The organism is Methylobacterium sp. NFXW15, from assembly GCF_049887755.1.
Lineage (GTDB): Bacteria > Pseudomonadota > Alphaproteobacteria > Rhizobiales > Beijerinckiaceae > Methylobacterium.
The window spans coordinates 1-52959 of record NZ_JAGEKG010000015.1; the positions used below are offsets into that span (position 1 = coordinate 1).

Genomic DNA, 52959 nt, shown 5'->3' on the forward strand with positions numbered 1-52959 from the left:
AGGCGCTGCTGCGCAAGGCGGCTGAGCGCACGGTCGAAGGGCTGTGGACGGCCATCGGCCGGCTCATCGACACCATCACGCCAGACGAATGCGCCAACTTCTTCGCCGCCGCGGGATATGAGCCAGACTAAACCGAAAACGCTCTAGTCGCCGATGAAGATCCGCCGCTGATAATCGATCACCAGCGTGTCGATGGCAGCGGGCGACAGAGCCGGACTACCCTTCGGGCGAAGCCAGAGCCAGGACATCATCCGGTGGCGCCCCTCGACGCAGAGCAGCCAGGAATCCCAATCCGAGAAGTTTCGTAAGAGCGGGATATCACGGATGTCGCGCAGGCCATCCTTGATCTCGATGACTTCGAAATAGCGTTCGGCAACGCGCTTCAGATCCGCGATCGCCGTCTCGCGGCGCGCCGGATCGGTCAGCAAAAAGTCGTGCAATTCGATGATGATGTTGGCGCCCTGAAGCGTGGCCAGGGTCGCATCATCGAACAGGTCGAACTCCGCCCCCTCGATGTCGCAGAGGACGACGCAATCGCGCGGAGCGACGCCCTGCACTTCGATGAGGCCAACGAAATCGTGGCTCGCCTCGCCGAGCACCGTGACCTTATCGGTCAAACCGCGCGCCTGCACCAACTCCACAAGGGATTGCCGCAGCATCTCCAACATCTCGAAGATGATGCTGCGGTCGAAAGCGCCGACCTCGACCAGCCCGACGCCGAACACGCCATCGGCACCGCCCAGATCGACGAGGACCTTTCCCGGGGCCCGCAGGGCGTCCAGAACGGCGCAGATCTGCACCTCATAGGTGCCGAGCATATAGGCACTCGAGATGTTCTCGCCCCAGCGGCTCGGCGGGACCCGGAAACCCTTCAGGATCCCGTATTGAACGACCGAATCGCATTGCGTTCGGATCGAGTTCGATAAGAATGATCGCCGCGCGAACATCGCACGGCTCGTCGTTTCATCCAGATAATGAACGGGGTCCATGCCAGGTCGAAGCGCAAGAGAGTTGATCTCCCGGCCCGCTTAGCATCCCGCTCGCCGTCTATCCAGATCCGTGCAGAATATACAGTATTGGGTTGAGAAATACCGAATTCTCAACCCTTGATTACATCAGCCCGCCGAAGCATGGGCTCCGGCGGGCTGACGGATCACTCCAGGCCGAGGGCCACGAAGCGGACATCGCCGTTGGCGGCGGCAACGAGAAGCAGGACGGACTTACGGCCTTCCTTCTTCAGCGCATCGATGCGCTTGGTGACGTCGGCGGGGGTCGAGACCGCCTCCTGGCCGACTTCCACGATCAACTCGCCGGGCTGGATGCGCTTGTCGGCGGCGTTGGAGTTCGGATCGACACGGGTGACGACCACGCCCTTCTGGCCATCCTTGATGTTGAACCGCTTGCGCAGCTCGTCTGTGACGCTCGACAGGTTGAGGCCCAGTGCCTGACGCACGGCGCTTTCCGCGTCTGGCTGGCGGACGTTCGCCTGCTGCGGCTTCTCGTTGTCTTCCAGGCGACCGAGGGTGACGGCCTTTGTCACCTCATCGCCCTTGCGGACCACCGCCACGTCGACCTTCTGGCCCACGGGAGTCGAGGCCACGATGCGCGGCAGGTCGCTCGACGCCTTCACGGGCGTGCCGTTGAACTTCACGATGACGTCGCCGACTTCGATGCCCGCTGCCTTGGCCGGGCCCTTCTCGTCCACACCGGCAACCAGCGCGCCGCGTGCTCCGCCCTTCAGGCCGAGCGCCTCGGCGGTGGCATCGTCCACGTTCTGGATGCGGACGCCGAGCCAGCCGCGCCGGACTTCACCGAACTCACGAAGCTGGTCGATCACCGTCTTGGCGTTGTTCGAGGGCACGGCGAAGCCGATACCCACCGAGCCGCCGGTTGGCGACAGGATAGCGGTGTTGATGCCGATGACTTCACCGTCCATGTTGAACAGCGGGCCGCCGGAATTGCCCTTGTTGATGGCCGCATCGGTCTGGATGTAATTGTCGTAGGGACCGGACTCGATGTTGCGGCCTCGGGCCGAAACGATACCGGCCGAGACCGAGCCGCCGAGGCCGAACGGATTGCCGATGGCGATCACCCAGTCGCCGGGGCGCATCTTCTCGGAATCGCCGAAGGGCACGGCCTTGAGCGGGCGCTCGGCCGTGGGCTTCACGCGCAGCACGGCGAGATCGATCTTCGGATCCTTGCCGACGATCTCGGCCTTCAGCTTCGTACCGTCATGCAAGATGACTTGGATGTCGTTGGCGTCGCCGATGACGTGGTTGTTCGTTACCACGATGCCCGAGGCATCAATGATGAAGCCGGAGCCCAGCGAGTTCGACTTGCGGGCGCGGGGCGCCTGATCGCCGTCACCGCCACCACCGCCGCCGCGTCCACCGCGCTTGTTGAAGAATTCCTCGAACAGGTCCTCGAAAGGCGTGCCCGGCGGCAGTTGCGGCATGGTGCGGCTGCTGCGCGCCTCCACGGTGGTGGAGGCCGAGATGTTCACCACGGCGTCGGTGACCTGCTCGGACAGGTCCGCCAGGGAAGCGGGCCCCTTGGCGAAGGCCGGAACCGGCAGCGCCGTGCCGAGCACGGTGACGCCGAGCATGATGGCTGTCGCCATCGGGCGGAGGCGGCTGAAAGGCCCCGGACGGGACACCTCGACGGGGTTCATGATGGACCTCTCCGGCACAGCGTTTCCCTCTTGCGACGGCCACTCCGTGGCGGCCGTCGCTTTGCATACGGATGGACCGTGCAAACTAGCCCGCGAAGGCGGGCCGTCCACTGTGGCGGTCAGCGTGCCGCGCCGGCCGTCGAGCCCGTCGTCGCGCTCGGGTCCTGTCCCGGCCGCCCTGCGGCAGGCTGGGAGGTACCCTGGCCCCTCGGATCGCTGAAGAAGCGGAAGAAGTCCGTGTTCGGGCTAATGACGAGGCGCGTGTCGGGTCCCTTGAGCCCCGTCTCGTAGGCCTGCATCGAGCGGTAGAACGCGAAGAAGTCCCGGTCCTTGGCGAAGGCTTCGGCGAGGATGCGGTTCTTGTCGGCGTCGCCCTGGCCGCGCAATTGCTCCGACTTCTGGGTCGCCTCGGCGAGGATGACCGTGACTTCGCGGTCGGCACGCGCGCGGATACCGGCCGCCGCCTGCTCGCCCGTGGCACGGATGTCGGCCGCCTCGCGCTCACGCTCGGTCTTCATCCGGCGATAGACGGCCGCCGAGTTCTGCGCGGGCAGATCGACGCGGGTCATGCGCAGGTCGACGATCTCGATGCCGAGCGACTTGGCCTGCCGGTTCACATCCTCCTGGATGTTGTGCATCAGCTGACCGCGCTCGGACTTCACGATGGCATCGCGGGTCGAGCGGGCGAGCACGCTGCGGAGGCTCGAATTGGTGAAGCTCTGCAGGCGCTGGTTAGCCAAGCCGATATTACCCACCGACTGGTAGAAGCGCAGCGGATCGAGGATCCGGTAGCGGGCGAAGGCATCGACCTCCAGGTTCTGCCGGTCGGCGGTGAGGATCGTCTGCACCGGCAGGTCGAGATCCAGCACGCGCTTGTCGAAGACGACGACCGTTTCTGCGAACGGCACCTTGAAGTAGAGCCCCGGCTTCTCTTCCCCGGTGGCATTCAGGACCGCGCGGACGCGGCCGAATTGCAGGACGAGAGCCTGCTGCATCTGCCCCACGACGAAGACCGACGCGTAGAGGCCGATGGCCACGATCGCCGCGACGACGATGAGGCCGGTACGGAGTGCCTGGTTCATCGGGCGGCTCCCGTCTGGGCGGAGCCACGGGCGCCGAACTCGGAAAGGGGCAGCACGGGCAGCACGCCTGCGGCCGCGGTGCCTGCGGCGCCGGGCGTCCCGTTCTGATCGATGATCACCTTGTTCACGGAGCCGAGCACCTTCTCCATCGTCTCCAGGAAGATCCGCTCGCGGCTGATCGCTGGGGCGACCTTGTACGAGGCGTAGACCTCATCGAAGCGCGCGGCCTGACCGGTGGCGTCGGCGGTCGCCTTCGTCTTGTAGGCCTCGGCGGCCTGGACGATCTGGGACGCCTTACCGCGGGCCTGCGGCACCTCGCGGCTCGCGTAGGTCTTGGCCTCGTTCTGAGCGGTGTCGGCATCCTGCTGCGCGGCGTTCACGTCCACGAAGGCGGGACGCACTTCCGGCGGCGGGTTCACCGAGACGAGCTGCACCACTTCGATCCGGACGCCGGCGCCGTACTCATCGAGGGCCTTCTGAACCATCTCCTTCACTTCCTGGGAGATGCTGGCCTGCTCGTTGGTGAGGATCGCCTGGATGTTGCGGCGGCCGACCACCTCGCGCATCGCGCTCTCGGCGATGGCCTTGATGGTACCCTCGGGGTTCTGGATGTTGAACACGAAGTCCGAGGCCTTCAGCGGATTCACCCGCCACTGCACCTCGAAATCCAGATCGACGATGTTCTCGTCGCCCGTCAGCATCAGGCTCTCGTCAGGCACGTCGCGGTTGCGCGTCTGACCGGGGCCGGTGCGATAGCCGACCTGAATGGAGTTCACCTGACCGACATTCGGCTTCACGACGCCGCCGATCGGATAGGGGAAGTTGTAGCGAAGGCCTTCACCCGTCGAGCCGACATAGCGGCCGAAGATGGTCTCGATGCCGACCTGATAAGGTTCGACCTTGTAGAAGCCGGTGGCGAGCCAGCCCGCCACGACCAGTACGCCGAGCACCAGGGCTCCACGTCCGCCGCCGAAGCCCGAAGACCCGCTCGACGGTCCGCTCGGGCCGCCGCCGCCGGGGATGATCCGCCGGAGCCGATCCTGCCCGCGCCTCAGCAGCTCCTCAAGGTTCGGGGGCTGGTTGCCGCCTCCTCCTCCGCTACCCCAAGGTCCACCGCCGTTGCCGTTGGGGCGACCCCATGGGCCGCCACCACCGCCACCGCCATTCTGATTGCTCCAAGGCATCCTGGCCGTCGTCTCCTGACCTGCCGCACCCGCTGCGCCCGCAAAGGGGCGCCCCCTGCCAACGGGCGCACCCACCGGATCAATCCCGCGTGCCGCCCAATCGCCCGGGGACAGCACCGCCCGCTTCCGCAAACGCGAAGACAAGCGGACCCCTCAGGCACCTGCGGGCCCGCCACCCTCGCTGTCAAGGCTGGCAGGTGGGCACGGAAGGGTTGAAGCGCAACCGCGACGGGCCGCCTCAGCGCAAACGCATCAAGTCGACGAATGCGTAAGGATAATCGTCGCGAGGCCCGGCCGGATGCGCCTCACGGAACGTCTCGCGGTAGGAAGAGCGATCGAAAGTGGGAAAGCGCACATCCCCGTCGGGCTCGGCTTCGACCTCCGTGAGATGGATGAGATCCGCGTGAGGAAGCGCGAGTGCGTAGATCTCCGCCCCGCCGACCACCATCAGCCGGTCCCCCGCTTTGGCCAGGGCGCCCTCCCACTCGTGGACGGTCTCTGCGCCCTCGGCGCGAAAGCTGCGGTCGCGGGTGAGGACGAGGCTCCGCCGACCCGGAAGCGGTCGACCGATGGAATCCCAGGTGCGCCGCCCCATGAGCAGGGTCGTGCCCATGGTCAGCGCCTTGAAGCGCTTGAGATCGCTCGACAGGTGCCACGCGAGGCCGTTGTCCCGCCCGATCACGCCGTTGCGGGCCACGGCAACGACCAGGGCGATGGTGGGACGTGCCATCTCAGACGGCCACCGGCGCGGAAATGGCCGGGTGCGGCTCATAGCCCTCGACGGCGATATCCTCGAAACGGAAGGCGAAGAGGTCGCGCACAGCCGGGTTCAGGCGAAGCTGCGGCAGAGGACGCGGCGCGCGCTCCAGGAGGGTGCGCGTCTGGGCAAGGTGGTTCGAATAGAGGTGCACGTCGCCGAAGCTGTGCACAAAGTCGCCGGGCGCGAGACCCGAGACCTGCGCGACCATGTGCGTCAGCAGGGCATAGCTCGCGATGTTGAACGGCACGCCGAGGAAGGCATCGGCCGAGCGTTGATAGAGTTGGCAGGACAGCCGCCCCTCCGCGACATAGAACTGGAACAGGCAGTGGCAGGGCGCCAGCGCCATCTTGTCGAGGTCGGCCGGGTTCCAGGCCGAGACCACGAGGCGGCGAGAGTCCTGGTTGCGGGCAATCTCATCGAGGACCCAGCGGATCTGATCGACGCTTCCGCCATCGGGCTTCGCCCAGGAACGCCATTGCCGCCCGTAGACCGGCCCGAGTTCCCCCGCCTCGTCGGCCCACTCGTCCCAGATCGTCACCCCGTTCTCGCGCAGGTAGGCGACGTTGGTGTCGCCCGCGAGAAACCACAGCAATTCGTGGATGATCGACTTCAGATGGAGACGCTTCGTCGTCACCAGGGGAAAGCCCTGGGACAGGTCGAACCGCATCTGATGCCCGAAGACCGAGAGAGTCCCCGTGCCGGTGCGATCCTCCTTGGCGACCCCCTCGTCGAGGATCCGGCGGAGTAGGCTGTGATACGCGTCCATCGGAAAAGCCTGCGCCGCCGGAGCGCCCGGAGCAAGCCCGACCTCGGCCTGTCCACCGCCGTCACTGCGGCCAGAGCAGATAGACGACGAGGGCGAGGTTCGACCAGCCGTGGAGCGCGATGCACGGCCAGAGCCTGCCGGTGCGCCAGCGCAAGAAGCCGAGCGCGAAGGCCAGCGGCAGCAGCGAGATCGGCCTCGCGAGACCGAAGGACGAAATGTGCGCCAGGGCGAAGACGAGGGCCGTCGCGGTGACGGCCCAGACCGGCCCGAGCCGCTCCTTCGTGAGGTGGTACATCTCGCCGCGAACCAACAGCTCCTCGGCGAGCGGCGCGAGGATCGTGAGGTAGAGAAGCCACGAGATGACCGCCGTCCGGTCCATGAACGGCGAAAGCCGCATGTTGCGGCCGAAGCCGCCGCCCATCAATTCGGCGGTGCCCATCACCCAGGCGATGTGGACGATGGGCCAGAGCAGAAGGACGCTGAGCAGCACCACCGGCCGCACACCGTTGGGCTTCTCCCTGTCGAGGGCGAGGCGGCGTCGCCAGGCGGCGCGGTCGCGACGCCACGCCCAGGCGATCACGAAGGCGGCGAGGAGCACCTGCCGCAGCACGTCCACGGCGAAGGCGCGATGCGCCAGTTGTACCATGCCGACGAAGGGCCGCCGGGAGGGCGGCAGGAACGGATCGATCCCGTACCGGAGGTCGAACCCCACCCGGACGATCACGAGGGCGAGAAGGCTCGCCGCCCCGAGGCTGAGGATGCCGAAGGCGATCATGAGCCCGAGGCCCGAGGCGATGTCCGCGAGCCCGCGCGAAGGCGGCCGATCCCGCAACTGCGGGTCGGCAGCCACATTCGCCGGGTCCCCCATCCCCTCCGGCACGGTTGCGGCGTGATCGGGCTTCAAAACCGGGCCGATCCCCTCTATATTCGTTTTGCCGGTCGTGAGGCCGGCTATGGCGATAAACGTTCTTCGAAATAAACCTATCGGACCCGGGGGCGGTACCCGGCGCCTCCACCCAAGCCCAGGACCGATGGCCGCAAGGCCGGGACGGAACCAACTGGGCTTCGGCGGGGGCGAAATAGGATCGACGAGGGCGTAAAGGTTGAGCTTTCGCTCGGCATGGTTCCGCCGTTATCGGGCCTTTGCAATAGTTGCCAACGACAACTTTGCTCCGGTGGCGGTGGCCGCGTAAGCGGTCCCCAATATCGACCTGAAGTCCTAGCGGGTAGCACTGCATAGGCGGGGTTCGGAGGCACCTGGCAACAGAAGCCTCCACTTCAGATTTCCACGGCCTTCCGGCCGGGGCAGCGGACGGGTCGGGCAAAGCGAACGAGAATGGCAGACGACCTGATTCGCTACGACCTGCTGGTTCAGGACGCCCTCCGCGGCGTCGTCCGCAAGGTGCTCATCGACGCCTCACAGAATGGCTTGATGGGCGAGCACCATTTTTATGTCTCGTTCCGCACGGAGGCGCCGGGCGTGCGCATCTCCCAGGCGCTGCGCGAGAAGTACCCGCAGGACATGACCATCGTCCTGCAGCATCAGTTCTGGGATCTGAACGTCACCGAGCACGCCTTCGAGGTCGGCCTGTCCTTCTCCGGCGTGCCGGAGCGGCTGCTGGTGCCGTTCGACGCGTTGTCCGGCTTCTTCGACCCGTCCGTGCAGTTCGGCCTGAAGTTCGATCTCGGCGAGGCGGGGAACGACGTTCCGGCGGAGCCCGAGGCTCCGGCCGCCAAGGCGGGGCCGCGTGGCGCGGGCTCCGAGCCCGGTGAGGTGAAGCCGAAGACCGGCACCGGCCTTGCGACGATTGGCGCGAGCGGCGTTCCCACAGTCCTCCCGGCCCCGGCCGCCCAAGGCGGCAAGACCGACGACAAGGCCGCCCGGCCTGCCGCCAAGAAGGACGGCGAGGAGGGTACCGCCGAGGTCGTCAGCCTGGACGCGTTCCGTAAGAAGAGCTGACAACGGCACATCGTCAGTGCGAGCATAGCGAAGCGATTCAGGGTAGCGGGCCGTTTCAGAACGTGATCGCTGCCCTGGATTGCTTCGGCTTCGCTCGCAATGACGTCGAAGTTTTAAGCCCTCACCGTCGCATCCATCCTCAACCCGTGCTCCGGCCGGAGCGTGACCCTGTGCAGGGGCGTGACCGGTGGATGATCCCCCGGCAGGCGAAAGCGGACGGCGCGAATGACGTGGGCGAGGAGAATCGTCGCCTCTTGCACCGAGAAGCTCTGGCCGATGCAGACCCGTTGCCCCGCGCCGAACGGCAGGTAGGTGAAGCGGGCGATGGCATCGCGATTCTCAGGGAGGAAACGCTCCGGCATGAACGCATCGGGCTCGTCCCAGAGCAGGTGGTGCCGGTGCAACACCCAGGGGGCGATCAGCACCAGCGAGCCGCTCGGAACCTTGATCCGGCCGAAACGATCCGCGCGGGTGGCCTGTCGGCTCAGGAACGGCACGGGCGGAAACAGGCGCATGCCCTCTTCCACCACGGCGCGGGTGAAGGGCAGCGCGTCGAGGGTGACGTCCCCCTCCCCCGTCGCATCGACCTCGGCCTCGATCCGCTCCTGCGCCGTCTCGTCCTGTGAGAGACAATACAGCGCCCATGTGAGTGCGTTGGCCGTGGTCTCATGCCCGGCGGCGATGAAGGTGACGATGTTGGCCCGCACCGAGAGGTCCGAGAGCCCGTCGCCGGTCTCGGGATCCTGCGCTGCGAGGAGCAGCGTCAGAAGATCCTGCGGCGCCTCCGCCTTTTCCATCAGCGCCCGTCGGCGGGTGATCAGCTCGTCCACCACCTCCGCGAAGAAGCGCCCGGCGGGACGCGCCCGGAGCCGCCCGATGCGGGGCACGAAGTCCGGCACCCCGAACACGTCGAGGGGGTCGATGGGGCCGACCGCTTCGAGGAACCGGGTGATGGCGCGGCCGAGGGCGTCGGGATCGCCCGGCAGCCCTTGCGTGAAGATCGTCCGCTCCAGAACGTCGAGGGTGGCGCGGGTCATCTCCAGAGCGACATCGACGCGCATTCCGTTGCGGCGACGCAGGCGCTTGGCGAGCCGGGCGCCGGAGGCGTTCATCGCCGCCTCAAAGCTGCGCACGGTGCGGACCGAGAAGATCGGTGCCAGCGTCCGGCGCTGAAGCCGCCACTCGTCGCCCTCGGCGCTGAGAAGCCCTTCGCCGAGGCCAGGAGCGAGCACGCGGCGCTGGAGGTCGTCCTTGCGGTAGGCCTCGGCGTTGTCGATCAGCACCTGCCGGATCAGCGAGGGTTCGCTCACCACGGTGATCCGCCCCATCACGCCCTCGGCTGCAACGACCGGCAGGCGAAAATGGGCGTCGGCCCAGGTCGTGATCGGGTTGCGCCGGGCGGCCTTGAGGAAATCCAGCAGGCCGAGCGGCTGAGTCAGCGGCGGCGGGACCGGCGGGCGGAACCTCGCGGCCGTGGAGATCCGGGCGAAATCAGAAAGGTTGGCGGTCAGGCTCGTCGCTCCCAGGCTGGTCGCGGCCGTCGCCGCGCATCCGATTGCCGTGGACAGAGCGGCGTGGATGTCGGGCGGCCCCGACCTCACGGCATCGCGCTTGCCTCAAGCCTCCGTTAAGTAAGCACCGCACCGCACCCAACGTAGAGGCCACGATGTCGCCCACCGAAACCGCGACCCGCACCGAGTCCGACACCTTCGGCCCGATCGAGGTTCCGGCCCATCGCTACTGGGGTGCCCAAACCCAGCGCTCGATCCAGAACTTCAAGATCGGCACCGAGCATATGCCCGCGCCGCTGGTCCACGCGCTTGGCCTCGTGAAGCAGGCCGCCGCCCTGGTGAACAAGGATCTCGGCGTCCTTGAGCCGAAGCTTGCCGATGCCATCGCCGCCGCCGCCTCCACCGTGGTGAAAGGCGAATATGACGACGAGTTCCCGCTGGTGGTCTGGCAGACCGGCTCGGGCACACAGTCCAACATGAATGCCAACGAGGTGATCGCGAGCCTCGCCAACGAGTCGCTCGGCGGCCAGCGCGGCGGCAAGAGCCCGATTCACCCGAACGACCATTGCAACCGCGGCCAATCCTCGAACGACACCTTCCCCACCGCGATGCACATCGCCGTAGCGCGGGAGATCGAGGGCCGCCTGATGCCCGCCCTGACGCACCTGCACTCGGCGCTCGATGCCAAGGCGAAGGCGTTCGAGAGCATCGTGAAGATCGGCCGCACGCACTTGCAGGACGCGACGCCGGTCTCCCTCGGCCAGGAATTCTCCGGCTACGCGGCGCAGGTCGCGCTCGGCGGCGCCCGCGTCGCCGCGACCCTGCCGGGCGTGCTGGCGCTGGCCCAGGGCGGCACGGCGGTCGGCACCGGGCTCAACGCCCATCCCGAATTCGCCGACCGCTTCGCGGCGAAGGTCGCTGAACTGACCGGCCTGCCCTTCACCTCGGCTCAGAACAAGTTCGAGGCCCTGGCGACCCACGACGCCCTGGTCTTCACACAGGGCGCGCTCTCGGCGCTGGCCGCCGGCCTGTTCAAGATCGCGCAGGATATCCGCCTGCTCGGCTCGGGCCCGCGCTCGGGCCTCGGCGAACTCTCCCTGCCGGAGAACGAGCCGGGCTCCTCGATCATGCCGGGCAAGGTCAACCCGACCCAGTGCGAGGCGCTGACGATGGTCTGCGCCCAGGTGATCGGCAACGGCACGACGGTGAGCTTCGCCGGCTCCCAGGGCAATTTCGAGCTCAACGTGTTCAAGCCGGTCATCGCCAACGCGGTGCTGCAATCGATCCGCCTGCTGGCGGATGCGGCGGTGAGCTTCACCGACAATTGCGTCGTCGGCATCAAGGCCAACGAGGACAAGATCGCCGACCTCATGAGCCGCTCGCTGATGCTGGTGACGGCGCTGGCGCCCTCCATCGGCTACGACAAGGCCGCGACCATCGCGAAGACGGCTCACAAGAACGGCACGACCCTCAAGGAAGAGGCTCTGCGCCTCGGCTACGTGACCGAGGAGGAGTTCGAGCGCGTCGTGCGGCCGGAGACCATGCTGGCGCCGAGCGCCGAGTAAGATCAAGATCGGCCGACGCGGTGCCCGCGTCGGCCGCCCGATGGAACCGCCCTTTGGAGGATTCGCGCGATGGGTGAGGTCATCAACCTTCGTCAGGTCCGCAAGGCTCGCGCCCGCGCCGAGGCGGATGCTCAGGCCGACGCCAACCGCGTCGCCTTCGGCCAGCCGAAGAAGGCGAAGACCCTCCAGCAGAAGCGGAAGGTGTTGGAAGAGACACGCCACGAGGGCCACCGCCTCGAAGGGCAAGACGGCGACGACAAGGAATAGGCGCTCGCCTTGTCCGGCATCGTCAAGCGGTCGGTGATGATTGCGGGCCACCGCACGAGCGTCTCGCTGGAAGATGCGTTCTGGCAGGCCCTGACGGCCCTCGCGGTCGGCGAAGGCCGCTCGGTGCAGGCGCTCGTCGGCGCCATCGATGCGGGACGGGGGGAGCAGAACCTGTCCTCCGCGATCCGCGTCCATGTGCTGGATGCCGCCCGGAAGGGGTCGCTCGGCAAATCGTGAAGGGATGAGAACCGCCTGGGCGGTGACGCGTGAGGGTCGCATGACCTACATCGCGCCCATTCGACGCACGCCCACGAGCACAGCCCATGGCCAACCGCGAACCGCTCCTGAAACCCGTGAAGATCGCCGACCTGCGTCCAACGCAGATGACGGTGGGCTACCGGGAGGTCGCGGAGAAGCGGCGGCGCTGGCAGAGCTACAATGCGGAGAAGAAGCGGGTCTTCCTCGGCGCGCACATGGTCCCGACCCTGCTGGGGCCAAAGAAGCGCCATTACGTGATCGATCACCATCACCTGTCCCGCGCCCTCTACGAGGAGGGCGTCGAGGAGGTGCTGGTGACGGTGGTCTCCGACCTACACCACCTCGCCAAGGATGAGTTCTGGACCGTGTGCGATCACAAGTCCTGGGTTCATCCCTACGACGAGACCGGCGTACGACGGGACTTCCATGACATCCCGAAATCCATGGACTCACTGAAGGACGACCCGTTCCGCAGCCTTGCGGGCGAGTTGCGCCGCGCAGGCGGCTTCGCCAAGGACACGACGCCGTTCAGCGAGTTCCTGTGGGCGGATTTTCTGCGCAGGAACATCAAGGAGAAGCGCGTCGAGGACGACTTCTCGGCCGCGTTGGAAAAGGCTTTGTCCCTCGCCAAGTCCGGCGATGCGGGTCATCTTCCCGGATGGTGCGGCCCCTCCAAGGGCTGACTGGCAGCGTTTTTCGGCAACGTTGTTACACCGTGCCCGAAAATCGCCGTGCTGGCCCGCGAGGCTCCCCCTCCTCGCCCTTCCGGACTGCCGTATGACGCTCCCGCGCCTCGTCTGCCTCACGACCCTCGCCGCCCTGGCCCTGACCGGAGCGGCGCGTGCCCAGGACAGGGGGAGCGTGAACCCGAAGCCCTTGCCGCCGCTGGCCAACCCGGACGATCCCTCGACCCCGGCCAAGGCGCTGTTCGGCCGCGTCCTGCAGCCGAGTTCGGGGCCGGCGCGGATCCACGGATTTTACGCCAAGGGTTGCTTCTCCGGTGGCGAGGCCCTGCCCCTCGACGGGGAGCATTGGCAGGTGATGCGCCCATCGCGGAACCGGTTCTACGGCACGCCCACGCTCGTGAACTTCCTGGAGCGGCTCTCGGACAAGGCCCTCCGGGTCGGCTGGCCGGGGCTGCTCGTCGGCGACATGTCCCAGCCGCGCGGTGGCCCGATGCTCACGGGCCACGCCTCCCACCAGATCGGCATCGATGCGGATATCTGGCTGACGCCGATGCCCGACCACCGGATGAGCCGGGCCGAGCGCGAGGAAACCTCCGCCACCGACATGGTGCGTCGCGACCGGCTCGACATCGACCCCGATGTCTGGACGCCGAACCATCTGCGCCTGATCAAGCTCACGGCCGAGCAGCCGGAGGTGGAGCGCATCTTCGTCAACGCGGCGATCAAGAAGGCGCTGTGCCGGGAATCCGGCGGCGGGCGGTGGCTGTCGAAGGTGCGCCCGATGTACGGGCACAATTATCACTACCATATCCGCTTGAGCTGCCCCGCCGGTCAGGGCGAGTGCCAGTCCCAGGATCCGCCGCCCACCGGCGACGGCTGCGAGGACCTCGCTTACTGGTTCTCCGACGCTGTGCTCCACCCCAAGCCGCCGAAAGTGAAGCCGAAGCCAAAGCCGCCGATGACCATGGCTGCCCTCCCCGCCGCCTGCCGAATGGTGCTCAAGGAGCCGTAGAGCCTGTGCGAGGTCAGGCACCTCAGCCCGACATCGCCTCACGCGGGATGATCGCTCCGGGGTGAGTGATCACCACCGCCGCGAGCCGGTGGCCCGCAAGCGCCGCAGCGATGGGCGCTTCGCCCCGGAGTCGGGCGGCGAGATAGCCGGCCGCGAAGCTGTCTCCGGCGGCGGTCGTGTCGACGGGCGAGACCTTGCCCGGCACCGGCACCGCCTGGGGCGGCCCGTCGCCGCGCACGAGACAACCGGGCTCGGCGAGCTTCACCACGGCTTCCGGGACGCCCGCATCATCGAGCCATGCCAGCACCTCCTGCGGCGTGCCACGACCCGTGAGGGCGTCCACATCCCCGCACCCCGCGAGCACGACCTGGGCCAGCGTGAGCATCCGCCCGTAGGCGTTCCGCGCCTCCGTTAGATCGGGCCATCCCCGCGGGCGGAAATTGGTGTCGAAGGCGATCACCGCCCCGCTTGCGCGAGCCTGTTCCAGCGCCGCGAACAGGGCCTCCCGCGCGGCCCCGGCGAAGAGGGACAGGCTGATCCCCGACAGGTAGACGAGACCGGCGCCCGCGAGCGCCGCCTCCGTTCCTCGGCCATGGTCGGGGTCGAACAGGCGCCGCACGGGCGCGGCGTCACGCCAGTAGAGGAAGCGCCGCTCGCCCTGCGGGTCGGTCTCGATGACATACAGGCCGGGCAGGCACCCGGGGATGCGGCGGACATAGGCGGTTCCGACGCCCTCCTCCTCCCAGGCGCGCAGCATCTCCGTGCTGAAATCGTCGTCGCCGAGCGCGGTGACGTACTCCACGGCGACCCCGAGCCGGGCAAGGTAGACCGCCGTGTTCAGCGTGTCGCCGCCATAGCCGCGCGACAGGAGCCCGTCGGGCCGCGTGCGCAGTTCGAGCATGCATTCGCCGAAACAGGCGACGCGGCGTCCCATCAGATCGGCGGGCATCGCGGGCTGAGCCTCCTTCTCGCGTCTCATCGCCACGGGACCGGCGCTCGTGGGGAACGTCATCGTTCCGGGTCCGGTTGGCGGGCCGAGCGACGCATTATGCCCGCACAAGGAATTTCCATGACCGATCCGCTGCACAAGTATCCCCGCCCGCCCTTCGAAGGCCAGCCGCAGAGCTTTCCCGGCAAGACCGGAAAGATGAGCCCCGAGCCCGATCACGGCGAGGAGAGCTACAAGGGGTCCGGCAAGCTCACCGGCAAGGCGGCGCTGATCACCGGCGGCGATTCCGGCATCGGGCGGGCGGTCGCCATCGCCTATGCCCGCGAAGGCGCGGATGTCGCCATCTCCTACCTGCCCGAGGAGCAGGCCGATGCCGAGGCAGTGGGGCAGTGGATCGAGAAGGCGGGCCGCCGCGCGCTCCTCCTGCCGGGCGATCTCAAGCAATCGTCCTACGCCAAGGAGATCGTGACGAAGACCGCCGAGACCTTCGGGCGTCTCGACATCGTCGTGAACAACGGCGCGTTCCAGCAGCCTGGTAAAAGCCTGGGAGAGATCGAGGATCACATCTTCGAGGACCATTTCCGCACGAACGTCTTCGGTTCGTTCTACGTCACGAAGGCGGCCCTCGCGCACCTTCAGCCCGGCAGCTCGGTGATCTTCACCTCCTCGGTGAACTCCAAGCACCCGATGCCGACGCTCATGGCCTACAGCGCCACCAAGGGGGCGTTGAGCAACATGGTGCTGAGCCTTGCGCAATTGCTCGCGGAGAAGGGAATCCGGGTCAACGGCGTCCTACCCGGCCCGATCTGGACGCCCTTCATCCCGAGCGGGATGAGCGAGGATGCGGTGAAGACCTTCGGCAGCCAGGTTCCCTTCGGCCGCCCCGGCCAGCCGGCGGAACTCGCCTCGGCCTACGTCATGCTCGCCTCGGAGGAGAGCAGCTACACCTCCGGCGCCCTGGTGACGGTGGCGGGCGCGATGCCGGTTCTCTGACCCTCAGATTCCGGGAGCTTCCAGGCCTCGGGGCGCGACCCGCGAGGCCTGGAGATGCAGGTAGGACGGGTCGAACTTGGCGAGCCGACGCAAGCCGTCGGGATCGAGCAGGGTGAGGCGTCGGCTCTTCAAGGTGAGCAGCCGCGCCGCCCGGACATCCTGAAGCGTGCGATTGATGTGCACCGTGGTCTGGCCGAGGGCATCGGCCAGATCGGGCTGAGTGAGCGGCATCGGGCAGCTCGTACCATCTGCGAGGCCGACGGCTGACAGCCGCACATGCAGTTCGCAGAACAGATGCGCCAACCGCTCGACCCCGGAGCGGCGGCCGAGACTGACGGTCCACTCCCGCTGGATCGCGGAGGCAGCCAACGCCTCACGGTGAAAGGCGAGGTCGAGGGCCGCACTGCGGCTCATCATCTCGACCATGGCGGTACCGCTGATCCGAGCAATCGTGACCGGGGTCAACGCGCCGATCGCGTGGTCACGCCGGTCGAGCAAGACAATGTGCGGGTCGCAGCAATCCCCCGGCAGCAAAAGTGAGATGATCTGGCGGCGCCCGTCCTCGAACTGCCGGTAACGGCAAGCCCAGCCGCTCTGTATGACGTTGACCGCACGTGGATCCTCGCCTTCCTCGACAATATCGGCTCTGGACTCGACCATACGGGCCGGCTCCAACGCCTCGGCGAGCATCTCCCGCTCGACAGGTCCAAGTGGGACGTAGTTTCGCAACTTTCGCGACAGAGGGGTTTCCATTCGGGCCGCGGACTGTTGGAGATACAACAGTCGGCCTAGCTTGGGGTGAACGGCGGACCACCACACAAGTTATGATTGGTTCGTAACCGGTACGGCTTGCGCCTGTTTTTGCTGGGACAGGGCCTGACGCCGGCGGGAGGTCCCGTCCTGTGGGGCATCCGGCCGAACGCCTTGCGAGATCACGTCACGATCCCGCATAGACGGAACGAAGCGAGAGGTCCGTCCCATGCAGATCGCCACGCCCTACCTGATGTTCCTGGGCGACGTGCCCGATGCGCTGGCGGCCAAGACCGCCTACGGCATCAAGGATTGGCGGCCGGAATGGTGCATCGGCCAGATGCGCCTTCCCGGCTGCAAGGCCGATCTCGGCATCCCCGATCTCACCCTGGCGGAGGCCCTGGCCAAGGGCTGCCGCACCCTGGTGGTCGGCGTGGTCAATGCCGGTGGCGTCCTGCCCGACCACTGGGTGAAGGAGATCGTTACCGCCATCGAGGCCGGTTTCGACGTGGCGAGCGGCCTGCACGTCCGTCTTGGTGCCGTGCCCGCCATCGCCGAGGCCGCGGAGAAGCGGGGCAGCCGCCTCCACGACGTCCGCCACAGCAGCGAGACCTTCCCCACGGGCAAGGGCACGCGCCGGGCCGGGCGGCGGCTTCTCACCGTCGGCACGGATTGCTCGGTGGGGAAGAAGTACACCGTGCTGGCCCTTGAGAAGGGTATGCGCGAGCGCGGCCTCGATGCCGATTTCCGCGCGACCGGGCAGACCGGCGTGTTTATCTCGGGCCGGGGCGTCGCCATCGACGCCGTGGTGGCGGATTTCATCTCCGGCGCCGTCGAGACGATCTCGCCCGAGGCCGCCCCAAACCATTGGGACCTCATCGAGGGCCAGGGCTCGCTCTATCACCCGTCCTTCGCGGGCGTCAGCCTCGGTCTTCTGCACGGCGCTCAGGCCGATGCCTTCGTCGTGTGTCACGAGCCGACCCGGACGACGATGCGCGGCGTTTCGCATCCGCTGCCGACCATCCGGCAGGTCATCGATCTGACAGTGCAACTCGGCAGCCTGACGAACCCGGAGATCCGCCCCGTGGGGATTGCCGTGAACACGCAGGCGCTGGGCGAGGACGAGGCGCGCACGCTCCTCGAAACCCTCGCTGCCGAGCACGGCCTGCCCGCCACGGATCCGGTTCGCTTCGGCGTCGAAAGCCTCGTGGACCGGATCGTCGCCGACTTCCCGGAGGCCTGAGATGGCCCGCCGACTCAGCCTCACGGTCGAACGCTTCCCCATCGCGGGGGCCTTCACCATCTCGCGCGGGAGCCGCACCGAGATCGCCGTCGTGGTCGCCCGGATCGAGGAAAATGGCCATGTAGGTCTCGGCGAATGCGTGCCCTACCCGCGCTACGGCGAAAGCGTCGAGAGCGTATCCACGCTGATCGAGGCGCAGGCGGACGCCCTCGCCTCGGGTCTCGACCGGGCGGCGTTGGCGCGGCTGATGCCGGCGGGCGCGGCCCGCAACGCTCTCGATTGCGCCCTCCTCGACCTGGAGGCGAAGCAATCCGGCCGTCGGGCCTGGGACATCCTGGGCCTGCCCGCACCGAGCCCGGTGACGACGGCCTATACGTTGAGCCTCGGCACCCCCGAGAGCATGGGCGAGGCGGCCCGCAAGGCGGCCGCACGACCGCTCCTCAAGGTGAAGCTCGGCGGCGACGGCGATCCGGAGCGCATCGCGGCCGTCCGAGCCGGAGCGCCGGATGCGAAGCTGATCGTCGATGCCAACGAGGCATGGCGTCCGGGCAACGTCGAGGCCAACCTCGCTGCCTGCCTCACGGCGGGAGTGGCGCTGATCGAGCAGCCGCTGCCCGCAGGCGAGGATGGCATGCTGGCCGAGATCCCGCATCCGGTGCCGGTCTGCGCCGACGAGAGCCTGCACGACCGCGGCGGGCTCGATGCCCTGGCCGGGCGCTACGATGCGATCAACATCAAGCTCGACAAGACCGGGGGCCTGACCGAGGCGATGCTTCTGGCCTCCGAGGCGCGGGCGCGGGGTCTGACCGTGATGGTCGGCTGCATGCTCGGCACCTCGCTCGGCATGGCGCCCGCCACGCTGCTGACGCACCATGCCGCCTTCGTCGATCTCGACGGCCCGCTCCTGCTCGCCCGCGATCGCGAGCCGCCGCTCCGCTACGACGGCAGCACGATGTTCCCCCCCGAAGCAGGCCTGTGGGGTTAGAGTCGTATCCGTCCGAGTTGAGCCGCCCCCGTCGATGGACTCCCAGCCGTCTTTGCGAGCGCAGCGAAGCAAAGACGGAGGCACGTGAGCCAACTTGGTCGAAGAAGCCTCTCGAGACCGCCCTTCTCTCGACACCGTGAGCGCAGCCTTCTGTTGCGGCCAAGCTGGGTGCTGTATCCTGAGGGCCATGACCGGATCGGCCGCCTTCCGCCCTCTCGTCGTCGGCCTCGCCCTGCTCTGCGGCGGCGGGCCTGCGGTGGCGCAGTTCGTGCCATTCTCATTCGGCTTCGGCCCCCTGCCCTCCTTCGCGTGGCCCGACCCCGGGAGCGAGGGCTTGAGCCGGTGGGAGGGGTCCTATGCCCGGCTCTCCACCGGGTTCGAAGCTGTGTCATCGAAACGCTTCGGCGGCTATTCGGGCCCGACTCTCGGCTTCGAGGGCGGCCGGTTATGGCAGGAGGGGCGGTTCGTCTACGGCATCTCCGGCGGCGTCGACACGCTGATCCAGACCGGCGGCTCTCTCAATCCCGGTTTCGGCCGCCTCGCCTATTCGCGCGATCTCGCGGGTGCAGTTCACGCGCAGGTCGGCGCGCTGCTGACGCCGAACGTGCTGCTCTACGGCAAGGTCGGCGCCTGGGCGGTGCACGAGACCCTGCGCGTCGGGCCGACGGCCGTGTCGCAGCCCTTCACCCGCGACGACATCGCCGTCCGCCCGGATGCCCGCGTCGGCGTCGAATGGGCGCTGACCGACCGTCTCACCCTCGGTGTCGAGGCCGGTGTCATCGGCAACCGCCTGCGCTGAGGCTCACTCGGCTGCCAGATCGAGGAAGTGGCGTCCCTCGCGATCATCGATCTCCACGATCCAGAGATCGGAATCGAACCGCATTTCGCGGGTCAGCCGCTCCTCGACGTCGAGGGGCATCACGCCCGTCAGGCGGGGGATGAAGCGGCGCTCCCCAAGATCCTCGGCGTCGGCCATCAGCGATTGCGGCGCGGGGGCGTAGAGATCGGCGGTGCCGTCGAGGCGGTCGACCTTCACGAAGATCGCTCCCGCCTCGGCCGAGCCGCGACGCCGCAGAACCGCGGGAATGGCGAGATCGTTCAACCGGCGCAGATAGGCCGAGACCCAGAAATCGGAACGCAGGCGAGGCATGAGGCCGGTTCTAGCCCTTGGCCGCTCCACTTTCGAGAGCCTTGAGGGTTTTGCCCGTCGCCTCGCCGGTCACCGGCAGCTTGCGGTCACGCTCGAACTTCTCGATCGCCGCCTTGGTGGCGGGGCCCATGGCGCCGTCGGCCTTGATCGGGCCGTAGCCGAGCTTGGTTAGGGCACGCTGGGCGCGGGTGACGGCCGTCTCCTGCGCGGGGGCATCGACCTTCGCGGCGGCCTTCTGGCGAGGGTTGACCGAGGCGGTGGTGTCCTCGGCACGGATCATGTCGCCGATCGTGTCTCCGGCGGCCACCTTGGCGGTCGGCTGAGGCACCTCGCGGGCTGCCTCCTTGGCCACCGGCGCCGGAGGTGCGGGGGCCTTGGCGGCCACCTTGGCGGGAAGCTGGGGCAGGATCGGCGCCGGATGGCGGCCCTTCTGGGAATCGAGGGCGTTGATGCAGATGAAGCCGGCAGCCACCACGGCGACGACGCCGCCGAACACCGTGCCCGGCCGCTCCCGGCACATCACCTTGCCCTCGGCCAAGCCATGGCGCAGCAGCGCACTCGCCATGGCCCGCCAGCCGCCCTGCCGCAGGGTGGGGACGGACTTGGCCACGGATCGCGCCGGTTTCCGGCCGCGTCCCTCGCTCGCGACGGTGATCTCGCGATAGCCTGCCATCGATCCTCCTTCCACGCCTCCCTCAGCCGGCCCGCCGGAACGGCGCCGATGCGGTCAGATCGGACGCCGCCACCGCGCCGGAGATCGGCTCGGGGTCGAAGAGGCCGAGGGGAAGCCGCACAATCTTGGGCCGAGGCTGAACCGCACCGCGCACAGCGGTGAAGATCGGCGCCGGACCACCGGGCGCATCCTGATCACAACCAGCATAAGGAAGTGTCACCGTCACGATTGTACCGAGACCGGGTGCGCTCTCGATGCGGATCGTGCCGCCATGCAGGCCGACGAGACCCTGCACCACCGAGAGGCCGAGGCCCGTGCCCTCGTGGCTGCGGGCATAGCCCGCCGTGCCTGCCTGGAAGAACGGCGTGCCAAGGCGCGGCAGATCCTCGGCGGCGATGCCGACGCCGGTATCGGCGACGGTGATCGCGAGCCCATCGACCTCCCGGTGCAGGCTGACCGACACGGTACCGCCCGCAGGCGTGTACTTCAGGGCGTTGGAGATGAGGTTGATCATCACCTGACGGCAGGCGCGGGGATCGGCGACGATCTCTTCCGGGCCCGCCGGATGGGCGAGCAGGCTCACCTGACCCTCGCCCGCCTTCAACTTCATCAGGTTGCAGCAGGACAGGACCAGCTCGGCCGCGTCCATCGCGTCGGGCTTGTAGTCGAAATTGCCGCTCTGAATCCGGCTCATGTCGAGGAGCGTGTTCACCACATCGAGGAGGTGACGGCCGGATTGCTGGATGACACCGGCATATTCCTGCGATTGCGCCGCTCCAATCTTCACGCCGCCTTCGCCCGAGAGGACCTCGGAGAAGCCGATGATCGCATTGAGGGGCGTGCGCAGCTCGTGGGTGACGTTGGCGAGGAACCGCCCCTTCACCGCGTCGGCCAGTTCGGCCGCCGCGCGGGCCGCCTCCAGTTCCTGGGCGTAGCGATGGTGCTCGGTCATGTCGCGCGTCACCGCGACAACCGTCATTCCCCCGGCCGCGCTTGCGTCGGCGATGCGGTGGGCGCGCATCTCGGCGTGGATCAGTTCCGCCTTGTCGGCGCGCCCGGCGGCCCGGTCGACATGGAGGCGCACGGCAAGCGTCGCCGGGCGGCCGGTGGCGGCCACGTCGCTGAGGGCGCTCAGGAAGGCCGGTCGGTCGGCGACATGGACACGCTTCAGCAGACCGTGACCGCGCAGGCTCGCCGCCTCGCCGCCGACGAGCTTGATGGCGGAGGCCGAGGCCTCGATCACCCGGCCGTTGCAATCGTGCCAGGTCACGAGATCGTCGATGGCCGAGAGCAGAAGACGATCGCGGGCCTCGTTACTGCGCAGACGCTCGCGCCACGCCCCTTCGTTCCGAAGGTGCTCGAGGGCTTGAGCAGCCACATGGCCCAGAGCCGCCAGGGCAAAAACCGGGAGAGCAATGTTCACCGGCAGCGCGATCACCGGATCCGTGCCGAGCCAGAGGGCTCCGGCGAGGACGGCCGCGACCCCGAGCGCGGCCAGTACCGTCGCCGCCACGGTGGCGCGCCAGGAGCCGGAGACCAGAGCCTCGAGCGGAATGACCACGAGCCAGACGGCGGCGGGCGAGGCAGGGCCGCCCGTCAGCATCGCAAGGCAGACGACGAGGCCGGTCAGGCCCGCCGAGGATACGCCATGGGCGACCCAGAGGGAGCCGGTCCGCGACAGAAGCACGGCCGCGAGCACGGGGAGCAACAGGCTCGCGAAGGCGGCGGCTTCGATGGCCGAGGGGACACCGCGCCAGAGCAGGTAGGGCGGCAGCGCGGCCATGGTCACAAGACCGGTGGCGAGACGGGAGACGAGGAACCGCTCGTGGCGGTGCCGCATGCCCGCATCCTCGGTCGCTGAGCGATGAACGAGACCGGCGAGGCGCTCGTCGAACAGGCTGGTCAGGACTTTACGAATGGTCAAGACTCACACGCGCGGCGCCGTGGTGTTTGTCAGACACCCGATACGCCTCCTGTTCGACTTCGAACGACTGGCAGAAGGTCTCAGACCGCCCTTAAACGAGTGTTGCGAGACTGGCGCGACTGCCAGAGATGCTTTCCACGAGGTAACCGGAACGGGCGAAGATTACGTTCACCATTTCATCGGAACGGAACGAAGAGTTGACGTCTGCTTCATCGAACCGAGTCAATCGTGCGCGCCGCGTTCACGATGGTGCGCCCGATGCTGTTCGTCCTGCGTGTTGTCCTGGTGGTCGGAGCTTTGTCCTACCTCGCCCTGCTGCGTCAGGGCGCGGATCCAGAGGCCGAGGCGCGTAAGCTCACGGCCCTCCCCTCGGCCAGGGTCGTGGCGCCCGCCGTCAACGCACTGGTCCCGACCGAGACCCGCGAGCGGGTGGCGAAGGACGTGCTGGCCAAGGGTCTGATCGCAGAGTTGAGCCGCCGCGCGAGCGCGCTCGAGGAGAGTCCGGTCTCCCGCGATACGTTGAGCGAGACGGACCGAAGCCCGGCCTGGCGCGGCGTGGAACGCCCCTGAGAGCGCGCAGCGCGCTTAGCGGCTACCGTCTGCGCGACCCGTCAGGCGATCCTGGCCCGGCTGGGAAGCCCGTTGCGGCATAGCGCGCTCGGCGCCATGCCGGAACGAAGCCTCAGGGCCGTGATACGGCCGATGAAGATCGGGCATGCGCTGCGTGATCGGGGCGTCGAGCAGCGCGGAGAGCAGATCGCGCGCGGCTGCGCGGCTCAAGGAGCGGAACACGGCCACCAGCGCCGAGACCCGCTGGGCCGAGCGCGCGACACCCTGGTTCAATGTCAGGAAGACGTAGACCGCCTCGTCCTCATGCAGCCCGGCCGCGCGCATGGCGAGGGTGAGGAGATCGTAGCGGGCGTCGGGCTCGTCGGCCTCCGTCACGAAATCCGGTGGCAGTCCGAGGGATTCCGCCAGGGTCGTCACGAAGGCGGGCACGTCCCGATCCGTCGAAAGCGCGGTGAGCGCCGCCCCGAGCCCGCGCGGGACCGGCGGACAGGGACGCAGCCCCGCCGTCGCCTCGACGGCGCGGGTGATGGCCTCCCGCATGGTGGGGTCGGCATGAAGATAGAGCGGCGCGACATCCGCCGCCGCGACATCCGGCCGGGCGAGGATGACCTTGGCGAGGTCGGCGCTCCGCCGCGCGCGGCCGACGAGCCGGTGCAGGGGCGCGCCCGTCAAGACGATGCCGTGATTGAGCACCAGGGCCAGATCGACCTCGGGCCGCCCATCGTTGGACAGGTCCTCGATCGCCTCACGACGGAGGGACGGCAGCGCGGCGAGCCGTGCCGTGAGCATGGCGGGCAGAGAGGGCTCCTCCGCCGCCTCTCCCGTCTCATGCCGCATCTCCCGTGCGGCCAGGGCGGCCAGCACGGCGGCGGGTGTCTCGGGATGATCGCGGAGCTTTTCGGACACGGCCGCCACGGTCTCGTCGTCGACGATCGGGATCAGGCCGCAGGCAAGCGACGCAAAGGTTTCACGGGCACGCCGGTCTCGGCGCTGCGCACGCAGATAGAGGTCCGTCTGCACACGCAGGATGACTGGCTTGAGATCTTGCTGTTCGATCCTCGATAAATCGAGGATCCCGGACAGGTCCGGCAGCGCATCGGATGCAGGCATCAGGGACCGGTTTACGCACGAGTACCGTTAGCCGAACCTAAGCCAGCGGCGTGAATCGACCTTTAAGCCGTATGCTTACCAACCTGCTCCACCCTGGGACCGGGCTACTCCTCGCGCCCTCCCCGCCGCAGGAGCGGACGGACGAACAGGCCGCCCTCCGGCACGAAGCCCGTGGCCGAGGCGAAATCGGCGAGGCCAGCCTCCGCCTCCCCAGGGGGCAGGAGGAGCCGGTCGCAACCGGCGAGCCGGGCCGAGCGCGAGACCGCCTTCACCAGAAGCCGACCGATCCCGCGGCGGCGGGCATCGGGGGCCACGGCGAGGGTGGCGATGAACCCGGCGGGGCGCGCCGCAGTGAGGTCATGCACGATTGAAAGGGCGATGAGCCCACTCGGCGGGCCCCACTCCACTGCGATGAGGGCACTCCCCCCGGCACGGACCAGGGCATCGAGCCGCCCCGCCATGAGGCCGGGCTCGACCGATCCAAGGCCGAGATCCGCCATCAGGGCAGCGATGCCCTGCGCGTCGGTGGCGGACGCGGCGCGGATCTCCAACCCGTAACGTTGGCCCAAACCCATTCTCCGCTGAACGGCGCCGTCACTGATTAAGGGCACTGCCTCATCTTTTCGAGCACAGTAACGGCGTGGCGGGCGAAGCGCCCTTCAACGACAAAAGGTGCCTACCCCAGCCAGGGCGGCACCTTTTTTTCGTTGATCTCAGCCCATTGGAGAGGGGCACGATGCCCCATACCCAAATTCGGCCGAGGCCCCCGGTGCTTCCCAGAGGGAAGCCCGGTCGATGGCCTCAGGCCGTCTCTTTCGTCTTACGGGCGCGGGGAGCGCGCTTCGGCTTCTCGGCAGGCGCTTCCTCTTCCTGCGCGGCAGGCGCCTCGCTGGCGGAAGACTTCCGGCGCTGCTGGCCGAGGCCGAGGCTGCGGGCGAGCTCCGAACGCTGTGCCGAATAGCTGGCAGCCGTCGAAGGATAATCGCGCGGCAGGCCGTAACGCTCACGGTACTGCTCGATGGTCAGGCCGTTGCGCGACAGGTGGCGCTTGAGGGTCTTGTACGGCTTGCCGTCGATGAACGAAATCAGCGCATCAGGCGTGATTGACTTACGAACCTGGGCAGACGTCGGCTTGTCGGCCACTTCCGGCGCGGCCGGCGCCGGGGACGCCAGTTTCAGCAGGGCCTCGTGGACACCGGCAAGAAGCGCAGGCAGCTCCCCGACTGGGACCGAATTATTCGAGACATAAGCGGACACGATGTCCGATGCTTGCTCGATCAAGCTCTCGTGGGGGACTGCTACCGTATCATCCATCGTTGATTCCCTCTCCTTGGGGCTTCAGCGACGGTTCTAACGTTTGCGTGGCAAAATCAAGAGACATGAGAACAGAATTTTCGTCAGTCCCAGAGAAATCTGTCACGATTATTCTGAAAGGCACAGATCCCCGACATCCGACACGGATTTTCACGCTCGAAGCAACCTGTGACGAGCTAGCGCATTCGTTCGCCGGCACGAACGCCTTTTGCCGAGGAGCAGAGTGATTGTTCCTGAAGCACGTTTGAACGGGTTAAACTTGCCCTCACTGGTATGGCTGCACTGTACAACCGTGGCGTGTACCAATCGGGCGGAAGGGCTGAAGGGATGACCGAGAGGGACACCGGCTCCATTTTCGGAGCGCAGATTCCATTTGTGCGGCACTGCGGAATCGAGGCCGTGGCGGTCACGGATGGATGCACGAAGCTTCGGCTTACACTGCGTCCCGAGCACGCCAACAATCTCGGCATCGCTCACGGCGGGATCATCTGTACGCTGCTCGATGTCGCCATGGGGACGGCCGCGCGCCTCGCGGCGGGTCACTCTGTCGTGACTCTCGATATGCAAACGCGCTTTCTCAACCCAGGCCGGGGCACGTTGGAGGCGGAAGGCCGGGTGACACGCGGCGGGCGCTCCGTGATGTTCTGCGAAGCGACCATCCGGGACGCGGACGGCGTCCCGGTGGCGACGGCAACGGGTCTCTTGAAGACGGTGACTCAGAAGGCGACCGTCTGAATGGTCTAGGCCGGATCCCACCGGGTTGAGCCGCCCCCGTCGATGACTTCCCAGCCGACTTTGCGAGCGGAGCGAAGCGATCCAGGGAGGCGCACCGTTCTGAAGCGTCCCGCTGCCCTGGATTGCTTCGCTCACGCTCGCAAAGACGGAGGCCCGTGAGCCAACGCGGTCGAAGATGGCTCTATCTCATTGTTGTGATGCACATCCTTGCGACGAAGCGCTATCTCCTTCGTCTGAATGGTCTAGGCCGGAACGCCGACGCCCACGGGACAGGTGACACCCGTGCCGCCGAGGCCGCAATAACCACCGGGATTCTTGGCCAAGTATTGCTGGTGATACTCCTCGGCGAAGTAGAACGTGTCGAGGGGCACGATTTCGGTGGTCACATCCGGATAGCCCTGTTCGCGCAGCGCCCCGGCATAGGCCGAGCGCACGGCCTCGGCGACCTTCGCCTGCTCCGGCCCGGTGGTGTAGATGCCCGAGCGGTACTGCGTGCCGACATCGTTGCCCTGTCGCATCCCTTGGGTCGGGTTGTGGCTTTCGAAGAAGATGCGCAGCAGTGCCTCCAGCGGTAGCGCCGCCGGATCGAAGGCCACGAGAACCACTTCGTTATGTCCGGTGCGGCCGGTGCAGACCTCTTCATAGGTCGGGTTCGGCGTATACCCGGCGGCATAGCCCACCGCCGTCACGAACACGCCCTGCGGCAATTGCCAGAAGCGCCGCTCCGCGCCCCAGAAACAGCCGAGGCCGAGCACGATCGTTTCGGTGCCCTCAGGGTACGGGCCCTTCAGGGGATGACCGTTGACGTAATGTCGCTCGGCAGTGGGCAATGGTGTCGAACGGCCCGGCAAGGCATCGGCCGCGTTCGGCATCTCGGCCTTCTTGCGAAAAAGGAACATCGCTCGCCCCTCGGATTCTGAGAACTGAGCCCAATATGGGTATGAAGACCTCGCTTCGAAAGCGACGGCCTCTCTTCGCCGCAGCAGAAAGCCCGGTTACATTGGGAACGCGGCGTGCAAGTTATAGTTGAATTTTTGCACGACGGCGCGGGGGATGAGACAGGTGGAAACGGACCACGCCACCAGCCATCTCAGCGGGAGCCTGGATGCCGAAGCCAACCTCGGCGATCCGTTCGCTGCTGCCGTACGGGCGACGCGGATGCCGATGATCGTGACCGATCCCCGGCAATTCGATAACCCGATCGTGTTCGCGAACGACGCCTTCCTCAAGCTCACAGGCTATACCCGCCTTGAGGTCACAGGACGGAATTGCCGTTTCCTACAGGGCCCGGACACGGACTCCGCTGCTGTCGATCGTGTCCGCGCGGCGATCCGCGACGAGAGGGATATCAGGATCGACATCCTGAACTATCGCAAGGATGGCTCGACCTTCCAAAACGCCCTGTTCGTCGGCCCCGTGCGCGACGAGAACGGAAAGGTCGTCTATTTCTTCGCCTCACAGCTCGATGTCTCGGAGCATCACCGGATGCAGGCCGAAATCGACGACCTCAAGGCCAGGCTCGCCGATGCCGAAGCGAAGGTCCGGGACCTCTGACCCGCACCGTCAGGGCCGCGTGAGGAATCCGATCGGTTCGCGGCCGGGCTGGCCGAGCCACATCAGGACCGCGCCGAGCACGAGTGCGATCAGCGACGCGGGAGCGAGGGTCAGCGGCAGGCCGAGCACGTGCCACAGCCACGGCGCCACGCCCTCCACACCCGTCTGCAGCGCCCCGGCCTTGTCCTTGAACAAAGCCGCGATCACGTCCGACACAGATGTGACCCGTAGGCCGTTATTCGCGATGGAGCGGGCGCCGTCATAGACCAGGGCGACGAAGCCGCCGGCCATGAACACGAGACCGAGCAGGCGGGCGAGGAAACGGAGCATCACCGGGTCATCGAGCCGCGCCGGGGCGGCGCGGCACACGGCCTACGGTCTGCGGCCTGCCGGTGCAAGCGCTTGCCCCTCGCTTCGGTCCAACCCTTGGCTCGGCCCAACGCTCGGTTGCTTGGCGACCTGCCCCGTGCCACAGCCCCGCCGCGGGGGACGGACCTCCGGCATGGGGGGACGATGAGCGGGAACGAGCAGACGATACCGTCCCTGGTCATCTTCGATTGCGATGGCGTTCTGGTCGACAGCGAGCCCCTGAGCCTCGCCTGCCTCACCGCCGGGCTCAACCGGATCGGCGTCGACATCGACCTCGATACGGTGCGCAACCGGTTCGCGGGCACATCCATGGTCTCGATCATGGGCCATATCGAGCGCGATTACGGCATCACCGCCCCGGAGGGCTTCGTGGACGAGGTCAAGGCGGAGACGCTCGCGACCTTCGACCGAGAGTTGCAGGCGATGCGAGGCGTTGCGGAGGCGGTCCAGGCGCTGGACCTGCCCGTTTGCGTGGCATCGAGCAGCGATCCGGTGCGGCTGCGGCACTCACTGACCCTCACGGGATTGCTCTCGCTCTTCTCTGGCAACGTGTTCTCCTCGGCGCAGGTCGCGCGAGGCAAGCCCTTTCCGGACCTGTTCCTGTTCGCCGCCGCGCAGATGGGCGCCGAACCTGCTTCCTGCCTCGTCATCGAGGACAGCGTGCCCGGCGTGACGGCGGCGGTCGCGGCAGGGATGCGCGTCGTCGGCTTCACCGGCGGCGGCCATTGGGGCCACGACCCGGCTGGCGCCGACCTCTCTCGCGCCGGTGCGGCGTCGATCTTCTCCGATTATTCGAACCTCTCTAAAATCATCACAAGTTAGAGATGCATTCTTAGAATGCGTTGCTAGCCAAACCTTCCTCATTGTCATCGTTCCACTCAAGCCGAGCACAAAGAGGGAAGACTATTCTGTTGACGTCTGGCGCCGCCGGGCGCATCTTCTGTGTGCCGGCCTGAAACGGCTGGCCGCGGTGATTTGAGATAAGCGTCGCTTGCGCCGCGTCACCAAACGCTAAAGCACTGCGAGCGCCCTTCCGAGCCTCGCGGTCCTTCGGTCTGGAGGACATCGTGACTGCAATGCTCGTTACGCATCGGCCCCCGTCCCACTCCCACGCATCCTGTCGACGCTAGCCGTTTTTCTCCGATCGTTTCGGAAGTCACCGGCCCGTCACTGCAATCAGGCACGGCTTTTGCGCCGGCCCAGGGAGTCGCTTGTCCGATGCCCACATTCCTCTCGCTCGTCACGCCCGTGAAACACGCAGACACTCCCCTTCCCTCCGGCGACCCGCCGCCCCTGCCCTTCGAGACGGAGGCCCCCGCTCTTGCGCGGGTGATCGAAGTCGGAGAAGTCACGGCAGGCATCGCCGTACCGGAAGATCGCGGCGTGCGGTTCTTCTCAGCCTCACGCGATTACGATGGCTTGGACGGCATGCTGTTCCGCAGCCCGGAGCAAGCGGCCCGTGCGGTCAGAGAGATCGCGCGGCCCGGCGCCCGCAAGGCGCAGCGCGCTTTCGCGGTGTGACGGTCGGAGAGACCGGCAACGCCGTTGGTCGTCGCTGCGAAGAGCGCGGGGAGAGTGTCGCTCTGCCTACTTCGCGCATTCCTCGCGGGCGCGCTTGATGGCGTCCGCGAAGCCGGCGAGCTCGTATTCGTCACTCGTCGGGTTGCCACGCATGGACGTGGTCTTGATCGTGAGCTTCGGCGCCCGGCCGCTCATCTCGTTGACGACCCGCGTCTCCTCGGCGGGGTTCTGGAGCCACGCATTGCTCTCCTTCACCACCAGCCCGTAACGCGAAGCGCCGAGCTGCAGGGTCGGATCGGTCGGGGCGGCCGGGGATCCCGCCTTGGTCTGCGCGGCGGCGGGCTTGGGCGGGAAGCCGAGCATCACCGCCACCTCGTTGGGGACGTTCTCGGCCTTGCGGATGGTGACGAAGAGATAAGCGCTGTCGCGTTTCAGCGTCTTGGGTGAGCGGGTCTGGGGCTGCGCAATGGCGTAGCAGATCCGCGAGCGCGCCTCGCCATTCACGAAGACGTTCCAGTCCCCGAAGATCGCCACCGGAACGGCCTGCTGCATCCCCGGCGGGGTTGGGGCCACGCGCTCGGCCTTGCGGCTGCTGTGACGGGAGGAGCGACGCGAGCGCCTGTCCGTCGTCGCCTCGGCCGGAGCCTCGGCATCCTGTGCCTGTGCCGACGCGACGCCGAACAGGTGGCCCGTCATCGTCTCCGGCGGTGAGGCACAGGCGAGCAGAGCGAGGAGGCCGACCGGAAACAGAGGGGAGACGCGGACCATATTCATTCCCTGCAGGCGTCGGCTTGGCCGAGCTGTGCCGTTAGGGATCGATTAATGAACCCCGCTTGGGACGACAGCAAGGCGTGCGGCGGCCTGCGCCGTGGACTGTTCAGCCCTCGGCGTACACTAGACGGCGCGCAGCTCGGGCGCGCCGAGTTCGGCCGCGCGAAGCTCAGCGGCGGCCACGGCCGGGGCGACGAGGACGGGCGAGACGTCATCCGCCTCGATCTGCGCTTCTACCTGAACGACGGGAGGAGCGGCGCGGCGCCGGGGCGGATCGTTGTAGGGGGTGTTGTAGCCCTTGCGAACGGCGGCCCAGTAGGCCTCGCGAGACAGGTCGGTGCCGACCAGGGCGGCATCAATGACCGCGCTGGCATGGGCGGCGAGATCGGCAACCTCTTCGGGCTTCATCCAACTCTCGATCGACATGCGTGTGGTCTCTCCGGTCGCGCGAATGACCCCGTAACGCAACGCACCTAGCTAGACGGTGAACGCGCCACCGCCCAGCTGGTTGCAGCGCATCATCTTACCGTGAGGCACCGTCCAGACGTTCGATCCAGGCCTTGGCCTGGCTTCGGACGTTGTCGGGCGCCGTACCCCCATAGCTTGTGCGGCTGGCCACCGAATTCTCGACGCCGAGAACCGCATAGACGGCCTCGGTGATCTGCGGCTCGGCCTCCTGCATCTCAGCGAGCGACAGCTCTTCGAGCCCGACACCCTTGGCCGCTGCCGCCCCGACCAGACGGCCGGTGACGTGGTGCGCCTGCCGGAACGGCATGCCGAGCTCGCGCACCAGCCAATCCGCGAGATCGGTGGCGGTGCTGAAGCCGGAGCCTGCCGCGCGGGCCAGGGTCTCCGTCGCCGGCTCGAGGTCCTTCACCATGCCGGTCATGGCCGCGAGACAGAGCGAGAGGGCCTGGAGAGCATCGAAGGTGCCTTCCTTGTCCTCCTGCATGTCCTTCGAATAGGCGAGCGGCAGGCCCTTCATGACGATGAGCAGGCCGGTGAGCGCACCGATGATGCGCCCCGCCTTGGCGCGCACCAGTTCCGCCGCGTCCGGGTTACGCTTCTGCGGCATGATCGAGGAGCCGGTCGTGTAGCCGTCCGAGAGCTTCACGAAGCCGAACTGCGCCGAGGTCCACACCACCAGTTCCTCCGCGAAGCGCGAGAGGTGCACGGCGCAGATCGAGGCGGCGGACAGGGCTTCCAGGGCGAAGTCCCGGTCGGCCACCGAATCGAGGGAATTCGCCGTCGGCCGGTCGAAGCCGAGCGCCGCCGCCGTGGCGTGCCGGTCGATCGGGAACGATGTGCCCGCCAGCGCCGCCGCGCCGAGGGGGCATTCGTTCAGCCGCGCCCTCGCATCGCGGAACCGGCCCCGGTCGCGGGCCAGCATCTCGACATAGGCGAGACAATGATGCCCGAAGGTCACCGGCTGGGCGGATTGCAGGTGCGTGAAGCCCGGCATCACCGTTCCGGCATGGGCGAGCGCCTTCTCGGCCAGCGCCCGCTGCAAGCCCGCGGCCTGCTCATCGAGGGAATCGAGGGTGTCGCGCACCCAGAGCTTCATGTCGGTGGCGACCTGATCGTTGCGCGAGCGCGCCGTGTGCAGGCGTCCAGCGCCCGGCCCGACGATCTCGGTCAGGCGGCTCTCGACGGACATGTGGATGTCTTCGAGCTCGCGCTTGAACACGAAACTCCCCGCCTCGATCTCGTCGCGGACGGTCTTGAGCCCAACCTCGATCGCGGCCACATCGTCGGCGGGCAGGATCCCCGCCTTGCCCAGCATGGCGACATGCGCCAGCGAGCCGCGGATATCCTGGGGCGCGAGGCGCTTGTCGAACCCGATGGAGGCGTTGATCTCCTCCATGATCTCGGCGGGGCCGCTCGCGAAGCGCCCGCCCCACATCCGGTTGCTCATGTCGATCCTTCCGCGCCGCGCCGTTTCACAGAGGCAAGCCTGATGCCCCATCGCAATGGTCTCATCGCGGGCGCCTGCATCGCGGCGCTCGGTCTTGCCGGGTTTGCCCTATACGGGAGCGGTCTCGTGGGCGGCAACGGGGGAGTGGCCTCTGGGCCCTGCGCGGGCGCTGCTCCGGCGGTCGCCCGTGTCGAGGCCGCCGCGAAGGGCGAAGTCGCGGGGATGCAGAGACCGAAGACGATCAAACCCGTGCCGGACATCGCCTTCAAGGGGCCGGACGGCGCCGACACGAGCTTGGCTGCCATGAAGGGGCGCACGCTCCTCGTGAACCTGTGGGCGACTTGGTGCGCCCCGTGCAAGGCCGAGATGCCGGCCCTCGATCGGCTACAAGGCGCCCTGGGGGCCAAGGATTTCGAGGTGGTGGCCATCAATGTCGACACCCGCAACCTCGACAAGCCGCCGCAATGGCTGAAGCAGGCGGGCATCAGCCATCTCGCCTTCTACGCCGATCCGGGCGGACGTGTCCTGCCCGTGGTTCAGAACCACGCCGAATCGGCTGGGTTGCCCACCACGATGCTGATCGACGGCGCGGGCTGCACGGTGGGCGTCATGAAAGGCGCGGCGGAATGGTCGAGCCCGGACGGACTGGCGTTGATCCGCGCCGCCCTCGGCCGTCCGGCCACCTGAGCGAAAGACCACCTCCCGTTGATCGCGCCGCGCGTGCGGGCTAACGCCAAGGCGATGCGGTTCTATCTCGGTCTCGCGACCACCTTCCACGATCCGGCCCTCGCTCTGGTGGGGCCGGACGGCACGCTGCTCTTCGCCGAGGCGACGGAGCGCTTCCTGCAATATAAGCGGGCGCCCAATTGCGAGCCCGATGCCCCGGCACGGATCGCGCCACTGCTGCGCGAACATGTGCCGGAGGGCTCCGAGATCGTGGTCGCCTCGACCTGGGGCGAGCAATTCAGCGGCTTCTTGCGGGGACAGGCCCAGGCCGGGACCTTCGATCTCCCGGTGTTGGCCGCACATCCGGTCGATCTCAACGGCTCCTTCGTGCCGGAGCAGGCCGAGCGGGTGTTCATCGCCGACCTCCATCTCGCGCAGGCGCGGGCGGGCCTCGGCACGCTGCTCGCGCTGACGCAGGACGTGCGCACCGGTGGGCGCCCGCCCCGCGCGCAGGTTGTCGGCCAGCGGCGCTACCCGCACCATCTCTGCCACGCCGCCTACGGCCTGTGGGGCAGCCCCTTCACGGAGGCCACCTCCCTCACCGTCGACGGCATGGGCGAGACCGGTGCCTCTGCGATTCACCGCCTGAAGGACGGGCGGATCGAAGAGGTGAAGCGCCATCGCGGGCGGGGCTCGCTCGGCTTCCTCTATGGCCTCATCACCGACCTCGCCGGCTTCGATCAGGTGAAGGGCGAGGAGTGGAAGATCATGGGGCTCGCCCCCTATGGTCGGCCCGATCCCGAACTGGCCGCGATCCTCGCCCGCCTCTGCCGGGTGGAGGGCACGCGCCTGCGCTTTGCCGATGCGGACACGATCCGTGGCGTCGCCGCGGAACTCCTCGCGCGGCGTCCCGCCGACGCCCTGGAGGTCGGCTGGGCCGATCTCGCCCGCTGCGGGCAGGATCTGTTCGGCACGCTGATGGATGCCCTCGTCGCCGAGGCTCACGCCCTCGCTCCGTCCGAGAACCTCGTGATCGCGGGCGGCTGTGGGCTGAACTCGTCCTATAACGGCCGGGTCCTCGGTCGCTCGCCCTTCAGCCGACTGCATGTGCCCTCCGCTCCCGCGGATGACGGCAACGCGGTCGGCGCGGCCTGGCTCGCTTTCCAGGAGGACCATCCCGAATGGTCCGGCCCGCCGCAGGACGCACGGCCGCTTACTCCCTATCTCGGCGCCAAGGTCTCGACAGCGGCGATGGAGCGGCTGGCCGAACACGAGCCCCGCGCCCGCAAGCTCGGCCATGGCGCCGTGACGCGTGAAGCCGCACGCATCCTCGCGGCAGGCGGTCTCGTCGGCTGGGTGCAGGGCGCGGCGGAGTTCGGCCCACGGTCGCTCGGCAATCGGTCGATCCTGGCCGATCCTCGCCCGGCAGGCGCAAAGGACGCCTTGAACGCCAAGGTCAAGTACCGCGAGGCGTTCCGCCCCTTCGCCCCCTCCATCCTGGCGGCGGCAGGACCCGACTGGTTCGAGGATTTCGCCGACAGCCCCTACATGGAGCGCACGCTGGTCTGGAGGGAGAGCGTGCGGGACAAGGTGCCCGCCGTCGTCCACGAGGACGGCACCGGACGCCTTCAGACCGTCACCGCGGCCCGTAATCCAGCCTATGCCGCCCTCATCGAGGCCTTCCGCGAACTCACCGGCGTGCCAGTGCTGCTGAACACCAGCTTCAACGTGATGGGCAAACCGATCCTCCACACGGCGGAAGATGCCATTCTCATGTTCTACACGACCGGCCTCGACGCCCTGGTCGTCGAAGACTGGATCGTGGTGAAATAGCCCATCGGCGCATCCGCAGCGCGAACCCAAACCGCCCGGCTCAACGCCGGGTGGAATCATCCCCGCCGAAGCCGCAGCAGCGCATTCCTGCCCTTGCCGAATGAGAACAAATCAAGTACGAAATCCATCCGGCGGGCGCGTTGTGATCGGCGCCCTTCCTCTCCATAAGGAGCATCGCCAGATGGCCCAGCCCGCGCTGAAAGTGGTGGATATGCCCCCCGCAGATAAGGACAAGTCGAAGGCGATCGACGCCGCCCTCTCACAGATCGAGCGGGCCTTCGGCAAAGGCTCGATCATGCGCCTCGGCAAGAACGACAAGGTGCAGGAGGTCGAGGTGGTCTCAACCGGCTCGCTCGGCCTCGACATCGCCCTCGGCGTCGGTGGCCTGCCGCGCGGTCGCGTGATCGAGGTGTACGGCCCGGAATCCTCGGGCAAGACCACGCTCGCCCTGCACACGATTGCCGAGGCCCAGAAGAAGGGTGGCGTCTGCGCCTTCGTGGATGCCGAGCACGCCCTCGATCCGGTTTACGCCCGCAAGCTGGGCGTGAACCTCGATGATCTTTTGATCTCGCAGCCCGACACGGGTGAGCAGGCCCTTGAGATCACCGATACACTGGTGCGCTCCGGCGCCATCGACGTGCTCGTGGTCGACTCGGTCGCGGCACTGACGCCGCGCGCCGAGATCGAGGGCGAGATGGGCGAGAGCCAGCCGGGCCTCCAGGCCCGCCTGATGAGCCAAGCCCTGCGTAAGCTGACCGGCTCGATCTCGCGCTCGAACTGCATGGTCATCTTCATCAACCAGATCCGTATGAAGATCGGCGTGATGTACGGCTCACCGGAGACCACGACGGGTGGTAACGCCCTGAAGTTCTACGCTTCCGTTCGCCTCGACATCCGCCGCGTCTCGACCCTCAAGGAGCGGGACGAAGCCATCGGCAATCAGGTCCGCGTGAAGGTGGTGAAGAACAAGGTCGCCCCGCCGTTCAAGCAGGTCGAGTTCGACATCATGTTCGGTGAAGGCATCTCGAAGGTCGGCGAGCTGATCGATCTCGGCGTGAAGGCCGGTATCGTCGAGAAGTCGGGTGCGTGGTTCTCCCATGACAGCCAACGCCTCGGCCAAGGCCGCGAGAACTCCAAGGGCTTCCTGCGGGACAATCCGGCGATCGCCGCGAAGATCGAGGGCATGATTCGCCAGAATTCCGGCCTCGTTGCCGAGAAGATCCTCGAAAACGCGAAGCCGACCGAGGACGATCTGGACCCCGGCGAGGCGTAAGCTTTACCACCCCGCCAAAGTAAGCACGGCCCCGGAGCGATCCGGGGCCGTTTCCGTTTGGGGCATACAACAGATCGTCATTGCGAGCGCAGCGAAGCAATCCAGGGCAGCGGGACGCTTCGAGACAGTGCGGCCCCCTGAAATGCCCCGCTTTCACGGGCCATCACGACAGCCGCGAACCCGAACCCCAAACGCAAAACGGCGAAGCGATCCCGTGAGGGATCGCTTCGCCGTGAAAGAACGGAGGAAGAGCGAGGTCGAGCGTAAAGCCCGACCCGCCTCAGGCGGCTTCGCCGGCCTCGGTCGACGGGGCGGCTTCGCCCTCGACGAGCTTCCAGGTCTTCAGCTTGGAGAAGGGACGGCACTCTTCGATGAACACCGTCTGCCCGACCTTGGCCGCATTGGCCTCGTCGTGCGCGTGGTAATTCTTCGAACGGCGGACGGTCTTCTTCATCACCGGGTGGGTGAAGCGGCGCTCCACCTTCACGACGATGGTCTTCTCGCCCTTGTCGCTGACGACGGTGCCCTGCAGGACGCGCTTCGGCATGGTCTTCTCCTCAGGCCTTGGCGGACGCGAGCGTCTGCTGACGCTGCAGCGTACGCACCCGGGCGATGTCCCGCCGCACCTCACGGATGCGGGAAACGTTCTCGAGCTGGCCGGTGGCACCCTGGAAGCGCAGGTTGAACTGCTCCTTCTTCAGGTTCACCAGCTCGTCGGCGAGCTGATCGGCGGAGAGCGCCTTCAGGTCGGCGTGGCGTTGGGTGGTCTTCACGAACGATCTCCTTAGTCGGCGATGCGCGTGATGATGCGGGTCCGCACCGGGAGCTTCGCCGCGCCGAGGCGCAGGGCCTCGCGGGCGATCTCGGCGGCGACGCCGTCGACCTCGAACATGATACGGCCGGGGTGGATACGCGCGGCCCAGTAGTCCGGCGCACCCTTACCCGAGCCCATGCGGACTTCGGTCGGCTTGGTGGAGACCGGCACGTCCGGGAAAACCCGGATCCAGACACGGCCCTGGCGCTTCATCTCGCGCGTGATGGCGCGGCGGGCGGCTTCGATCTGGCGGGCGGTGACGCGCTCGGGCTCCATCGCCTTCAGGCCGAACTGCCCGAAGTTCAGGTCGAAGCCGCCCTTGGCCGCACCGTGGATGCGGCCCTTGAACTGCTTGCGGAACTTGGTCTTCTTGGGTTGCAGCATGGCTTACCTCACGCGTGCTCGCGCTCGCGACGCGGGCGGTCACGACCACCCTCACCGTCGCGCTCGCGGCGCCCGCCGGAGCGGCCGCCCTCTTCCTGGGCCTTCTTATCCTGGGCCATCGGATCGTGCTCAAGGATCTCGCCCTTGAACACCCACACCTTGATACCGCAGGTGCCGTAGGTCGTGAACGCCGTAGCGGTCCCGTAATCCACGTCCGCACGCAGCGTGTGCAGCGGAACGCGACCCTCGCGGTACCATTCCTGGCGGGCGATCTCGGCACCGCCGAGACGGCCGGAGCAGTTGATCCGGATACCCTCGGCACCCAGACGCATGGCCGACTGCACGGCGCGCTTCATGGCGCGACGGAAGGCGACGCGACGCTCGAGCTGCTGGGCGATCGAGTCGGCCACCAGGGTGGCATCGATCTCGGGCTTGCGCACCTCGACGATATTGATGGTCACGTCGGCCTTGGTCATCGTGCCGACGAGCTTGCGCAGCTTCTCGATATCCGCGCCCTTCTTGCCGATCACCACGCCCGGACGACCCGAGTGAATGGTGACGCGGCACTTCCGGTGCGGACGCTCGATGACGATCTTGGAGACCGCCGCCTGCTTGAGCTGCTTGGTCAGGGCGGCGCGGATCGCGACGTCCTCATGCATGAGCTTCGCGTATTCGCCCTTGTTGGCGAACCAGCGGGAGTCCCAGGTCCGGTTGATGCCGAGCCGGAGACCGATCGGGTTGACTTTCTGACCCATCAGATCCTCCTCACGCCGCTTCCGCCGCGCGGACTTCCCGAACCACGATGGTGAGGTTCGAGAACGGCTTCAGAATGCGCGCGCCGCGGCCGCGGGCACGGGCGTGGAAACGCTTCAGGACCAGCGCCTTGCCCACGAAGGCTTGGCTGACGATGAGATCATCGACATCCAGATCGTGGTTGTTCTCGGCGTTGGCGATCGCGCTTTCGAGGCACTTCTTCACATCGGTCGCGATGCGCTTGCGGGAGAACTGGAGGTCGGCAAGCGCCGCCTCGACCTTCTTCCCACGGATGAGCTGCGCCACGAGGTTCAGCTTCTGCGGGGAAACGCGCAGCATGCGCGCCACCGCCTTGGCCTCGTTCTCGGGGAGCGCGCGGGGGGTAGCCTGCTTGCCCATATCAGCGCCTCTTCGCCTTCTTGTCGGCCGCGTGGCCGGGGAAGGTGCGGGTCGGCGAGAACTCGCCGAACTTGTGGCCGACCATTTCCTCGGTAACGTAGACCGGAATGTGCTTCTGGCCGTTGTGAACGCCGAAGGTGAGCCCGACGAACTGCGGCAGGATCGTGGAGCGGCGGCTCCAGATCTTGATGACCTCGGAACGCGAGGAACCCCGCGCCGCCTCGGCCTTCTTGAAGAGGTAGCCGTCGACGAACGGCCCCTTCCAGAGAGAGCGTGCCATGGTGGTTACTTCTTGCGGTTGTGGCGGCTGGACAGGATGAAGACGTCGGTCCGCTTGTTGGACCGGGTCTTCTTGCCCTTGGTGGGCACACCCCACGGCGTAACCGGGTTACGGCCGCCAGAGGTGCGGCCCTCACCGCCGCCATGCGGGTGGTCGACCGGGTTCATCGCCACGCCGCGGTTGTGCGGGCGCTTGCCGAGCCAGCGATTCCGCCCGGCCTTGCCGAGCGAGATGTTCATGTGGTCCGGGTTCGACACCGCACCGACGCTCGCGAAGCACTGGCCGTGCACGAGACGCTGTTCACCCGAGTTCAGGCGAACCGTCACGTAGCCCTGGTCGCGACCCACGATCTGAGCGTAGTTGCCGGCCGAACGGGCGATTGCGCCGCCCTTGCCGATCTTCAGCTCGACATTGTGGACGATCGTGCCAACCGGCATGGAGCCGATCGGACCGGCGTTACCCGGCTTGATGTCCACGTTCTCGCCCGCCACGACCTTGTCACCCGCCGCGAGGCGCTGCGGAGCCAGGATGTAGCTCTGCTTGCCATCGGGGTAGTTGATCAGCGCGATGAACGCGGTGCGGTTCGGATCGTACTCGATCCGCTCCACGGTCGCGGTCACGTTGAGCTGGTCACGACGCTTGAAATCGACGTTGCGCAGCGAACGCTTGTGCCCACCGCCGCGGAAGCGGACGGTGATACGGCCCAGATTGTTGCGCCCGCCCGAGGAGCTCTTGCCCTCGGTCAGCGCCTTCACCGGCTTGCCCTTATAGAGCTCACGGCGGTCAACGAGCACGAGCTGACGTAGGCTCGGCGTGACCGGTTTGAATGTCTTCAAAGCCATCGGCTCGTCCTCGATCCGTCCTCAGAGCCCGGTGGTGACGTCGATCGTGTGGCCTTCGGCCAGGGTCACGATCGCTTTCTTCACATCCGAGCGCTGGCCGCGAAGCCCGCGGAAAACCTTCTTCTTACCCTTGGTAATGAGCGTGTTCACGCCCGTCACCTTGACGTCGAACAGACGCTCGACCGCTTCCTTGATCTGCGGCTTGGTAGCCTTCGGGGCGACCCGGAAGACGACCTTGTTCTGTTCGGTCAGATTGGTCGCCTTCTCGGTGATGACCGGGGAGACGATGACGTCGTAGTGGCGCGGATCAGCACTCATTTGAAGCGCTCCTCCAGCGCGTCGACCGCCGCCTTGGTGAGCACGAGCTTCTCGCGGCGCAGGATGTCGTAGACGTTGATGCCCTGGACGGGCAGCACGTCGATCTGCGGGATGGCGCGAGCCGCCCGGCCGAAGTTCACGTCGACCTCGGCACCGCCGATGATCAGGGCGTTCGACAGACCCATCTTGCCGAAGGTCTCGATGAGGCCCTTCGTCTTGTGGTTCTCGACCTTGATGTCGTCGACGACGATCAGGGTCTCGGCCTTCGCCTTGGCGGACAGGGCGTGACGCAGGGCCAGAGCACGGACCTTCTTGGGAAGGTCGTGGCTGTGGTCGCGCACGACCGGACCGAAGGCCCGGCCGCCGCCGCGGAACTGCGGAGCGGAGGCAGCGCCGTGACGGGCGTTACCGGTGCCCTTCTGCTTGTAGAGCTTCTTGCGGGTCCGGTTCACGTCCGAGCGGTTCTGCACGGCATGGGTGCCTGCACGACGCTTGGCGAGCTGCCAACGGACCATGCGCTGAAGCAGGTCGGCGCGGGGCTCCAGGCCGAAGATCTCTTCGTTCAGCTCGACCGAGCCGGCACCGGCTCCGTCGAGGGTGGTGACATCGAGCTTCATCACGCGGTCTCCTCAGCCGCAGGGGCCTCGGTGGCCGGGGCGGAGGAACCGTTCTCACGGAACTTGCCCGGCAGCGGCACGTCGGCGGGGAGCTTGCGCTTCACCGAATCGCGGATCTGGATCCAGCCGCCAGCCACGCCCGGCACCGCGCCTTCGACGAGGATCAGGCCCCGCTCGGGATCGGTGCGCACGACGCGCAGGTTCTGGGTCGTCACCCGCTCGACACCGAGATGACCCGGCATCTTCTTGTTCTTGAAGGTCTTGCCCGGATCCTGGCGGCCACCGGTCGAACCGATCGAGCGGTGGGAGATCGACACACCGTGAGTGGCGCGCAGACCGCCGAAGTTCCAGCGCTTCATACCACCGGCGAAGCCCTTACCCGTGGTGGTGCCCGTCACATCGACGAACTGACCCGGGATGAAGTGATCGGCGGTGATCTCAGCACCGACCGGGATCAGCGCGTCCTCGGACACGCGGAACTCGGCGAGCTTCTTCTTCGGCTCCACCTTGGCGACCGCGAAGCGGCCACGCTCGGCGGCGGAGACGTTCTTGACCTTGGCCTTGCCGACGCCGACCTGCAGCGCGACGTAGCCGTTCTTTTCTATCGTGCGGTGGGCAACCACCTGGCACTGATCGACCTTGAGCACCGTGACCGGAACATGCTCCCCCGCGTCCGTAAAGACGCGGGTCATGCCGACCTTCTGTGCGATGACCCCTGAGCGCATAGGTGTCTCCCCTCGCGCGGTGAAACGGTAAGCTCTAACCCTCAGCGGGTCAGAGCTTGATCTCCACGTCGACGCCGGCGGCGAGGTCGAGCTTCATCAGCGCGTCCACGGTCTGGGGCGTCGGATCGACGATATCGAGCACGCGCTTGTGGGTGCGCATCTCGAACTGCTCGCGCGACTTCTTGTCGATGTGGGGCGAGCGGTTGACGGTGAAGCGAGCGATATGCGTCGGCAGCGGGATCGGGCCCCGGATCTGCGCGCCCGTGCGCTTCGCCGTCGAGACGATCTCGCGGGTCGAGGCATCGAGGATGCGGTGATCGAACGCCTTAAGGCGAATGCGAATGTTCTGACCGTTCATGACCTTCGGGCCTTGAGAGGGAGGGCGGGGAGGCGGATCCCCGCCCCTCCCTTCAGGTTCAGTTGTGACCTAATCAGTCGTTGATGGCGGCGACGACGCCGGCGCCGACGGTCCGTCCGCCTTCGCGGATGGCGAAGCGCAGCTTCTCTTCCATGGCCACCGGCACGATCAGCACCACGTCCATGGTCACGCTGTCGCCCGGCATCACCATCTCGGTGCCCTCGGGCAGCGTGCACACGCCGGTCACGTCCGTCGTGCGGAAGTAGAACTGCGGACGGTAGTTCGTGAAGAACGGCGTGTGGCGACCGCCCTCCTCCTTCGTCAGGATGTACGCCTCGGCCTTGAACTTCGAGTGCGGCTTCACCGAACCCGGCTTGCACACGACCTGGCCGCGCTCCACGTCCTCGCGCTTCGTGCCGCGCAGCAGCACGCCCACGTTGTCGCCCGCCTGGCCCTGGTCCAGAAGCTTGCGGAACATCTCGACGCCGGTCACCGTCGTCTTCGTCGTCGGCCGGATGCCCACGATCTCGACTTCCTCACCGACCTTGATGATCCCGCGCTCGACGCGGCCCGTCACCACCGTGCCGCGGCCCGAGATCGAGAACACGTCCTCGATCGGCATCAGGAACGGAAGGTCGATCGGACGCTCCGGCTGCGGGATGTAGCTGTCCACGCTCTCCATCAGCTTCAGGACGGCTTCCTTGCCGATCTTCGGCTCCTTGTCCTCGAGCGCCATCAGGGCCGAGCCCTTGGTGATCGGGATGTCGTCGCCGGGGAAGTCGTACTTCGACAGAAGCTCGCGCACCTCGAGCTCGACGAGCTCAAGGAGCTCCTCGTCATCGACCATGTCGCACTTGTTCAGGAACACCACCAGCGCCGGAACGCCGACCTGACGCGCCAGAAGGATGTGCTCGCGGGTCTGCGGCATCGGGCCGTCGGCCGCCGACACCACCAGGATCGCGCCGTCCATCTGCGCCGCGCCCGTGATCATGTTCTTCACGTAGTCGGCGTGGCCGGGGCAATCGACGTGCGCGTAGTGACGGTTCGTCGTCTCGTACTCAACGTGCGCCGTCGAGATCGTGATCCCGCGCGCCTTCTCCTCAGGAGCCTTGTCGATCTGGTCGTACGCCGTGAACGTCGCGCCGCCAGACTCCGCCAGAACCTTCGTGATCGCCGCCGTCAGAGACGTCTTCCCATGGTCGACGTGACCAATCGTCCCAATGTTGCAGTGCGGCTTGGTGCGAGAGAACTTTTCCTTGCCCATAAGAGCCTCCTAATTCGATTGGTGAAGAACGAAGAGATGAAGTCTTACGCGTACTTGGCGATGACCTTGTCGGCTTCGCCGCGCGGCACCTCTTCGTAGTGATCGAACTGCATCGTGAAGTTGGCGCGGCCCTGCGAGAAGGAGCGCAGCTGGTTCACGTAGCCGAACATGTTGGCCAGCGGCACCATCGCGTTGATGACGTTGGCATTGCCCCGCATGTCCTGGCCCTGGATTTGGCCGCGGCGGGAGTTGAGGTCACCGATGACCGAACCGGTGTACTCCTCGGGAGACACCACCTCGACCTTCATGACCGGCTCGAGAAGCACCGAGCCGCCCTTCTGAAGAGCCTCCCGGAGGGCAGCACGGGACGCGATTTCGAACGCCAGGGCCGAGGAGTCGACGTCGTGGTAGGCGCCGTCGATGAGCTCCACCTTGATGTCCACGACCGGGAAGCCGGCGAGGATACCCGCGGTGAGAACCGAATTCAGGCCCTTTTCGACGCCGGGGATGTACTCCTTCGGCACCGCGCCGCCGACGATCTTGGACTCAAACGTGAAGCCGGCGCCCGGCTCGTTCGGCTCGACCACGAACTTCACCCGGGCGAACTGACCGGTACCACCGGTCTGCTTCTTGTGGGTGTAGTCGATCTCGGTCCGACGGGTCAGCTTCTCGCGGTACGCCACCTGCGGCTGGCCGATATTCGCGTCGACCTTGTAGGTACGGCGCAGGATGTCGACCTTGATGTCCAGATGGAGCTCGCCCATCCCCTTGAGGATGGTCTGGCCCGACTCCTGGTCGGTGGACACGCGGAAGGAGGGATCCTCAGCGGCGAGCTTCGAAAGCGCGATACCGAGCTTCTCCTGATCGGCCTTCGACTTCGGCTCGACGGCGATCTCGATGACCGGCTCCGGGAATTCCATCTTCTCGAGGATGACGGCCTTCACCGGATCGCACAGCGTGTCACCGGTGCGGGTATCCTTGAGGCCCGCGAGGGCGACGATGTCGCCAGCGAAGGCTTCCTTGATATCCTCACGGTTGTTCGCATGCATGAGGAGCATGCGACCGACACGCTCCTTCTTGTCGCGGGTCGAGTTGATGACGTTGGCGCCCGAATCGACCTTGCCCGAGTACACGCGGCAGAAGGTGATCGTGCCGACGTGGGGATCGTCCATGATCTTGAAGGCGAGCATGGAGAAGGGATCGGAGTCGGTCGGACGACGAACAACCTCTTCCTCGGTCTTGAAGTCGATACCCTTGATCTCACCGCGATCGGCGGGAGAAGGCAGGTAATCAACGACGGCGTCGAGGAGCGGTTGAACGCCCTTGTTCTTGAACGCCGAACCGCAGAGCACGGGATGGAAGGCGCGGCGCTGCACGGCCGTCCGAACGAGCTTGCGGAGGCTCTCCTCGCTCGGCTCCTGGCCGTCGAGGTAGGCCATCATGGCCTCGTCATCCATCTCCACGCAGGCTTCGACGAGCTTGGCGCGGTATTCGACGGCCTGATCCTGCAGGTCGGCAGGGATCTCGGTCTCGGAGAAGTTGGCGCCGAGCGCCTCGCCCGACCAGACGATCGCCTTCATCTTGATGAGGTCGATGACGCCCTGGAAGTTGGACTCGGCACCGATCGGCAGTTGCAGGCACACGGGCTTGCCGGCGACGCGGTCGATGATGTCGGCGACGCACTTGAAGAAGTCGGCGCCGATCTTGTCCATCTTGTTGACGAACACGACGCGCGGCACGTCGTACTTGTCGGCCTGGCGCCACACAGTCTCAGTCTGGGGCTCGACGCCCTGGTTGCCGTCGAGCACGCACACGGCGCCGTCGAGCACGCGCAGGGAACGCTCGACTTCGATGGTGAAGTCGACGTGGCCGGGCGTGTCGATGATGTTCAGGCGCTTCTCGCGCCAGAAGCACGTCGTCGCGGCGGACGTGATCGTGATGCCGCGCTCCTGCTCCTGTTCCATCCAGTCCATCGTGGCGGCGCCCTCATGGACCTCGCCGATCTTATGGGACTTTCCGGTGTAGTAGAGGATCCGCTCCGTGGTCGTGGTCTTGCCGGCATCGATGTGGGCCATGATGCCGAAGTTGCGGTAGTCCTCGATCGCGTGCGTGCGGGGCATCGAGCTGCTCCTGAGAGACGGGTGGGCCGCTTACCAGCGGTAGTGCGAGAAGGCGCGGTTGGCTTCCGCCATCCGGTGCGTGTCTTCCCGCTTCTTGACGGCGTTGCCGCGGTTATTGGCGGCGTCGAGGAGTTCGGCCGACAGGCGCTCGACCATCGTGCGGTCGTTGCGCGAACGGGCGGCCTGGATCAGCCAGCGGATCGCCAGAGCCTGGCGGCGCTCGGTACGAACCTCGACCGGGACCTGGTAGGTCGCACCGCCGACGCGGCGGGAACGGACCTCGATCATCGGGGCGACGTTGTCGAGCGCAGCGCGGAACACCTCGATCGGATTGGCGCGGGCGCGGTTCTCGACGATGTCGAAGGCGCCGTAGACGATCCGCTCGGCGGTCGACTTCTTACCTTCGTACATGATCGAGTTCATGAACTTCGTCAGCACCACGTCCCCGTACTTGGGGTCCGGGATGATCTCGCGCTTTTCTGCAGAGTGACGACGGGACATTGGCTAAACTTCCAATGAGTAGACTTTAAGCACCTGACGCAGGCCACCTTGAGCGAAAAGCCGGCGGCATCCTTGTCAGGCAGTGGAAAAGCTGACGGCGAACCGAAGAAATTACTTCGGACGCTTTGCACCGTACTTCGAACGGCGCTGCTTGCGGTTCTTCACGCCCTGCGTGTCGAGCACGCCGCGGAGGATGTGGTAGCGCACACCCGGAAGATCCTTCACGCGGCCGCCGCGGATCATGACCACGGAGTGCTCCTGAAGGTTGTGGCCTTCACCCGGGATGTACCCGATCACCTCGAAGCCATTCGTGAGGCGCACCTTGGCCACCTTACGGAGAGCCGAGTTCGGCTTCTTCGGCGTCGTGGTGTAGACGCGGGTGCACACGCCACGCTTCTGCGGGCAAGCATCCAGAGCAGGAACCTTGTTGCGGCTCCGCTGGATCTTCCGCGGCTGGGCGATCAGCTGATTGATCGTCGGCATCCTGTGCCCTCTTCCTCGGTCCCTTCCGGACTGCAAGAGCAGTCCGCAAAACGAATATGCGCCGGAAGGGCTATTCAAAGCCCCTCGGCGCGGTGTGGGCAGAGGATCGCGCCTCGAAAGACGCGTTCGTACCTACGGATCTGACTTAAACGTCAGGCGATTTGAGCCTTCAGGTCGCGTCGGGGGCGAGGACGGCGGTTCGGGGAAACCCGCAGGCCGTCGGCAGCCGAGGGCCGACCGAAGTGGGGCGCTTCTAGACGCATCCCCCGCGCCGGTCAATGCACCGAAGCGGGAAAAAAGCACCCCCGAGAGCCATTAAAGAAGAGTATCCGCCCTGTGGAGAGCGTTGTCCGTGCCGGATCGGGGCAATGCCGTCCGGCCAGCCTCCACGCGAGGTTAATCCGACTCATCGAATTGTCCGAATCGAACGGGGCGCCGACTCGGGTGCTCCTGCAAAGGCGTTCGAGGATAGTCGCGTATGGGTTGCGTCGCAGCGAGCAACGTCGTCCCCTTCCGGCGGGTGGTCTCCCCTCCCCCGATGAGCGAGCGTGAAGTCGGCCTTCGCCGCCGCGGCGAGCAGCGGGTGCTGATGGAGACCGTCTATGCGCTCGGCACCATGGTGGTAAGCGCGGAAGACCGGGAGACCAAGCTCACTGCGTCCCGTCTTCAGGTCTATGGATTCCTCGCCGTAGAGGAACTGGGCGAAGATGGTCGTGGTCGGCGCCTTCGCCCGTCGGAGGCGATTCGCGCCCGTACCGACCGGCCGTGGCGCCTTTCTAAGCCTGCCATGGCCTCTCCTGTGACGATCCCGAGCCTCGAAGGCTTTCTGTTCGAGTCCGAGCCCCTCGATCAGCCCGCCTGATTCTCTTTTCCTTCAAGTCTTACCGATTCGGTTGACGGCGCCGGTCCTCGCGATCGGCGCCGTCTTTCTTTATAGTCAGCGCGGCGGCGAGGTCGCTTGGCGCACGTTTCAGCCCAGCCGACGGTTGCTTTCGTGGCCATGCCGATGTATGGCCCCGGCCTTCGCGACATTTCGGATGGGCTTCGCGCCCTTTCCGCCGCGGTGACCGCGCCGGCGTCCCTGACGCCGATAGCGCGGTCGTTCACATGAGCCGGGGACCACAGATCCCCATCAGGCGTCGTCCGCCGGGCAATACCGCCCGCGTGCGGAAACCCGCCTGAGAGAAGGAGTCACGCACGTGATCCAGATGCAAACGAATCTGGACGTCGCCGACAACTCTGGTGCACGCCGTGTGATGTGCATCAAGGTTCTCGGCGGGTCGAAGCGGAAGTATGCCGGCGTCGGCGACGTGATCGTCGTGTCGGTCAAGGAGGCGATCCCGAGGGGTCGCGTGAAGAAGGGCGACGTCATGAAGGCGGTGGTCGTGCGCACCGCCAAGGACGTGAAGCGCGCCGACGGCTCGGTGATCCGGTTCGATAAGAACGCCGCCGTTCTGATCAACAATCAGAAGGAGCCGATCGGCACCCGTATCTTCGGACCGGTCCCGCGTGAGCTTCGCGCCCGCAACCACATGAAGATCATCTCGCTCGCCCCGGAGGTGCTGTGATGGCTGCCAAGATCCGTAAGGGCGACAAGGTCGTCGTGCTGACCGGCCGCGACGCCGGTCGTTCGGGCGAAGTGATCCAGGTGCTGCCGAAGGAAGGTCGTGCGTTCGTGCGCGGCGTGAACCTCGTCAAGAAGCACCAGAAGCAGAGCCAGAACCAGGAAGGCGGGATCATCTCCAAGGAGGCCGCCATCCAACTCTCGAACATCGCGGTCGCGGATGCCAACGGCAAGCCGACCCGCGTGGGTTTCCGCATCCTCGAAGACGGGCGCAAGGTCCGGTTCGCCAAGAGCACGGGGGATCAGATCGATGGCTGAGGCCGACAAGAACGCGTACGTCCCGCGGCTGCGCAAGCACTACGACGAAGTGGTTCGTCAGAAGCTGATCGAAGAGTTCGGCTACAAGAACCCCATGCAGGTGCCGCAGATCGAAAAGATCGTCATCAACATGGGCGTCGGCGAGTCCACCGCCGACTCGAAGAAGGCCTCTGTGGCCGCGGGCGACCTTGCCCTGATCGCCGGTCAGAAGCCGGTCATCACCCGCGCTCGCAAGGCCATCGCGACCTTCAAGGTCCGCGAAGGCATGCCGATCGGCTGCAAGGTGACCCTGCGCAAGCAGCGCATGTACGAGTTCATGGACCGTCTGATCACCATCGCGCTGCCGCGCGTGCGTGACTTCCGCGGCCTGAACCCGCGCTCGTTCGACGGCCGCGGCAACTACGCCCTGGGTCTCAAGGAGCACCTCGTGTTCCCGGAGATCTCCTACGATAAGGCCGAGCAGATGTGGGGCATGGACATCGTCGTGGCGACTTCCGCCCAGACGGATGCCGAAGCCAAGGCGCTGCTCTCGGCCTTCCAATTCCCGTTCCGGCAGTGACGTCCCAAAGCGTCATACGCGGACACTGGAGATAGACTTACATGTCGAAGAAAAGCTCAGTCGAGAAGAACAATCATCGCAAGGACCTCGTGAAGCGTTTCGCCGCCAAGCGGAAGGCGCTCCTTGAGATCGCGAACAACGAGTCGATCGAGATGCAGGACCGCTTCGAAGCGCGCCTGAAGCTCGCCGAATTGCCGCGCAACTCGTCGGCCACCCGGATCCGCAACCGCTGCGAGATCACCGGCCGCCCGCGGGCCTTCTACCGCAAGATGGGCATCTCGCGCGTCGCGCTGCGGGAGCTCGGCAACCGGGGCCTCATCCCCGGCCTCGTCAAGTCGAGCTGGTAAGGAGGTCCCCACATGGTCAACGATCCCGTGGGTGACATGCTCACCCGTATCCGCAACGGCCAGCTGCGCCGTCGCAACGTCGTCCAGACGCCCGGTTCGAAGCTGCGCGCGAGCGTGCTCAACGTGCTGAAGCGCGAGGGCTACATCCGCGACTTCGCTCAGACCGAGCTTGGCAACGGCCGTACCGAGTTCGCCATCGAGCTCAAGTACTACGACGGCAAGCCCGTGATCCGTGAGATCAAGCGCGTGTCGAAGCCGGGTCGCCGGGTTTACTCGTCGGTCGGCGAGCTGCCGCGCGTGGCCGATGGCCTCGGCGTCACCATCATCTCCACCCCGCAGGGCGTCATGGCCGACCACGAGGCGCGTGAGCGCAACGTCGGCGGTGAAGTGCTCTGCACCGTGTTCTGATCGGGACGGAGGAGGACATCCCATGTCTCGCGTAGGCAAGAAGCCGGTCGCTGTGCCGGCGGGCGTCACCGCCACCGTCACGGGTCAGACCGTGAAGATGAAGGGTTCGAAGGGCGAGCTTCAGTTCGTCGTTCCGGCCCTCGTGAACGTCGCCATGAAGGACGGCGCCATCGAGGTTCAGCCCGTCAACCAGTCGAAGCCCGCCCGGTCCCTTTGGGGCACCTCGCGCGCTCAGATTGCCAACATCGCCACCGGCGTGTCGAACGGCTTCGAGAAGAAGCTAGAGATCACCGGCGTCGGTTACCGTGCCGCCATGGCCGGCAAGGCGCTCAAGCTGTCGCTCGGCTATAGCCACGACATCGAGTACGCCGTGCCGGAGGGCATCACGATCGCCACGCCGAAGCCGACCGAGATCACCATCACCGGTATCGACCGGCAGAAGGTGGGTCAGGTCGCTGCTGAGATCCGTGAGTACCGTGGTCCCGAGCCGTACAAGGGCAAGGGCGTGCGTTACGCCGGTGAGTTCATCTTCCGCAAGGAAGGCAAGAAGAAGTAAAGGAGGGCGAAGATGTCTCGTAAGCTCGAAGCCCTCGATCGGCGCAAGGCGCGCGTTCGTCGGGCGATCAAGGCGGCTGCCAATGGCCGTCCGCGTCTGTCCGTGTTTCGCTCGTCGAAGCAGATCTATGCGCAGGTCATCGACGACGTGAAGGGCCACACTCTGGCCTCCGCGTCGACGATCGAGAAGTCGCTCAAGGGCGACCTCAAGACCGGCGCCGATGTTGCCGCCGCTACCGCAGTGGGCAAGCTCCTCGCCGAGCGCGCCAAGGCGGCCGGGGTCACCAAGGTGATCTTCGACCGGTCCGGCTACATCTACCACGGCCGCGTGAAGGCCGTGGCCGAGGCTGCCCGCGAAGGCGGCCTGGAATTCTAAGGAGATCCCCCCGCGCGGCCTTCCAGGCGGCGTGGGGCTCTTCCCTTTACGAAGGGGAGAATCGAGCGAGCGGGCCCGCGAGGGTCCGCGCCAGTGAGATAGGTAGAGAAAATGGCACGTGAACGTGAAGGCGGGGGCCGCGGCCGCCGCGAAGACCGCGAGGAGCACGACAGCGAGTTCGTGGACAAGCTCGTCCACATCAACCGCGTCGCGAAGGTTGTGAAGGGTGGCCGTCGCTTCGGCTTCGCCGCCCTGGTCGTCGTCGGCGACCAGAAGGGCCGCGTCGGCTTCGGCCACGGTAAGGCCCGCGAAGTACCGGAAGCCATCCGCAAGGCTACCGAAGCCGCCAAGCGCGGCCTCATCCGTGTTTCCCTCCGCGAAGGCCGCACCCTGCACCACGACGTCAACGGTCGTCATGGCGCCGGCAAGGTGATCCTTCGCGCGGCTCCGCAGGGTACCGGCATCATCGCCGGCGGCCCGATGCGCGCCGTGTTCGAGACGCTCGGCATGCAGGACGTCGTGGCCAAGAGCCTCGGTTCCTCGAACCCCTACAACCTCGTTCGTGCGACCTTCGAGGCGCTGAAGAACGAGGACAGCCCGCGCGCCGTCGCTGCTCGCCGTGGCCTCAAGGTGTCCGCGCTTCAGTCGCGCCGCCGTGATGCCGATCCGGCCGATCAGTCCGAAGCTGCGGTCGCGTAAGGGAGGATGGCATGGCTCAGAACTCCAAGACCGTCCGTATCGAGCAGATCGGTTCGCCGATCCGCCGTGAGGCCAGCCAGCGTGAGACGCTGATCGGCCTGAAGCTGAACAAGCTGCACCGGGTTTCCGAACTCGAGGACACGCCCTCGGTGCGCGGGATGATCCGCAAGGTGCATCACCTCGTTCGCGTCCTCGAGGCCTGAGGAGGCGACCGATGAAGCTTAACCAGATCAGCGACAATCCCGGCGCCACCAAGGACCGGATGCGTGTCGGCCGGGGCATCGGCTCCGGCAAGGGCAAGACCGCCGGACGCGGCGTGAAGGGTCAGAAGGCCCGGACCGGCGTGGCCATCAAGGGCTTCGAGGGCGGCCAGATGCCGCTGCATCGTCGCCTCCCGAAGCGTGGCTTCAACAACATCCACGCGGCGGACCTGAACGAGGTGAACCTCGGCCGGATCCAGGCTGCCGTGGATACGGGGCAGCTCGAGGCCGGTGCGACCATCACGGTCGAGACCCTCGTGGCCGCCGGCATCCTCGCCCGTCCCCGTGACGGTGTGAAGCTGCTCGGCGTCGGCGAGCTGACCTCGAAGCTCAGCTTCGAAGTCACCCGCGCCTCCAAGTCGGCCATCGAGGCCGTCGAAAAGGCCGGCGGTTCTGTCAGCGTGGTCTTCGCCTCCGGCGTATCGACTCGCGGCAAGGCCGAGGCCGAGGCGACCGCCTGACGCTTGACGGCGGCCGCGCGACACGTTGCGCGGCACGTCCCCGGCCGTTAAGTCGGAGACCATCGAGCGGCGGCCACGCGAACTCGCGGGCCGCCGTTTTTCGTTTCATCCGGGTTTGACGCCCGGCGACATCTCCAGGACGCGACGCTATGGCCTCAGCCGCCGAGCAGCTTGCCGCCAATCTCAATTTCGGCGCCATCGCCAAGGCCGATGAGCTCAAGAAGCGCATCTGGTTCACGGTGGGCGCGCTCATCGTGTTCCGGCTTGGCACCTACGTGCCGATCCCCGGCATCGACCCGGAGCAATTCGCGCGGAACTTCCAGCAGCAATCGGGCGGCGTGCTCGGGCTGTTCAACATGTTCTCCGGCGGTGCCGTCGAGCGCATGGCGATCTTCGCGCTCAACATCATGCCGTACATCTCGGCCTCGATCATCGTGCAGCTCCTCACCTCGGTCATCCCGAGCCTGGAAGCGCTGAAGAAGGAGGGCGAGTCCGGCCGCAAGGTCATCAATCAGTACACCCGCTACCTCACGGTCGTGCTGGCGCTGGTTCAGTCCTGGGGCATCGCTGTGGGGCTGCAGAGCTCCTCGGCTGCGATCGATCCCGGCCCGTTCTTCCTGGCCTCGACGGTCATCACCCTGACCGGTGGCACGCTGTTCCTGATGTGGCTTGGTGAGCAGATCACCTCGCGCGGCATCGGCAACGGCTCGTCGCTGATCATCTTTGCGGGCATCGTCGCCCACCTGCCCGTGACGATCATCGGCGCTCTTGAGCTCGGCCGTACCGGAGCGCTCTCGCCTGTCATCATTCTCGGCGTGGCCGTGGCCGCCGTCGTCCTCGTCTACTTCATCGTGTTCATGGAGCGGGCTCAGCGCCGCATCCTGATCAACTACCCGAAGCGGCAGGTCGGCAACCGTATGTATGAGGGCCAGACCTCGTTCCTGCCGTTGAAGCTCAATACGTCGGGCGTCATCCCGCCGATCTTCGCCTCGTCGCTGCTTCTGCTGCCCGCCACCGCCGCGAGCTTCTCGGCCAATAACGGGAGCGGCTGGCTCGGGACGATGACGGCCTATCTTGGCCACGGCACGCCGCTCTTCATGTTGCTCTATGCGGCGCTGATCATCTTCTTCACGTTCTTCTACACCGCCGTCGTCTTCAATCCGCAGGAGACGGCCGACAATCTGAAGAAGCATGGCGGCTTCATCCCCGGCATCCGCCCGGGCGAGCGGACCGCCGCGTTCCTCGACAAGGTGCTGACGCGCATCACCGTGGTGGGCGCCCTGTACCTGACGGTGGTCTGTCTCTGCCCTGAGATCCTGTCGTCCTACGCGTCGGCGAGCCTGGGCTTCGGCGGCACGTCTCTGCTGATCCTCGTGACCGTGACCATGGACACGGTGGCGCAGATCCATGGGCATCTGATGGCGCACCAGTATGAGGGCCTTGTGAAGAAGGCCAAGTTGCGGGGCGCTTCGGCAGGCCAGCGCCGCCGCTGAGGCGGCGAAACAGAAGCGGGGAAATGAGCGATGTCCGCCTA

65 protein-coding genes, 1 other RNA gene and 2 pseudogenes are annotated in these 52959 nt (G+C 66.6%); 32 read left to right on the forward strand and 36 right to left on the reverse strand.

The genetic code is table 11. The annotated features are described in order from the left end of the window. Nucleotides 1-131, forward strand: a pseudogene (locus J4O73_RS22380) (IS630 family transposase); the annotation flags it as partial. A 12-nt stretch (nt 132-143) separates the two neighbouring features. On the opposite strand, the gene J4O73_RS22385 reads toward J4O73_RS22380, so the two are convergent. The 7 genes from J4O73_RS22385 to J4O73_RS22415 form a co-directional block, all read right to left on the reverse strand. Next, nucleotides 144-818, reverse strand: coding sequence for a hypothetical protein (locus J4O73_RS22385; RefSeq protein ID WP_426221000.1), 675 nt, complete (start codon nt 816-818; stop codon nt 144-146). Nucleotides 819-1153: 335 nt separating this feature from the next. After that, entirely contained in the window at nt 1154-2671 is a 1518-nt protein-coding gene (locus J4O73_RS22390; RefSeq protein ID WP_426221001.1) for a DegQ family serine endoprotease, read from the reverse strand. Nucleotides 2672-2790: 119 nt separating this feature from the next. Continuing rightward, nucleotides 2791-3753: a protease modulator HflC gene (gene hflC / locus J4O73_RS22395; protein WP_426221003.1), complete on the reverse strand. Its 963-nt coding sequence runs from the start codon at nt 3751-3753 to the stop codon at nt 2791-2793. Beyond that, entirely contained in the window at nt 3750-4937 is a 1188-nt protein-coding gene (gene hflK, locus J4O73_RS22400; RefSeq protein WP_426221004.1) for an FtsH protease activity modulator HflK, read from the reverse strand. The genes hflC and hflK overlap by 4 nt, the downstream gene beginning before the upstream one ends. A 238-nt stretch (nt 4938-5175) precedes the next feature. Further along, entirely contained in the window at nt 5176-5667 is a 492-nt protein-coding gene (locus tag J4O73_RS22405; protein WP_426221006.1) for a dihydrofolate reductase, read from the reverse strand. Between the two features lies 1 nt (nt 5668). After that, complete coding sequence (locus tag J4O73_RS22410; RefSeq protein WP_426221008.1) at nt 5669-6463, reverse strand: thymidylate synthase; 795 nt, start codon at nt 6461-6463, stop codon at nt 5669-5671. A 61-nt stretch (nt 6464-6524) separates the two neighbouring features. Continuing rightward, nucleotides 6525-7367, reverse strand: coding sequence for a CPBP family intramembrane glutamic endopeptidase (locus tag J4O73_RS22415; protein ID WP_426221010.1), 843 nt, complete (start codon nt 7365-7367; stop codon nt 6525-6527). Here J4O73_RS22415 and ssrA point away from each other — a divergent pair. Both ssrA and J4O73_RS22425 read left to right on the forward strand, forming a co-directional pair. Beyond that, nucleotides 7359-7741, forward strand: a transfer-messenger RNA (tmRNA) gene (gene ssrA, locus J4O73_RS22420). The genes J4O73_RS22415 and ssrA overlap by 9 nt on opposite strands. A gap of 58 nt (nt 7742-7799) precedes the next feature. Beyond that, nucleotides 7800-8423, forward strand: coding sequence for an SspB family protein (locus tag J4O73_RS22425; RefSeq protein ID WP_426221012.1), 624 nt, complete (start codon nt 7800-7802; stop codon nt 8421-8423). Between the two features lie 113 nt (nt 8424-8536). On the opposite strand, the gene J4O73_RS22430 is transcribed toward J4O73_RS22425, so the two are convergent. Continuing rightward, on the reverse strand, nt 8537-9934 hold the full coding sequence (locus tag J4O73_RS22430) for a cytochrome P450 (protein WP_426221139.1): 1398 nt from the start codon (nt 9932-9934) through the stop codon (nt 8537-8539). Nucleotides 9935-10089: 155 nt separating this feature from the next. On the opposite strand from J4O73_RS22430, the gene fumC reads away from it, so the two are divergent. The 5 genes from fumC to mepA all read left to right on the forward strand — a co-directional run bounded on the left by fumC (nt 10090) and on the right by mepA (nt 13722). After that, complete coding sequence (fumC, locus tag J4O73_RS22435; protein WP_426221014.1) at nt 10090-11499, forward strand: class II fumarate hydratase; 1410 nt, start codon at nt 10090-10092, stop codon at nt 11497-11499. A 69-nt stretch (nt 11500-11568) separates the two neighbouring features. Further along, on the forward strand, nt 11569-11766 hold the full coding sequence (locus J4O73_RS22440) for a DUF4169 family protein (RefSeq protein ID WP_426221016.1): 198 nt from the start codon (nt 11569-11571) through the stop codon (nt 11764-11766). A 9-nt stretch (nt 11767-11775) separates the two neighbouring features. Next, nucleotides 11776-12003, forward strand: coding sequence for a ribbon-helix-helix domain-containing protein (locus J4O73_RS22445; protein ID WP_426221018.1), 228 nt, complete (start codon nt 11776-11778; stop codon nt 12001-12003). A gap of 86 nt (nt 12004-12089) precedes the next feature. Beyond that, nucleotides 12090-12707 (forward strand): ParB-like protein, encoded by a 618-nt coding sequence (locus J4O73_RS22450; RefSeq protein ID WP_426221019.1) that lies wholly within the window; start codon nt 12090-12092, stop codon nt 12705-12707. A gap of 94 nt (nt 12708-12801) precedes the next feature. After that, nucleotides 12802-13722, forward strand: coding sequence for a penicillin-insensitive murein endopeptidase (gene mepA, locus J4O73_RS22455; RefSeq protein ID WP_426221021.1), 921 nt, complete (start codon nt 12802-12804; stop codon nt 13720-13722). A 22-nt stretch (nt 13723-13744) separates the two neighbouring features. Here the strand turns inward: mepA and J4O73_RS22460 are convergent, their stop codons facing one another. Then, a complete protein-coding gene (locus J4O73_RS22460; RefSeq protein ID WP_426221023.1) occupies nt 13745-14734 on the reverse strand; it encodes a sugar kinase in 990 nt (329 codons plus the stop codon). Between the two features lie 57 nt (nt 14735-14791). Here J4O73_RS22460 and J4O73_RS22465 point away from each other — a divergent pair, with 57 nt between their 5' ends. Further along, a complete protein-coding gene (locus J4O73_RS22465) occupies nt 14792-15664 on the forward strand; it encodes an SDR family oxidoreductase (RefSeq protein ID WP_426221025.1) in 873 nt (290 codons plus the stop codon). Nucleotides 15665-15667: 3 nt separating this feature from the next. On the opposite strand, the gene J4O73_RS22470 is transcribed toward J4O73_RS22465, so the two are convergent. After that, nucleotides 15668-16417: a Crp/Fnr family transcriptional regulator gene (locus tag J4O73_RS22470; RefSeq protein ID WP_426221027.1), complete on the reverse strand. Its 750-nt coding sequence runs from the start codon at nt 16415-16417 to the stop codon at nt 15668-15670. 226 nt (nt 16418-16643) lie between these two features. Between J4O73_RS22470 and dgcN the strand changes: the two genes are divergently transcribed. From dgcN to J4O73_RS22485, 3 genes are all read left to right on the forward strand, one after another. Next, nucleotides 16644-17657: an N-acetyltransferase DgcN gene (dgcN, locus tag J4O73_RS22475; RefSeq protein WP_426221029.1), complete on the forward strand. Its 1014-nt coding sequence runs from the start codon at nt 16644-16646 to the stop codon at nt 17655-17657. A 1-nt stretch (nt 17658) separates the two neighbouring features. After that, nucleotides 17659-18642 carry an N-acetyl-D-Glu racemase DgcA gene (gene dgcA / locus J4O73_RS22480; protein WP_426221031.1) on the forward strand — a complete coding sequence of 328 codons (984 nt, stop codon included), beginning with the start codon at nt 17659-17661 and terminating at the stop codon, nt 18640-18642. 187 nt (nt 18643-18829) lie between these two features. Continuing rightward, nucleotides 18830-19441, forward strand: a complete 612-nt coding sequence (locus tag J4O73_RS22485; protein WP_426221033.1) for an outer membrane protein — start codon at nt 18830-18832, stop codon at nt 19439-19441. 3 nt (nt 19442-19444) lie between these two features. Here the strand turns inward: J4O73_RS22485 and J4O73_RS22490 are convergent, their stop codons facing one another. The 3 genes from J4O73_RS22490 to J4O73_RS22500 are packed head-to-tail and all read right to left on the reverse strand — an operon-like array spanning nt 19445 to nt 22389. Then, nucleotides 19445-19792 carry a DUF1491 family protein gene (locus J4O73_RS22490; RefSeq protein WP_426221034.1) on the reverse strand — a complete coding sequence of 116 codons (348 nt, stop codon included), beginning with the start codon at nt 19790-19792 and terminating at the stop codon, nt 19445-19447. Between the two features lie 10 nt (nt 19793-19802). Further along, the gene (locus J4O73_RS22495; protein WP_426221036.1) at nt 19803-20465 is read right to left on the reverse strand and encodes a peptidoglycan-binding domain-containing protein; all 663 of its coding nucleotides are present in this window, start codon (nt 20463-20465) and stop codon (nt 19803-19805) included. Between the two features lie 22 nt (nt 20466-20487). Then, on the reverse strand, nt 20488-22389 hold the full coding sequence (locus J4O73_RS22500) for an ATP-binding protein (RefSeq protein WP_426221038.1): 1902 nt from the start codon (nt 22387-22389) through the stop codon (nt 20488-20490). A gap of 258 nt (nt 22390-22647) precedes the next feature. On the opposite strand from J4O73_RS22500, the gene J4O73_RS22505 reads away from it, so the two are divergent. After that, nucleotides 22648-22959, forward strand: coding sequence for a hypothetical protein (locus tag J4O73_RS22505; RefSeq protein ID WP_426221141.1), 312 nt, complete (start codon nt 22648-22650; stop codon nt 22957-22959). Between the two features lie 15 nt (nt 22960-22974). Here the strand turns inward: J4O73_RS22505 and J4O73_RS22510 are convergent, their stop codons facing one another. From J4O73_RS22510 to J4O73_RS22520, 3 genes are all read right to left on the reverse strand, one after another. Then, entirely contained in the window at nt 22975-24069 is a 1095-nt protein-coding gene (locus tag J4O73_RS22510) for a hypothetical protein (protein WP_426221040.1), read from the reverse strand. A gap of 104 nt (nt 24070-24173) precedes the next feature. Continuing rightward, nucleotides 24174-24638, reverse strand: coding sequence for a GNAT family N-acetyltransferase (locus tag J4O73_RS22515; RefSeq protein ID WP_426221042.1), 465 nt, complete (start codon nt 24636-24638; stop codon nt 24174-24176). A gap of 232 nt (nt 24639-24870) precedes the next feature. Continuing rightward, the gene (locus J4O73_RS22520) at nt 24871-25383 is read right to left on the reverse strand and encodes a MucR family transcriptional regulator (RefSeq protein ID WP_378966843.1); all 513 of its coding nucleotides are present in this window, start codon (nt 25381-25383) and stop codon (nt 24871-24873) included. 327 nt (nt 25384-25710) lie between these two features. On the opposite strand from J4O73_RS22520, the gene J4O73_RS22525 reads away from it, so the two are divergent. Beyond that, nucleotides 25711-26118, forward strand: a complete 408-nt coding sequence (locus tag J4O73_RS22525) for a PaaI family thioesterase (RefSeq protein ID WP_426221044.1) — start codon at nt 25711-25713, stop codon at nt 26116-26118. Between the two features lie 242 nt (nt 26119-26360). Here the strand turns inward: J4O73_RS22525 and msrA are convergent, their stop codons facing one another. Further along, the gene (gene msrA / locus J4O73_RS22530) at nt 26361-27017 is read right to left on the reverse strand and encodes a peptide-methionine (S)-S-oxide reductase MsrA (protein ID WP_426221046.1); all 657 of its coding nucleotides are present in this window, start codon (nt 27015-27017) and stop codon (nt 26361-26363) included. 154 nt (nt 27018-27171) lie between these two features. On the opposite strand from msrA, the pseudogene J4O73_RS22535 reads away from it, so the two are divergent. Beyond that, nucleotides 27172-27654: pseudogene (locus tag J4O73_RS22535) on the forward strand (PAS domain-containing protein); the annotation flags it as partial. Between the two features lie 27 nt (nt 27655-27681). On the opposite strand, the gene J4O73_RS22540 reads toward J4O73_RS22535, so the two are convergent. After that, entirely contained in the window at nt 27682-28002 is a 321-nt protein-coding gene (locus tag J4O73_RS22540) for a PetM family of cytochrome b6f complex subunit 7 (RefSeq protein WP_426221142.1), read from the reverse strand. 183 nt (nt 28003-28185) lie between these two features. On the opposite strand from J4O73_RS22540, the gene J4O73_RS22545 reads away from it, so the two are divergent. Both J4O73_RS22545 and J4O73_RS22550 read left to right on the forward strand, forming a co-directional pair. Further along, entirely contained in the window at nt 28186-28863 is a 678-nt protein-coding gene (locus J4O73_RS22545) for an HAD family hydrolase (protein ID WP_426221048.1), read from the forward strand. Nucleotides 28864-29259: 396 nt separating this feature from the next. Then, nucleotides 29260-29562: a hypothetical protein gene (locus J4O73_RS22550; RefSeq protein WP_426221049.1), complete on the forward strand. Its 303-nt coding sequence runs from the start codon at nt 29260-29262 to the stop codon at nt 29560-29562. 66 nt (nt 29563-29628) lie between these two features. Here the strand turns inward: J4O73_RS22550 and J4O73_RS22555 are convergent, their stop codons facing one another. From J4O73_RS22555 to argH, 3 genes are all read right to left on the reverse strand, one after another. Further along, nucleotides 29629-30330, reverse strand: a complete 702-nt coding sequence (locus tag J4O73_RS22555; RefSeq protein WP_426221051.1) for an invasion associated locus b family protein — start codon at nt 30328-30330, stop codon at nt 29629-29631. A gap of 126 nt (nt 30331-30456) precedes the next feature. Beyond that, entirely contained in the window at nt 30457-30759 is a 303-nt protein-coding gene (locus J4O73_RS22560) for a hypothetical protein (protein WP_426221053.1), read from the reverse strand. A gap of 97 nt (nt 30760-30856) precedes the next feature. Continuing rightward, nucleotides 30857-32248 carry an argininosuccinate lyase gene (gene argH, locus J4O73_RS22565; protein ID WP_426221054.1) on the reverse strand — a complete coding sequence of 464 codons (1392 nt, stop codon included), beginning with the start codon at nt 32246-32248 and terminating at the stop codon, nt 30857-30859. A gap of 42 nt (nt 32249-32290) precedes the next feature. Between argH and tlpA the strand changes: the two genes are divergently transcribed. The 3 genes from tlpA to recA all read left to right on the forward strand — a co-directional run bounded on the left by tlpA (nt 32291) and on the right by recA (nt 36020). Next, nucleotides 32291-32935: a thiol:disulfide interchange protein TlpA gene (gene tlpA / locus J4O73_RS22570; RefSeq protein WP_426221055.1), complete on the forward strand. Its 645-nt coding sequence runs from the start codon at nt 32291-32293 to the stop codon at nt 32933-32935. A gap of 54 nt (nt 32936-32989) precedes the next feature. Beyond that, complete coding sequence (locus tag J4O73_RS22575; protein WP_426221144.1) at nt 32990-34747, forward strand: carbamoyltransferase family protein; 1758 nt, start codon at nt 32990-32992, stop codon at nt 34745-34747. A gap of 181 nt (nt 34748-34928) precedes the next feature. Continuing rightward, nucleotides 34929-36020, forward strand: a complete 1092-nt coding sequence (gene recA / locus J4O73_RS22580; protein WP_378966861.1) for a recombinase RecA — start codon at nt 34929-34931, stop codon at nt 36018-36020. A 280-nt stretch (nt 36021-36300) separates the two neighbouring features. On the opposite strand, the gene rpsQ is transcribed toward recA, so the two are convergent. From rpsQ to rpsL, 15 genes are all read right to left on the reverse strand, one after another. Then, nucleotides 36301-36567 carry a 30S ribosomal protein S17 gene (rpsQ, locus tag J4O73_RS22585; protein WP_426221058.1) on the reverse strand — a complete coding sequence of 89 codons (267 nt, stop codon included), beginning with the start codon at nt 36565-36567 and terminating at the stop codon, nt 36301-36303. 10 nt (nt 36568-36577) lie between these two features. Further along, nucleotides 36578-36793, reverse strand: coding sequence for a 50S ribosomal protein L29 (rpmC, locus tag J4O73_RS22590; RefSeq protein ID WP_426221059.1), 216 nt, complete (start codon nt 36791-36793; stop codon nt 36578-36580). Between the two features lie 11 nt (nt 36794-36804). Beyond that, the gene (gene rplP / locus J4O73_RS22595; protein ID WP_426221061.1) at nt 36805-37218 is read right to left on the reverse strand and encodes a 50S ribosomal protein L16; all 414 of its coding nucleotides are present in this window, start codon (nt 37216-37218) and stop codon (nt 36805-36807) included. An 8-nt stretch (nt 37219-37226) separates the two neighbouring features. Further along, nucleotides 37227-37973, reverse strand: coding sequence for a 30S ribosomal protein S3 (gene rpsC / locus J4O73_RS22600; RefSeq protein WP_238206636.1), 747 nt, complete (start codon nt 37971-37973; stop codon nt 37227-37229). A 10-nt stretch (nt 37974-37983) separates the two neighbouring features. Continuing rightward, the gene (gene rplV, locus J4O73_RS22605; protein ID WP_378966867.1) at nt 37984-38370 is read right to left on the reverse strand and encodes a 50S ribosomal protein L22; all 387 of its coding nucleotides are present in this window, start codon (nt 38368-38370) and stop codon (nt 37984-37986) included. Nucleotide 38371: 1 nt separating this feature from the next. Continuing rightward, nucleotides 38372-38650 carry a 30S ribosomal protein S19 gene (gene rpsS, locus J4O73_RS22610; protein WP_012319190.1) on the reverse strand — a complete coding sequence of 93 codons (279 nt, stop codon included), beginning with the start codon at nt 38648-38650 and terminating at the stop codon, nt 38372-38374. 5 nt (nt 38651-38655) lie between these two features. Beyond that, nucleotides 38656-39492 (reverse strand): 50S ribosomal protein L2, encoded by an 837-nt coding sequence (rplB, locus tag J4O73_RS22615; protein ID WP_378966870.1) that lies wholly within the window; start codon nt 39490-39492, stop codon nt 38656-38658. A 21-nt stretch (nt 39493-39513) separates the two neighbouring features. Continuing rightward, on the reverse strand, nt 39514-39810 hold the full coding sequence (locus J4O73_RS22620) for a 50S ribosomal protein L23 (RefSeq protein WP_378966872.1): 297 nt from the start codon (nt 39808-39810) through the stop codon (nt 39514-39516). Next, complete coding sequence (rplD, locus tag J4O73_RS22625) at nt 39807-40427, reverse strand: 50S ribosomal protein L4 (protein WP_378966874.1); 621 nt, start codon at nt 40425-40427, stop codon at nt 39807-39809. Before rplD ends, J4O73_RS22620 begins: the two co-directional genes overlap by 4 nt. Further along, nucleotides 40427-41152: a 50S ribosomal protein L3 gene (gene rplC, locus J4O73_RS22630; protein WP_426221065.1), complete on the reverse strand. Its 726-nt coding sequence runs from the start codon at nt 41150-41152 to the stop codon at nt 40427-40429. The genes rplD and rplC overlap by 1 nt, the downstream gene beginning before the upstream one ends. A 49-nt stretch (nt 41153-41201) precedes the next feature. Next, nucleotides 41202-41510, reverse strand: a complete 309-nt coding sequence (gene rpsJ / locus J4O73_RS22635; RefSeq protein WP_238206654.1) for a 30S ribosomal protein S10 — start codon at nt 41508-41510, stop codon at nt 41202-41204. A gap of 73 nt (nt 41511-41583) precedes the next feature. Continuing rightward, nucleotides 41584-42774 (reverse strand): elongation factor Tu, encoded by a 1191-nt coding sequence (gene tuf / locus J4O73_RS22640; protein WP_426216798.1) that lies wholly within the window; start codon nt 42772-42774, stop codon nt 41584-41586. Nucleotides 42775-42818: 44 nt separating this feature from the next. Next, entirely contained in the window at nt 42819-44894 is a 2076-nt protein-coding gene (gene fusA / locus J4O73_RS22645) for an elongation factor G (protein WP_426221068.1), read from the reverse strand. 30 nt (nt 44895-44924) lie between these two features. Then, entirely contained in the window at nt 44925-45395 is a 471-nt protein-coding gene (gene rpsG / locus J4O73_RS22650) for a 30S ribosomal protein S7 (RefSeq protein WP_012319183.1), read from the reverse strand. A 111-nt stretch (nt 45396-45506) separates the two neighbouring features. Continuing rightward, nucleotides 45507-45878, reverse strand: coding sequence for a 30S ribosomal protein S12 (gene rpsL / locus J4O73_RS22655; RefSeq protein WP_007557568.1), 372 nt, complete (start codon nt 45876-45878; stop codon nt 45507-45509). Between the two features lie 478 nt (nt 45879-46356). Here rpsL and J4O73_RS22660 point away from each other — a divergent pair, with 478 nt between their 5' ends. From J4O73_RS22660 to secY, 12 genes are all read left to right on the forward strand, one after another. Further along, nucleotides 46357-46740 (forward strand): hypothetical protein, encoded by a 384-nt coding sequence (locus J4O73_RS22660; protein WP_426221071.1) that lies wholly within the window; start codon nt 46357-46359, stop codon nt 46738-46740. 337 nt (nt 46741-47077) lie between these two features. Continuing rightward, nucleotides 47078-47446, forward strand: a complete 369-nt coding sequence (gene rplN / locus J4O73_RS22665) for a 50S ribosomal protein L14 (RefSeq protein WP_010686182.1) — start codon at nt 47078-47080, stop codon at nt 47444-47446. After that, nucleotides 47446-47760 carry a 50S ribosomal protein L24 gene (gene rplX, locus J4O73_RS22670; protein ID WP_238248916.1) on the forward strand — a complete coding sequence of 105 codons (315 nt, stop codon included), beginning with the start codon at nt 47446-47448 and terminating at the stop codon, nt 47758-47760. Before rplN ends, rplX begins: the two co-directional genes overlap by 1 nt. Next, nucleotides 47753-48319, forward strand: coding sequence for a 50S ribosomal protein L5 (rplE, locus tag J4O73_RS22675; RefSeq protein WP_426221074.1), 567 nt, complete (start codon nt 47753-47755; stop codon nt 48317-48319). The genes rplX and rplE overlap by 8 nt, the downstream gene beginning before the upstream one ends. Nucleotides 48320-48360: 41 nt before the next feature. After that, nucleotides 48361-48666, forward strand: coding sequence for a 30S ribosomal protein S14 (gene rpsN / locus J4O73_RS22680; protein ID WP_426221076.1), 306 nt, complete (start codon nt 48361-48363; stop codon nt 48664-48666). A gap of 12 nt (nt 48667-48678) precedes the next feature. Next, entirely contained in the window at nt 48679-49074 is a 396-nt protein-coding gene (gene rpsH / locus J4O73_RS22685) for a 30S ribosomal protein S8 (protein ID WP_378966891.1), read from the forward strand. Between the two features lie 22 nt (nt 49075-49096). Then, nucleotides 49097-49630: a 50S ribosomal protein L6 gene (gene rplF, locus J4O73_RS22690; protein ID WP_426221078.1), complete on the forward strand. Its 534-nt coding sequence runs from the start codon at nt 49097-49099 to the stop codon at nt 49628-49630. 12 nt (nt 49631-49642) lie between these two features. After that, the gene (rplR, locus tag J4O73_RS22695) at nt 49643-50005 is read left to right on the forward strand and encodes a 50S ribosomal protein L18 (RefSeq protein WP_378966896.1); all 363 of its coding nucleotides are present in this window, start codon (nt 49643-49645) and stop codon (nt 50003-50005) included. Nucleotides 50006-50116: 111 nt separating this feature from the next. Continuing rightward, a complete protein-coding gene (rpsE, locus tag J4O73_RS22700) occupies nt 50117-50704 on the forward strand; it encodes a 30S ribosomal protein S5 (protein WP_378966899.1) in 588 nt (195 codons plus the stop codon). A gap of 11 nt (nt 50705-50715) precedes the next feature. Continuing rightward, complete coding sequence (gene rpmD, locus J4O73_RS22705) at nt 50716-50907, forward strand: 50S ribosomal protein L30 (RefSeq protein WP_378966901.1); 192 nt, start codon at nt 50716-50718, stop codon at nt 50905-50907. An 11-nt stretch (nt 50908-50918) separates the two neighbouring features. Then, nucleotides 50919-51425, forward strand: a complete 507-nt coding sequence (rplO, locus tag J4O73_RS22710) for a 50S ribosomal protein L15 (protein ID WP_426221081.1) — start codon at nt 50919-50921, stop codon at nt 51423-51425. 149 nt (nt 51426-51574) lie between these two features. Continuing rightward, nucleotides 51575-52918 (forward strand): preprotein translocase subunit SecY, encoded by a 1344-nt coding sequence (gene secY / locus J4O73_RS22715; protein ID WP_426221083.1) that lies wholly within the window; start codon nt 51575-51577, stop codon nt 52916-52918. Nucleotides 52919-52959: the final 41 nt, after the last annotated feature.

Coding starts and splice junctions, on each gene's coding strand:
- J4O73_RS22660 (WP_426221071.1), top strand. CDS start 46,357: ATGGGTTGCGTCGCAGCGAGCAACGTCGTCCCCTTCCGGCGGGTGGTC.
- rplD (WP_378966874.1), bottom strand. CDS start 40,427: ATGAAGCTCGATGTCACCACCCTCGACGGAGCCGGTGCCGGCTCGGTC.
- J4O73_RS22550 (WP_426221049.1), top strand. CDS start 29,260: ATGCCCACATTCCTCTCGCTCGTCACGCCCGTGAAACACGCAGACACT.
- argH (WP_426221054.1), bottom strand. CDS start 32,248: ATGAGCAACCGGATGTGGGGCGGGCGCTTCGCGAGCGGCCCCGCCGAG.
- rpsE (WP_378966899.1), top strand. CDS start 50,117: ATGGCACGTGAACGTGAAGGCGGGGGCCGCGGCCGCCGCGAAGACCGC.
- recA (WP_378966861.1), top strand. CDS start 34,929: ATGGCCCAGCCCGCGCTGAAAGTGGTGGATATGCCCCCCGCAGATAAG.
- J4O73_RS22425 (WP_426221012.1), top strand. CDS start 7,800: ATGGCAGACGACCTGATTCGCTACGACCTGCTGGTTCAGGACGCCCTC.
- rpsH (WP_378966891.1), top strand. CDS start 48,679: ATGGTCAACGATCCCGTGGGTGACATGCTCACCCGTATCCGCAACGGC.
- rpsL (WP_007557568.1), bottom strand. CDS start 45,878: ATGCCGACGATCAATCAGCTGATCGCCCAGCCGCGGAAGATCCAGCGG.
- tlpA (WP_426221055.1), top strand. CDS start 32,291: ATGCCCCATCGCAATGGTCTCATCGCGGGCGCCTGCATCGCGGCGCTC.
- tuf (WP_426216798.1), bottom strand. CDS start 42,774: ATGGGCAAGGAAAAGTTCTCTCGCACCAAGCCGCACTGCAACATTGGG.
- rplX (WP_238248916.1), top strand. CDS start 47,446: ATGGCTGCCAAGATCCGTAAGGGCGACAAGGTCGTCGTGCTGACCGGC.
- J4O73_RS22575 (WP_426221144.1), top strand. CDS start 32,990: ATGCGGTTCTATCTCGGTCTCGCGACCACCTTCCACGATCCGGCCCTC.
- J4O73_RS22620 (WP_378966872.1), bottom strand. CDS start 39,810: ATGAGTGCTGATCCGCGCCACTACGACGTCATCGTCTCCCCGGTCATC.
- rplO (WP_426221081.1), top strand. CDS start 50,919: ATGAAGCTTAACCAGATCAGCGACAATCCCGGCGCCACCAAGGACCGG.
- rpsQ (WP_426221058.1), bottom strand. CDS start 36,567: ATGCCGAAGCGCGTCCTGCAGGGCACCGTCGTCAGCGACAAGGGCGAG.
- msrA (WP_426221046.1), bottom strand. CDS start 27,017: ATGTTCCTTTTTCGCAAGAAGGCCGAGATGCCGAACGCGGCCGATGCC.
- J4O73_RS22440 (WP_426221016.1), top strand. CDS start 11,569: ATGGGTGAGGTCATCAACCTTCGTCAGGTCCGCAAGGCTCGCGCCCGC.
- rpsG (WP_012319183.1), bottom strand. CDS start 45,395: ATGTCCCGTCGTCACTCTGCAGAAAAGCGCGAGATCATCCCGGACCCC.
- J4O73_RS22465 (WP_426221025.1), top strand. CDS start 14,792: ATGACCGATCCGCTGCACAAGTATCCCCGCCCGCCCTTCGAAGGCCAG.
- J4O73_RS22545 (WP_426221048.1), top strand. CDS start 28,186: ATGAGCGGGAACGAGCAGACGATACCGTCCCTGGTCATCTTCGATTGC.
- rplV (WP_378966867.1), bottom strand. CDS start 38,370: ATGGGCAAGCAGGCTACCCCCCGCGCGCTCCCCGAGAACGAGGCCAAG.
- J4O73_RS22460 (WP_426221023.1), bottom strand. CDS start 14,734: ATGACGTTCCCCACGAGCGCCGGTCCCGTGGCGATGAGACGCGAGAAG.
- J4O73_RS22390 (WP_426221001.1), bottom strand. CDS start 2,671: ATGAACCCCGTCGAGGTGTCCCGTCCGGGGCCTTTCAGCCGCCTCCGC.
- secY (WP_426221083.1), top strand. CDS start 51,575: ATGGCCTCAGCCGCCGAGCAGCTTGCCGCCAATCTCAATTTCGGCGCC.
- rpsS (WP_012319190.1), bottom strand. CDS start 38,650: ATGGCACGCTCTCTCTGGAAGGGGCCGTTCGTCGACGGCTACCTCTTC.
- hflK (WP_426221004.1), bottom strand. CDS start 4,937: ATGCCTTGGAGCAATCAGAATGGCGGTGGCGGTGGTGGCGGCCCATGG.
- hflC (WP_426221003.1), bottom strand. CDS start 3,753: ATGAACCAGGCACTCCGTACCGGCCTCATCGTCGTCGCGGCGATCGTG.
- dgcA (WP_426221031.1), top strand. CDS start 17,659: ATGGCCCGCCGACTCAGCCTCACGGTCGAACGCTTCCCCATCGCGGGG.
- J4O73_RS22525 (WP_426221044.1), top strand. CDS start 25,711: ATGACCGAGAGGGACACCGGCTCCATTTTCGGAGCGCAGATTCCATTT.
- J4O73_RS22540 (WP_426221142.1), bottom strand. CDS start 28,002: ATGCTCCGTTTCCTCGCCCGCCTGCTCGGTCTCGTGTTCATGGCCGGC.
- J4O73_RS22410 (WP_426221008.1), bottom strand. CDS start 6,463: ATGGACGCGTATCACAGCCTACTCCGCCGGATCCTCGACGAGGGGGTC.
- fumC (WP_426221014.1), top strand. CDS start 10,090: ATGTCGCCCACCGAAACCGCGACCCGCACCGAGTCCGACACCTTCGGC.
- J4O73_RS22450 (WP_426221019.1), top strand. CDS start 12,090: ATGGCCAACCGCGAACCGCTCCTGAAACCCGTGAAGATCGCCGACCTG.
- J4O73_RS22560 (WP_426221053.1), bottom strand. CDS start 30,759: ATGTCGATCGAGAGTTGGATGAAGCCCGAAGAGGTTGCCGATCTCGCC.
- J4O73_RS22555 (WP_426221051.1), bottom strand. CDS start 30,330: ATGGTCCGCGTCTCCCCTCTGTTTCCGGTCGGCCTCCTCGCTCTGCTC.
- rplF (WP_426221078.1), top strand. CDS start 49,097: ATGTCTCGCGTAGGCAAGAAGCCGGTCGCTGTGCCGGCGGGCGTCACC.
- rplR (WP_378966896.1), top strand. CDS start 49,643: ATGTCTCGTAAGCTCGAAGCCCTCGATCGGCGCAAGGCGCGCGTTCGT.
- dgcN (WP_426221029.1), top strand. CDS start 16,644: ATGCAGATCGCCACGCCCTACCTGATGTTCCTGGGCGACGTGCCCGAT.
- J4O73_RS22405 (WP_426221006.1), bottom strand. CDS start 5,667: ATGGCACGTCCCACCATCGCCCTGGTCGTTGCCGTGGCCCGCAACGGC.
- rplB (WP_378966870.1), bottom strand. CDS start 39,492: ATGGCTTTGAAGACATTCAAACCGGTCACGCCGAGCCTACGTCAGCTC.
- J4O73_RS22510 (WP_426221040.1), bottom strand. CDS start 24,069: ATGCCTGCATCCGATGCGCTGCCGGACCTGTCCGGGATCCTCGATTTA.
- rplC (WP_426221065.1), bottom strand. CDS start 41,152: ATGCGCTCAGGGGTCATCGCACAGAAGGTCGGCATGACCCGCGTCTTT.
- rpsJ (WP_238206654.1), bottom strand. CDS start 41,510: ATGAACGGTCAGAACATTCGCATTCGCCTTAAGGCGTTCGATCACCGC.
- J4O73_RS22520 (WP_378966843.1), bottom strand. CDS start 25,383: ATGGATGATACGGTAGCAGTCCCCCACGAGAGCTTGATCGAGCAAGCA.
- rpsN (WP_426221076.1), top strand. CDS start 48,361: ATGTCGAAGAAAAGCTCAGTCGAGAAGAACAATCATCGCAAGGACCTC.
- J4O73_RS22495 (WP_426221036.1), bottom strand. CDS start 20,465: ATGGCAGGCTATCGCGAGATCACCGTCGCGAGCGAGGGACGCGGCCGG.
- fusA (WP_426221068.1), bottom strand. CDS start 44,894: ATGCCCCGCACGCACGCGATCGAGGACTACCGCAACTTCGGCATCATG.
- J4O73_RS22505 (WP_426221141.1), top strand. CDS start 22,648: ATGCTGTTCGTCCTGCGTGTTGTCCTGGTGGTCGGAGCTTTGTCCTAC.
- rpmD (WP_378966901.1), top strand. CDS start 50,716: ATGGCTCAGAACTCCAAGACCGTCCGTATCGAGCAGATCGGTTCGCCG.
- mepA (WP_426221021.1), top strand. CDS start 12,802: ATGACGCTCCCGCGCCTCGTCTGCCTCACGACCCTCGCCGCCCTGGCC.
- rpsC (WP_238206636.1), bottom strand. CDS start 37,973: ATGGGTCAGAAAGTCAACCCGATCGGTCTCCGGCTCGGCATCAACCGG.
- J4O73_RS22385 (WP_426221000.1), bottom strand. CDS start 818: ATGCTCGGCACCTATGAGGTGCAGATCTGCGCCGTTCTGGACGCCCTG.
- J4O73_RS22485 (WP_426221033.1), top strand. CDS start 18,830: ATGACCGGATCGGCCGCCTTCCGCCCTCTCGTCGTCGGCCTCGCCCTG.
- rplE (WP_426221074.1), top strand. CDS start 47,753: ATGGCTGAGGCCGACAAGAACGCGTACGTCCCGCGGCTGCGCAAGCAC.
- J4O73_RS22470 (WP_426221027.1), bottom strand. CDS start 16,417: ATGGAAACCCCTCTGTCGCGAAAGTTGCGAAACTACGTCCCACTTGGA.
- rplP (WP_426221061.1), bottom strand. CDS start 37,218: ATGCTGCAACCCAAGAAGACCAAGTTCCGCAAGCAGTTCAAGGGCCGC.
- J4O73_RS22490 (WP_426221034.1), bottom strand. CDS start 19,792: ATGCCTCGCCTGCGTTCCGATTTCTGGGTCTCGGCCTATCTGCGCCGG.